The following is a 57,671-nucleotide window of genomic DNA, read 5'->3' as shown; positions in this document are numbered from 1 at the left end:
CCTGCGCAAACTACGGGCAGTCATGGATAAATACGGCGCAGCGGCCGTTGGCGAAGTTGGCGACGCGCAACGTGGGCTCGAAATCATGGGCGAATACACCGCCGGCGATGATCTGATGCAGATGTGCTACGCGTTCGAATTTCTCGCGGCCAACCAACCCACCGCCGCCCGCATCGTCGAAGTTCTGCAAAAGGTCGACGACGTCGCCGCCGACGGCTGGGCCTGCTGGGCATTCTCAAACCACGACGTTGTCCGCCACGTTTCGCGCTGGAACCTGTCAGACGCAGCAACGCGGACCATGGCCACACTGATCATGTGCCTGCGCGGATCGGTCTGCATTTACCAAGGCGAAGAACTGGGTCTGACCGAAGCGGACGTCGCATTCGAAGATCTGCAAGACCCTTACGGCATCGAATTCTGGCCCGAATTCAAAGGCCGCGACGGGTGCCGGACGCCTATGGTCTGGGAAAACAGCAACCAAAACGGCGGCTTCTCAGAGGCCACACCTTGGTTGCCTGTGTCCGACGCCCATCTACAGAACAACGTCGCCACCCAAACCGACGATCCCGACGCGATGCTGCACCACTACAAAGCGGCGATTGCCTTGCGCCACGCCCACCCTGCCCTCGCGTCCGGCACGCATGACAACCTGACCCATACCGGTGACGTGCTGCATTTCACCCGCGACCATGATGGCGAAACAATCTTCTGCGCCTTCAACCTCTCTGATGGTCCCGCCACGATCACCTTGCCCGCAGGCAATTGGGCACAGATCGGGCAAGACCTGCACAGCGCCGATGTCTCCGGCAAAACCGTCACGCTTGGCGCTTGGCAGCCTTGCCTGGCTCTACGTACTTCATAAGGAAACACCGCAATGGCTGATCTCAAACTCACGGATGTTGAAAAGACCTACGGCGGCGCGGTCAATGTGCTGAACCACATCGATCTGGACATCAAAAAGGGTGAACTCATCGTCTTTGTTGGGCCTTCAGGTTGCGGAAAATCGACCCTATTGCGGATGATTGCGGGCTTGGAAAGCATTACGGGCGGCACATTGGAAATCGACGGCGAGGTCGTGAACAACGTCCCGCCAGCCCAACGCGGCATCGCGATGGTGTTCCAATCTTACGCGCTCTACCCGCACATGACCGTCCGCGATAACATGGCCTTCGCATTGAAACTGGCCAAAAAACCGCAAGCGGAAATCGACGCGGCGATTGGTAAGACCGCCAAGATTCTCCAGCTTGATGAATACCTTGACCGTCTGCCAAAAGCACTATCAGGCGGACAACGGCAACGTGTCGCGATCGGCCGCTCGATTGTGCGCGACCCAAAGGTCTACCTGTTCGACGAACCGCTTTCCAACCTCGATGCAGGCCTCCGGGTCGCAACGCGGATCGAGATCGCGCAGCTCAAAGAATCCATGCCAGACAGCACCATGATCTACGTGACCCACGATCAGGTCGAAGCAATGACGCTCGCCACCCGCATCGTTGTGCTTGCGAACAAAGGGATCGCACAAGTCGGCACGCCACTCGAACTTTATGAACGGCCCGAAAACGAATTTGTGGCGCAGTTCATCGGGTCCCCCTCAATGAACCTCCTCCCTGGTAAGATCGTCGAAACTGGCGATATCACCACAGTCGCGCTCGACGGGGGCGGCACAGCGCGGTCCGCGGTGCCGACGCAAGCAGCCGACAAGGGCCTGCAGGTCAACGTCGGCGTCCGCCCCGAGGACATGGTCATCACCGACAGTGACCCGCTTTACACCGGCACCGTCAATTTTTCCGAAGCGTTGGGCGAAGTCACCCTGCTCTACTTCGATACGGTGGGTGAAGAAGCATCCGTCATCGCGAAACTACCGGGCATCCACACGGATACGCGCGGCAACACGCTGCAGTTCAATGCAGACCCTAAAAAGGTGCAAATCTTCCATAATGGCAAATCGCTCTACTATCGCTAGGGCACCGGACCTCGGCTTCTTTGGGGTTTTTTAAATCCCGAGGGTCAGGGGGCTGGCCCCCTAGAATCCTTGCATCAAGAAATCCACAGCATCGGTTATCTGTGCGGCCTCGTCGCGCAGGTCGCCCACACATGTTTTCAACGCAGCCCGTGGAACAGCGGCCATATATTGCGTGACCAACACATGTTGTGCACCGCCAATATCAAAAACAGGGTTCAACCGCCGTGCAGGCGGCGGTGCGTCGTCGATTGGCATCAGCGGCACAGTGATCCGCGTGTTCAGCGCGTCCAGTAGATCCGCTTGCAAATCAACGACATAGCCAGCGACGCCGCTGACCTCATACACATCAAACCGCGCCACTAGAACTGGCGGAACTTATCTAACGGCAGGCCCTGCGCCTCGACATAGGCATTGCTGCCCGCGATGGCCGCTTGGTTCTCTGCCAGCCACTGTGCGCCCTTTGCAGCGGCCACAGCGGCGCGCAGGCCCTCCTCCGCAGCACGTGACAGGTTCACGTCCAATGCACGGGCTTCGTCCAGTAATGAACGGTCCAGCGACAGGTTTGTGGGTTTACGTGTTTGAATATTCATAAGGCATAATACCAAACATCAGCTATGCGCGTCAATCATGCGCATAGCGACGATACAGCCTTGTTAGAGACTAATGTTGAACAACGATCTTCGCGACACTCGGATCAATTCGGCGTAAAATGACCAGCAATCGTGCCGACAGATTCGTCGCAACGTAGGTAGCGTGGAACCGCGATGGGGCCATCACGGTCAACTGACCCGCCTCATATCCGACGACCGTCAGCTTCTCGACCCACGCAGCAAAGCCGGCTTCGTCTTGTGCATGAAACACAGACTGCGCCTCTGCCCACAACGTGCCGTCGTTCACTGGTGCTGCAACAGGACGCAGTGGAACAACATTCGCGGCAACGGGGTCTTCGCTCTGCCCGGGCTGAACACGCGCCACGAAATCCGGACCAATCGCAGCCCACGCGGGTTTCGTATCCATCATAATCTGATCAAGCGCGATCCCGTGCATCGCCACCCTGCCCCGCGCCGCTGCGCGTTTTTCCACGAGCCAGCCAAGACTGCGCAGCTTCGCCATCTCGCGTTTCACAGTCCGCGTATCAACGTCCCAAAGCTTCGCGATCTCGGCTTGGCCCATCGTCAATTCGTCGCGCTGCCAATTATACCGCGTCGTGATCAGCGCCATCAGCCGCATGATCAATCTCTGCTTATGCTTGTCCTGACGCAACCCATGCGCCAACATCGCGGAGAGAATATCGTATTTCTTCGTCGCGGCGTCACGCCCGACGGGTTTCATCACCAACACGATTGGTGTCTCCTGCTCTGCGACCGCCGTTAGGTCGTTTCTTATATCGTGGGATCTTGTGTCCCCTTGGACCGGTCCCAGACGTTTCCCAACGCTGTTCCGGTGATTGGATGTATTTGCGTCCGAAGCGTCGATTCTGTCAAGGGATTTATCCACAGGACGTGCAAAGCGATCTTACTCTTACCCAAATATTTATATTTGAATTAGGTATTTTGGTAATAGGTGACACCCTGTGTGTCACCCTATGGATATCTTTTGTCACCCCAATGATGCAGTCTCTAACTTGGGTGTCCCCTCAATTTGGTCTCCGGGGCGGTATTGCGGATTGCCTACTGAGCCCGATTCTCTCCATGCTCCGATTCGCCAGCAAACGTTGGGGTTTCTCCTGATTTTGACGTTTTGCAGTTTTCAGTAAAAACCATTTTACGAATTGTGCAAATTCAGCGTAAATACGGAATACGCAGTTTTTTACGTCCCGAAGAAGGCCGACACCATGTTTACCCACGAAGATCTGGCAAACCTCCAGTCCAAATCCCTAAAGATGCAAAGCTTCATCCGGCAGCAGACATTCTCGCCCGAGAATGAAAAGTCGCTCCGCCGCTTCTCCAGCTGGGAGGTGTCAGAGCTGATCTTCAAGATCAATCAATCCACCTTTCGTGGCCGGCTTGCCGCAGAACCCGATCTTCCCGGTGGGGAGGTCGAACCAGATGGTCGCCAAAGATGGTTTAGCCTTGATGAGATCAACGAACTGCGGCGTAAAATGAAGATTAACCGCAAATCCCTGATGCCCAAACGTCCCGCTGGCAAGCGCGCGTTTCGCGTCGCTATTGCGAACTTCAAAGGGGGCGCGGGTAAATCGACCGTTGCCCTTCACCTTGCCCATGCTTCTGCGCTCGACGGTTACCGTGTGCTTTGCGTCGACTTCGATCCGCAAGCCACGTTGTCGCATTCGATGGGCCTGAACGACGTTGCCGAAGATCACACCGTTTGGGGCATCATGGCCCGTGATCTGGTGCGTGAAACCGACCGGATGAATAACGCCGTGCAAGGTGCCGAAAGCGGCACCGCCCTGCCCCAGCGCCGCATCCCGTCCAGTATTCGTGACATGGGTCTCGACACGCTACGCGTCACCGACTTTATCAAACCGACTGCTTGGCCCACCATCGACGTGATCCCAAGCTGCGCCAACGCCGCTTTCGTTGAATTCGCGTCGGCCCAGTACCGCCACCTGAACCCTGAATGGACGTTTTTCGCGGCTGTCTCGCGTTACCTCGATAGCTTGCCGGACGACGCCTACGACCTCATCGTTTTCGATTGCCCGCCCGCGATTGGCTATCAGTCGATGAATGCGGTCTTTGCGGCCGACATGCTTTATGTGCCGTCCGGTCCGGGCTACTGGGAATACGACAGCACCACGTCATTCATCGGCCAGCTTTCCGAAGCTTTGGGCGATCTGACGGAAGGCTTCGGCGCCAAACTGCCCGCAGGGAAAACGTCGCTGCCGAAGTCGTTCGCCAACATCAAATTCCTAATGACCCGCTACGAGCCGGGCAATGATTTGCACCGTGCGATGTATGATGCTTTCCGCAAGGTTTTTGGCGAACACTTGGCCGAACACCCGATCGAAATGACGCGGGCTGTGGAGCAATCGGGTCGCTTTCTCAGTTCGGTCTATGAAATCGACTACCGCGATATGACACGCGAAACATGGCGTCGGGCCCGCGATACGTTTGATCGGGCCTACCTTGAATTCAAGGACAACGTTTTGGCCGCGTGGGATGAATTGGAGGATGACCAATGAGTAAGAAACGCCGTGTCTTTGACATCGACCTGCCTGACGATCCGATAGCCGATGATCAGACCTTCCCCGCGGGGAAGGTTTCAAATAATGAAACCAAACGGCGTGGCCCCATGGCCGCCGCGATCACCGAAAACGCCGACAGCGTGCGAGATCGGACGGAAGTCGAAGCGCAGATCAGGGCCGAGAATGACAAGCTTGCGCATGAACATGTGCGGTTGAAACGGCTTGGGTTGATCACGGATTTGATTCCACTCGACCAAATCGAAACTTATAAGCTGACGCGCGACAGATCGCCGGGCGATGATTTCGAGCTGAAGGAACTGGTCACGTCGATCAAGGATATTGGGCTGTCGAACCCAATTCGGGTCGAGCCGCGCGCTGATGGTAAGTTCGAATTGGTTCAAGGGTTCCGCAGGCTTGCCGCGTACAAGGCGCTGTTGGCTGAGACAAATGATGCGGGCGCTTACGGCAGTATTCCGGCGGCGATCTTTGCACAGGGCGAAACTTTAGAGACGTTGTATCGCCGCATGGTGGACGAGAACCTTGTGCGCAAAGATATCTCGTTCGCTGAGATGGCGAAGCTCGCGATTTCTTACGCTGCTGATCCTGACACTGAAGTACATGATGCGGACAAAGCCGTCGCTGCGCTGTTCCAATCAGCTAGCTATCAGAAGCGCAGTTATATCCGGACCTTTATCAAATTGATCGAACCACTGTGGAAGGACCTGCGATTTGCAGAGGATATTCCGCGTGCGCTTGGCGTTGCGGTAGCCCAACAGATTGAAGATGTCCCTGGAACGGTGCGTGCCATTCAGGCCGAATTGAAGGACTGGGATAACCGATCTGTCGCGGATGAATTGGACGTGCTGCGTCGGTTCACTGGCGGGCAAGAGTCAGCGAAACCACGTAACTCCACGAAGCCGAAGCCGAAGCCTGCGCCAGCAGGTGCGGTCAAAGCCAAAACATCGTTCCAAATGCGCAGACCGCAGGGGCAAGTCAAATGCGTGGCTGGGGCAGGGCGGTTAGAGATCAGGTTGGATAAGGATTTCTCGACCGTTGATCGCCGCAAGCTGGAAATGGCGGTGCAAGCGCTGCTTGATAAACTCGATTGAGTTTCAACATATGAAACCTTCCCCGCGGGGAAGGTTTTTTCGTTAGTGCCTAAGAATAGGCCCTAAACCGCATAATAGAGACGTAGTAAGGTCATTCTGATGTCATATATCTTTCCTCCATCACCTGTTCAAACACTGCCGATTGTCGGTACTGATCTGCTTTTTCCAGTGCGTCGCATCTTCTGTGTGGGTCGCAATTACGTCGCTCACGCCACCGAAATGGGCGGTGAAGTCGACCGCGAAGCACCGTGGTATTTTACCAAATCTACCACGGCTCTGGCGCAAAGCGGGCAGACGCTACCCTACCCGCAGGGCACCCAGAACTTCCATCATGAGATTGAATTTGTCGCGGCTCTTGGTGAAGACGCGTCTGTCTTTGGTTATGCCTGCGGGCTTGATATGACCCGCCGCGATCTGCAGCAGGTCGGCAAAGATAACCGCCGGCCATGGGATCTTGGTAAGGACCTTGAAAACGGTGCGGTGATCGGGGCGATTACACCTGCCAAGTCGTTCGGAAAGGTCGCAGATCAAACCATCATGTTGGACGTGAATGGCGTCCGCAAACAGACGGGACTGCTGTCCGAAATGGTGTGGTCTGTGCCCGAAATCATCGCGCATCTGTCGGGCTATTATCACCTTGGGGCGGGCGACATCATCATGACAGGCACGCCGTCTGGGGTTGGACCTGTGGGCACGGGTGACGTGCTGCATGGTGCCGTTGATGGGCTGGCGCCGGTGGATATGACGCTGGTGTAACCGGATGATTCGCGCGGAATTCAGTCCACCCGCTAGAAATGTTGCCTGGAAACAGCGGATTTTATAGCGTATTTATTAATGTATGCGCAAAATGCGTGTCATGTCTTGATTACTAGCAAATAAACGGGCTAGCCTTTGTCCACCGTGTGGGAGCGCGGTGAGGAGAAGGATCGGAACGACCTCTCTGAAAACTTTTGTATTGATTTTGGTAAAGCTTTCGAACCAATTTGATGCATAACAAAGTGAAGCCCGATGATTTGGTCGCTTATCGGTGCAGTCAAAATGACCATTTGGCCTCGCGGTCATTCCTAGGGAGGAAAACAATGAAAACGACACTGACAGTTGCAGCCTTGGGCGCAACAATGCTGACGTCTGCTGTGCAGGCGCAAGACACCATCGAAATGACATCCGCCTTCGGGTCGAACCTGCCAATCCTCGGTACGGCTGGCGTCGACTTTGTGTCAAAGATCAACAGCATCTCAAGCGAAGTGCAATTCGAACATTTTGATCCGGGCAAGCTGGTGCCAACGCTCGAAGCTCTGGACGCTGTGTCCAATGGGTCCGTCGACGCGGCCTACACGACATCCGGCTATTGGCAGGGTAAGATCACATCCGCATCGCTGTTCGCGGCTGTGCCATTCGGCCCAGAAGCAGGCGAATTCCTTGGCTGGATTCTGTACGACGACGGTGCCGAACTGTGGCAAGGCATGTACGACAACGCGGGTTACGACGTGAAGGTTCTGCCGTGCGGGATCATCGCGCCGGAAACATCCGGTTGGTTCAAGAACGAAATCAATTCCGCGGCTGACCTTGAAGGTCTGAACATGCGCTTCTTCGGCCTTGGTGCGGAAGTGATGCAACGTTTGGGTGTGTCCACGTCGCTGCTGGCGGGTGGTGACATCTTCCCGGCATTGGAACGCGGAGCGATTGACGCAACTGAATTCTCAATGCCGCTGATCGATGCGCGCTTGGGCTTCTACAAGATCGCGCAGTACAACTATTTCCCTGGTTGGCACCAGCCATCCACATTGTTCGAACTGCTGGTGAACATCGACGTTTGGGATGACATGTCCGAAACAGCGCAGAACCAGATCGAAGTGGCCTGCTTGGCCAACATCACCACCAACTTTGCGGAAGGTGAAGCCAAGAACTTTGATGCGATGGTCGACAACGTTGAAAACAACGGCGTGACGATCAAGCAATGGGATCCAGAAATGCTGGACCTGTTCGAAAGCAACTGGAACGAAATCGCACAAGAACTGGCTGCAGAGGACGAATACTTTGCGACTGTTTGGGCTGACCTGTCAGAGTACCGTGAAGGGTACAAAAACTGGGCCACAAACATCTACCTGCCACGCGACCGGTAAACCGCGTTTCAGAGTCTAAAAAAGGGCGGCGGCATCATGTATTGGTGCCGCCGTCGTCTCGGGCAGGGGAGAGCAAGAGCAGATGACAGACACGAATACACCACTTAGCGTCGAAGAGGTCCTCGCAATCAGCGACCCCGGCGAAGTGAACCGCGCAACACACACCAAAATCGACCGGCTCGTGATCAACGTCGGCAATGTCATCGCGTGGGCGTTCCCGCTGCTGATGGTTGCGATCGTGGCACAGGTATTGTTGCGCGCGAACGGGCATAACCAAGCATGGTTGGACGACCTGCAATGGTGGATTTATGGCGTCGCCATGTTGGCCGCGTTTGGCTATGCGATCACCACATCAAGCCACGTGCGCGTGGATATTTTCCACCAGAATTATTCCGACACGAAGAAGGCCAAGATCGAGGCGGCGGCAATCGGCTGGCTTCTCTTGCCGTTTATCGCACTGATGACCGACGTGATGTCCCATTACGCATGGGCGTCTATCGAGTCAGGCGAAGGCTCAAGCAGCCCGAATGGCCTTCATAGGCTCTATATCCTGAAAACATCGCTGCCGTTCTTGTTCGCGTTGGCATGGCTTGCAGGCTATTCCACCTTCAAGAAAAACCTCGCCGTTTTCAGCAAAACGGGTCTCGCCAAACAGTTGATCTGGTTGTTTCCAACGGCCGTCTTCATGGGTTGGCGGTTCATTCATTACATTCTGTACTGGGCGATTTTCTTCACCGACGATGAAATCCGCGCGCGCCGCATCACCCGCGAGTACGAGATTTTCGAATATGCGATGTACATCTCATTGGCGATTGTTGTCGCCTTGATCGTCATCGGTCTTGTGACCTCGCGCCGGAAAGGTGACGTGTAATGCAGTTGCTGTCTTTAATTTCCTTTTTGGACCTGAACCAATGGATGGTTTTGGCCATGTTTGGCGTGTTTATCGTCATGCTGTTTCGTGGGATTCCGGTGGCTTTTGCCCTTGTTGGTGTCTCTTTGGTGTTCATCATCATTGCGATCTTCATCCTTGATCCGAACCGTGATGCGATCCGAGAATACATTGCGTTTGATGATACGCGGATCGAATATCGCAAGCTGTTCGCGAACTCTGGTCGGTTCTTTGGCGGGACGATCCAGAACCCTGTTCTGGTCGCATTGCCGATGTTTATCTTCATGGGGCTGATGCTGGATCAATCCGGTGTGGCGCAGCGGATGATGCAGTCGATGCAGGTGTTGTTTGGCGCATTGCGGGGCGGGCTTGCCTTGTCGGTGATGTTGATCGGGATCATCCTTGCCGCATCCACTGGCGTCATTGGCGCATCCGTTGTTTTGCTGGGCGTCATGGGCCTGCCAACTATGACCGCGCAGGGCTATTCTAAAGAAGTCGCAACTGGAACAATCGCCGCATCGGGCACATTGGGGATCCTGATTCCTCCGTCGATCATGTTGGTGATTATGTCGGATCAGTTGGCGATTTCGCTGGGTGATCTGTTCATGGGGGCGTTGTTCCCGGGGCTGTTGTTGGGCGGTTTGTATATCACGTTCCTGATCATCTACGGATTGGTGAAGCCTGACGCCATGCCTTTGCCGCAGAACCGTGAACCCGTAACGATGAAGGTCGTGGGCGACGTTGCATTGTCGGTCGTCCCGCCACTTGCGTTGATTTTGCTTGTGTTAGGGTCGATATTTGTCGGTTTCGCCACGCCAACCGAAGCGTCTGGTCTGGGTGCGATGGGTGCGATGTTGCTCGCGATAATGAACCGCAAACTGACGGGGCGCACGTTTCTGGATGTGATGCGGCAGACGTTGAACACGGCGGGTTACATCGTGGGGATTTTCATCGCCGCAAACTTCTTTGCCTACGTGCTGCGCCTTTATGGCGGTGACGAGATTATTGAACATATGATCCTTGGGTCGTCCGACAATCCACAGGTCGTTGTGTTCTTTATCCTGCTGCTGATCTTTGCGCTTGGGTTCTTGTTGGACTGGATCGAGATCACGTTGATTATCATGCCGCTGATGCTGCCTGTGATCTTGGGCCTTGGTCTGGATATCAACGGCTATGGTGTGATCGACAGCCCTGAAGTCGTCTGGTTCGCGATCCTTGTGGCTGTGACCTTGCAGACGTCGTTCCTGACGCCGCCTGTTGGCTTTGCGCTGTTCTACCTGAAAGGCGTTTGTCCGCCAGGTGTCACGTTGGGCCATATTTACCGCGGTGTGATCCCGTTTGTGCTGTTGCAGTTGTTCGGCTTGTTCTTGGTGTTTGAATTCCCCGCACTTGTCACTTGGCTGCCAGCCGTGGCTTATGGAAACTAGTTAACTGGAGTTTTCAAGATGACCCTGCGCCCCCTGAACATAGACCCTAACAAGTGTTTTATCGGGGGGGCGTGGGTTAACGCGCTTGGTGGTGGTACGCTTGATCTGATGAACCCGTCAGATGGGTCTGTTCTGTGCAAAATTGCGCGTGGCGATGCCGTCGATATTGATCGCGCCGTTGGTGCCGCTGGTGCGGCATTGGCAGGGGAATGGGGTCAGGCGACTGCTTCGGAACGGGGCAGGGTGCTAGCGAAAATTGGCAGGCTTGTGCTCGAGAATATCGACGAATTGGCCACGTTAGAGTCTATGGACGTTGGTAAACCGCTGACGCAGGCACGTGCCGATGTTGTGGCGTTGGCCCGTTACATGGAGTTTTACGGTGGCGCTGCGGACAAGGTGCACGGCGAAACGATCCCGTATTTGGATGGCTACACAGTCTATACGCTGCGCGAACCGCATGGTGTCACTGGGCATATCATCCCGTGGAACTACCCGATGCAGATCATTGGCCGTTCCGTTGGGGCGGCGTTGGCGATGGGCAATACCGGCGTTTTGAAACCAGCGGAAGAGGCGTGTTTGACCGCACTCGCCTTTGCCGAAATCGCACGTCAGGCGGGGTTGCCGGACGGCGCGTTGAACGTGGTGCCCGGATTGGGCGCAGAGGCGGGTTCGGCGCTGACGAAACACCCGCGCGTGCGCCATATCTCTTTCACAGGCTCTGTCGGCGTGGGCAAATTGATCCAAGAAGTCGCGGCTGCACATGTGGTGCCAGTGACGTTGGAACTGGGCGGGAAATCCCCGCAATTGGTTTTTGACGATGCTGACGTTGACGCGGCTTTGCCGTTCTTGGTGAATGCGGGGATACAGAATGCGGGGCAGACATGTTCGGCGTCGTCACGTATTTTGGTGCATCGGTCTCGGTTCGATGAAGTCGTGATGAAGATGGCCGCAAAGTACCGCGATTTGCGGGCAGGGCCTGCGTTGGACGATCATCATATTGGGCCGCTGGTTTCGATGCGGCAGAAGGAAATCGTCGACGAGTTTATCGCCAAAGGCCATGATCTTGAAATCGCCGCACGTGGCGAGATAATTGACGGCGCGCCAAGCGGTGGCGCCTATGTGACGCCGACGCTTTTTGCAGATGTGGACCCCGGACATACGCTGGCGCAGGACGAGATTTTCGGACCTGTTCAGGTCGTCATTCCGTTTGATGATGAAGCGGAGGCTGTGGCGATTGCGAATGGCACCGACTTTGGTTTGGTCGCATCGGTCTGGTCGCAGGACGGGGCGCGTCAGATGCGGCTGGCGAAGCAATTACGTGCTGGTCAGGTGTTCCTGAACAACTACGGGGCAGGGGGCGGTGTTGAGCTGCCATTTGGTGGCACGGGCCTTTCTGGTCATGGACGCGAAAAAGGGTTTGAGGCCCTGTATGGATTTTCAACATTAAAGACGGTGGCGGCATATCATGGGTGATAGATTGAACGGCAAGGTCGCGATTGTGACCGGCGGTGCGTCAGGGTTTGGTGCGGGGATCGTGGCAAAGTTTCTGGCCGAGGGTGCCAAGGTTATGATCGCCGATCTGAATATCGACGGTGTTGCGAGCGAGGCTGCGAAGACCAATGTTGCGGTTAACGATGACGTCGCTGCGATGGTTGAACAGACACTAAAGGTGTTCGGTAGGGTCGATATTCTGGTTAACAACGCAGGTACGACCCATCTGCCTGCGCCGATGGAAGACGTGACCGAGGATGATTTCGATAAGGTATTCGCCGTCAATTGTAAGTCGGTTTATCTAACGGCGAAACACATCGTCCCATTGTTCAAAGCCCAAGGGTCGGGATGTATTCTGAACGTCGCATCGACCGCAGGCGTGTCACCCCGTCCGCGGTTGAATTGGTACAACGCCAGCAAGGGATGGATGAACAACGCGACCAAAGGCATGGCTGTAGAGCTCGCTCCCGAAGGCATCCGCGTGAATGCGATTAACCCTGTTGCGGGGGACACGCCGTTGCTGAAATCATTCATGGGGGACGATACGCCAGAGGTCCGCGCAAAGTTTCTGTCGACGATCCCGATGGGTCGCTTTTCGACGCCTGAAGATATGGGGAACGCGGCCTGTTATTTGTGTTCGGACGAGGCGAGCATGGTGACAGGCGTTTGCATGGAAGTGGACGGCGGGCGCTGTATCTAGGCCCGCCGCGCAATTCGTTTAGTCAGCCCAAGGGCCGTGGTGGTCTTTGCCGTCGACGCCGAATTTCGCAAAGCCGTGACGCCCGAAATAATCGCGCTGACCTTGGATCATGTTCGCTGTGCCGCGCTTGGTACGCATGGCGTCGAAATAGGTGATGCCAGAAGACAGCGCAGGCATCGCGACACCGCCCAATGCACCTGCTGCCACGACTTCGCGCAGTGCTTTGTGGTTGGCTTTCAGGTAGTCCGCGAAGACCGGCGCGAACATCAAGTTGCGGTCCGGATTTTCGCCCAAGGCCGTCGCCATATCGTCGAGCATTGCAGAGCGGATGATGCAGCCCGCGCGCCAGTTCTGCGCAATTGAGGGCAGGGGCAGGGACCAACCGTAGCTGTCGGACGCAGCTTCAATCATGGTGAAGCCCTGCGCGTAGCACAACACTTTGCCAGCGATCAGCGCCTGTTCGAGTTGGTCGAGCGTGATGGAGTCGATTTTCTGCGGGGCAGTGCCGAACAGGTCTTCGCCAGCGGCGCGTTCGTCCATGCGCGATGACAGGTTGCGGGCGACAACGGCAGCTTCGATCGCGGGGATCGGTGCGGCGAGGTGCTGTGCCTCGATTGCCGTCCAACGACCTGTGCCTTTCTGACCCGCTGCATCGACGATGATGTCGAGCATGGCTTTGCCGGATGCCGGATCAGTCGCTTTTGCGACCTCGCCCGAGATTTCGATCAGGTAGGACGCGAGCGGGCCTTCGTTCCAGCGTGCGAATGTTGCGCCGATTTCCGCAGCTGACATGCCCATGCCGTCGCGCATCACGCCGTAGACTTCAGCGATCATCTGCATGTCGGCGTATTCGATGCCGTTGTGCACCGCTTTGACGAAGTGGCCGGCGCCTTCTTCGCCCATGTAGGTCGCGCATGGTTCGTCTTGGAATTTTGCGCTGATGGCTTTGAGGATGTGTTCGACACGGTCCCAATATTCGCGCTTGCCGCCGCCCATGATGGCCGGACCGAAACGCGCGCCTTCTTCGCCGCCTGACACGCCGATGCCGAGGAATGGTGCCGTCGCTTCGCGGGCGCGGCGGTTGGTGTCGTGGAAAAGCGCGTTGCCGGCGTCGATGATTAGGTCGTCGTCATCAAGCAATGGGCGCAGGGCCGCGATCTGTTGGTCAACCGGATCACCAGCGGGCACCATCAGAATGATCGCGCGCGGTTTGGCAATCGCCGCGACGAAGTCTTCCAGCGTTTCGGTTGGCGTGATTTTGGCTGCAAGTTCGCCTGCGGTCGCATGGAATTCATTGGTGACTGACGTGGTCCGGTTAAAAACCGCGATGTCAAAGCCGTTGTCAGCGATGTTCGATGCGAGTGCGGCACCCATTGTGCCAAGGCCGATCAGGCCGATTTCTGCGGTGCTCATGATGGGACATATCCGTGTGAGGGCAAGACTGTAGGCAACGGTATACAACACAGGGCGGTGGGGTCCACCGAAACCCCTTGGGATACTCTCAACCGTTCGAAAATGGTTAACGTAAGGTCCATGATTGGGGTGACGCAGGGGTGCACCGCCTGCAACTCAATTACCAATTGTGCCTGTTTTCTCTTGATCGCCCGAATTGAACATGTTTCGTTTACCGCAAATTAAGAAATGCTTTTCCGTGGGGGGTGCCGTGTTAAGTTCGTTTGTGAAGCCAAAAAGCTATTGCATGACCAAAAGTGCGTGCTTTGACGTGATATCGCCGCGTAGAGCGTTTTCTCAAACGGAACTGATATGGCGGGCATGCGAGGCCTTAACGCCATTTGCCGCACCTTCAGATTTTTCACAGTCTTAATATTTTGACACTTGTTACCGAGATGGACATTCACATGCATACGCAATCCAAAGCCAGCCCGACAGAAAACGTTCAAACCGGTATCCGTCAGCGCAGTCTGCGCAAACATTGCCGCATCGGCCGCGCGACAGAGCTTGTCTTTGTTTTGGCGACAGGGGCGGCGTTGGTGATTGGCGGTGGTGCTGCGGTACATGCGGCAGAACTGACTTGGGATGACGGCAATGGCGGCCCCCTGACAATCAATGTGACGCCATCCGGGGACTGGAGTGGCAGCAATTGGTCTCTTGTTACAAGAGACGGCGCGGGCGACATCACCGCGATTACCGATGATCGGAGTTTTGCAGACGGTGACTTTGCGATTTTCGATACGGTTGGTGGCAGTGGGGCGGCGGTTGTTACTATCGATGGCAGTAATGTTAAGCCAATCGGCCTGCGGTTTGATATCGGCGGATATACAATTGCCGGCGGCGTTAATGTGGGCGGTGGCTTTTATGGTATCGATACTGGCGGTGACCCGCTGTCATTTGATGTGACGACTGACGGACATGTCGCGATCGTGTCTGCGCCGATTGATACTGGTGATGGTATGATGCCGGAGACGTTCGGTGTGATCACAGTGAATGGCGCAGGTGGTGAAGGTGAACTGCAACTGACTGGCGACAACTCTGCAAATGAGGGCGTTTTGTCGGTTGAAGGCGGTGAATTGAACCTAGGCGGCAACTACGGCGGTGCGATTAATGTGGCGTCGGGTGCGACGCTTGACGCTGATAGCGGTCAAGTTGGCGGTTTGGTGACTAGCAGCGGTATTGTCCAAATTGGCGGTGCGAACTTGTCGATGGGCGTTGCAGTGACCACGGGCAGCGTCACGGTCGATGGCGCCGCGACGGTTGGAAGCACAGGAATTACGAACTCCGCGGACGGCACAGTTGTTGTTGACGCTGCAGGTTCTTTGACTGGTGACGTTGTGAACAGTGGCACCAGTACTGTGACAAACAACGGGTCGATTACAGGTAGCGTTACCAACTCTGGTACAGGTACGACGACCAACTCCGGCACGATCCTTGGTGACATCGTTGTTTCAGCCGGCGAATTCGACGCTGAATCTGGGTCTGTTAACCTCGACGACGATATTGCAGTGAGCGGTGGTACGCTGACTGCCGCAGGTGGTACGTTTGGAGCGGAGACTGCGCTGGGGAGTGGCGTAGCGGATGATATGGCGACGTTCACTGTCACGAACGGCGGTACGCTTGATGTTACCGCCGATACAACTGCTGCGCAGGTCAACAACACAGGCGCGATTGTAACGGTTCAGTCAGGCGCGAATTTGACTTCTAATCTGACAAGTTTCGATAATGGTATGGGGACCGCATCGTCGACGACGATTGATGGGACGCTGACGGGTAATCTTGATGTGCAAGGTGGCGCGGTTGGTGTCACGGGTACTGTGACGGGTACGTCTGTTGCGGTCAGTGACGGGATGCTGACATCGACTGGCGGTACGTTTGAGAACGGTGGTACGACAAACACGGTTGCTGTGAACGGTGGTACGTTTGCAGTTGCCGCTGGCGGCACTGCGGGTACGACGACAGCGAATGTGACTGTTGATGCGGGTGGCCTGACAATTGCTGCTGACGAAGAGCTGGACGGTACGGTTGCTTTGATCGATTCCGATATGGGTGCAACTGCAAGCGGCGGTACCGTGGTAAACGACGGGACCATTAGTTCGACCGTCGACGTCGCTGACGGTACGTTTACAAACAATACCGATGCGACCGTGACTGGTCTGACGACTGTTACTGGCGGTGTTCTGGAAGCTGCGGGTGGTGACTTCGACGGCGGTATTGTTGTGAGTGGCGGTACGATCAACGTTACTGCGGACACCGTTGCGGCGATCACGAATAACGGGGTAGCCCCGCTGACCATTGGTGATTTCGAAATCACGGGCGACTTTACCCAGCAAGCTGGCCAGACCGATAACGCGGCTGATATTACTGGTGGGCTGTCGGTGACAGGTGGTACGTTTAACCACAATACTAACGGTTCGATCTCTGGGGCCGCGACGGCCACGTCCGGCAATCTGAACGCAAATGGCGGGTCCTTCGATGGCGGTTTGACTGTCAGCGGCACCACAGTTTTTGATATTACGGCAGACACGACTGGAGATATCACGAACGGGACCGCGGGTAATGCCGATGGTATTGCCTTCGAGATTGATGACGGGCTAACCGTGACAGGTGACGTGACTGCTGAAGGCACGAACGGGATTATCAATCATAATGGTACGATCACGGAGGCGCTGAATGTAAACGGTGGCACCGTGAATGCGACGGGTACCGTACAGGGGGCCACAACTGTTGATGGTGGTGACTTGAATTCAACTGGCGCGACATTCGCAGCGGTTGACGTGACAAGCGGTACTTTTGATGTGCTGGCGACGCCAAGTGGAACAACAACTGCCAACGTGAGCGTTGACGCAGGCGCGGTTACGATTGCCGCGAACGAGACTTTGTCCGGTACCGTGGCGCTGGTTGATAGTGGCGCGGGTGCTAGCGGTGGTACCGTTGTGAACAGCGGCACGATTGGCGATGACGTGACTGTTGCCGATGGGACGTTTACGAACAGCGCTGGTGCCGCAGTTACCGGTGAGACAACCGTCACAGATGGTTTGCTGGTTGCGAACGGTGGTGCGTTCAACGGTGGTCTTGTCGTTCAGGGCGGCACTATCAATCTGAACGCAAGCACTGTTGGTGATGTGACCAATGACGGTGTGGTCGGGTTGTCGGTTGCGGGTCCTATGACATTGACTGGTGATTTCACGCAGGAAGACGGGGCAACCGCGGTGAGCGGGACGATCGACGGAACGCTGACCGCAACGGGCGGCACATTGACCAACAATGGTATCATCACAGGTCAGACCACGATTTCCGGCTCGGGTATTGTGAATGCGAACGGTGGTACTTTTGAAACTGACGGAGCGCTGACGCCAGATATTAGTTTGACTGGTGGTACGCTGAACGTCGATGCATCTACTGTGGCTGATGTCACCAATGACGGTGGCGTTGTGGCAATTGATGCGGGGCAGCAATTGACGGGTGCTTTTGCCAGCTCCGACGATAGTGCCACGACGACTGTTGATGGTCAGATTGTCGGTAACGTGACGCTGAGCGACGGGGCGGTGACGTTGGAGACAGGCGCTGGTAATCCGACGCCTGCAGCTGGCGTGCTCGGGGTCGGTGTAACCGGAAACGTAATTGCATCCTCCGGTACGTTGACAATGGAAGACGACACTGGTGTCGGCGGAGGCATTGCCTTGAGTGGTGATGCGGGCCTCGTGGTGAACGGTGACGTGACTGTTGGCAATGGCATAGTGAATGGGAGTTCAACAACGCTGAACCTGACAGGTGGTCACACCGTGACGAGCGACCTGACGGTGAATGCTGGGACCACGAACAACACAAATACGATTGCCGGTGATGTTGTGGTTTCGGGCGGTACGCTGAGCAACCAAACTGGCGGTAAGATACTGGATGATAACGTTGTTGTTTCGTCCGGCGAGCTGGATGCCGATGGTGGTACATTCCGGACTGCGGCGGATACTGCGAATTCAACTGTCGCCGTCAGCGGTTCAGGTACACTGGATGTGAACGGTGCGACTGCGTTGACCACTGTCACGAACACAGGTGGTACGGTGCGCGTTGATACGTCGACCGGTGGTGGTTTGACTGCGACGGTTGCAAATACAAGCGGGACGTTGGCGAACAACGGGACTGTGACTGGCCAAGTGACCAACACGGGTACTGTGACTGCGAATGGTACGTTTACCCAAGAAGTCCTGAACAACGGCGGTACCATGAGGGTCACCGGCAATTCGACTGCCGATGTGGACAACAATGGTGGTGATCTGGTTGTGAACACAGGCCGGACGTTGACGGGTGACGTTGATAACCGGAACGCAAATTCCTCTGTCACGGTCAATGGCACCGGGACAATCGACGGCGACATTCTTTTGTCTGCGGGTTCTGTTGTCAGCACAGGTACGCTGGACGGGACGGTCGCTGTTTCTGGCACAGGTTTGCTGGATGAAAACGGTGGCACGGTCACAGGTGTTGTGACTCAGACGGGCGGTACGATTGCCGCAAACGGATCTACCTTTAATCAGACTGTTCTGAACAACGCAGGCACGATGACTGTGGCGGGTGCCACAACTGCTGATGTGAACAGCAACGGTGGTGATTTGTCGATCACGGGCGGCACGATGACCGGTGACGTGACTGTGTCGAACGCTGCGTCGACAGTGACAAACAGCGGTACACTGAATGGTACGGTTGGTTTGACAGCTGGTAAACTGGTCGCCGCAGGCGGAAACATTTCCGGTCTTGTTACGAACAATGGCGGGACAGTTGACGCGACCGGCGGGAACTTGACCGGTGGTGTGACAAACACGAGCGGTACGGTGAACATCAATGGTGCGACGACCGGTTCTGTGACGAACACCGGCGGTGCCTTGAACATTGCGTCTGCCGGAACTTTGACGGGAAGTGTGACGAACAGCGGCACAGGCACAACCCAGAACGACGGGACTGTTACCGGAGCTATGACCATTTCAGGTGGCACGGTAGATCAGAACTCTGGTGCGGATACGCAAGGTCTGACGACCTTGTCTGCGGGCACATTGGATGCCAACGGTGGTACGTTCTCGGGCGGAATCCGCACAACGGGCGGCACCCTGAACCTAAACGCTAACACAACAGGTGACATCGAAAACGATGGATCAACTGTTGCGATCCCTGCTGGCAATGTGCTGGCAGGCGACCTGACCAATACGTCCGGTACATCCACTGTGGATGGCGAGATTCAAGGCAACGTCATTGTTGGCGGCGGCACTATGACGACGTCTGCCACGTCAAGCGTGAGTGGTGATGCGACGGTCAACGATGGTACGCTGACTGCCGCGGGCGGCAGCTTTGGCGGAAACGTCACGGCGAACGGTGGTACAGTTGATGTGACTGGTAGCGTCGGAGTTGGCGGTGCGCTTGTGAACAGCGGTGGCGATGTCACTGTTGCAGCGGCGGGCACATTGGCTGGCGATTTGAACCAGGTGTCTGGCACGACATCGGTTGATGGGACTGTTGCCGGTGATGTGACCGCGTCTGGCGGCACGTTGCACCACGACGGAACTGTCACAGGTGACGTGGCGATTTCAGGTGGTTCGGTGAACACATCAACAGGCAGCACGACCAGCGGTGAGACGAGCCTGACCGGCGGCACGTTGACTGCGGCTGGCGGTACATTCAACGGCGGCATCGCAAATGATGGCGGTACCGTTTCCGTAACGGGTCCGATTGCTGCGAATGTGACGAACACGTCGGGGTCCTTGGCGCTGAATGCTGCAGGGGTCGTGACAGGCAATGTGACTAACTCGGGTGCGATGTCATCCTTGGACGGTACCGTCACAGGTTCTTTGGCCAACGCGGGTACAGTTGATGTCACGAGCGGCGATCTGACTGTTGGCTCGTTCACGAACGCTGGTACGATCACAGTTTCGGGTGGTAATACGCTGACATCCGGGTCAACCGGTACTGTCGCAAGCGGTGGTACATTGGCCGTGACAGGATCGACTGTTGTTGCAGATGTCACTGCGGATGCCGGATCAACATTGTCCTTCAGTGGTGCAACCATCGATGGTGACCTGACAGTCGGAACTGATCTGACTGCCCGCAACAATCTGGATGTGACTGGTGATTTGGCGCTGACATCTGCTGCTGAAGCCATCATGGCAAGCGGCGACCTGACTGTTGGCAATACATTTGATATTGCCGCGAGCACATCGTTTGAACTGTCCACGGGCACGACGCTAACTGCGACTGAAACAAATAACGCGGGTACGTTTACCGCGCGTGATATCACAGCGATTGACGGTACGTTCACTAACACCGGCACGTTGAATGTCACGAACCTGAGCCCGGGGGCTGGTCCAATTTCACTTGCCCCCTCAACACCGCCGACTGGTACAACCTTTGTTGGTCAGGTGAACAACACAGGCACGATAAACAGCACGGGTACGTTGAACTTCGACGGCGGTTTGGACAACCAAGGTATCCTTGATCTATCGAGCACAAACGAGTCTCCGACAGACATTGTGACCATCGGTGGCACTGGTCTGACGGGTGGTGGTCAGTTGGTCTTTGATATCGATTTGTCTGAAGGCAACGTGGCGTCGGACCAGATTGTGATGGGTGCGGGCGCATTCGTCACTGGTGAAGTGAACCTGAGCTTTAACCTGCTGGACGTTGTTGATGCGCGCGATATTGACGTCACGCTTGTCGATCTGGACGAAAACCAAGATCTGTCTGCCTTCACGTTCTCATCCGACGAAGTTGTCGATGAACGTGGCATCCTGTCTTACACGATTGGTCTGTCAGACGGCGGCGATTTGGTGATCCAAGACGGGTTGAGTTCCGGTCTGTCCGGTCTGGCTGGTAACATCGTCCTGACACAGTCTTTGATTGGCTCCATTGTGAACCGTCCTACCAGCCCGTTTGTAACAGGCTTGGCGTTTGAAGACGAAGATCCATGCGGCTACGGTGTGTGGTCACGTGCAACAGGTGGTTTTGCCGATACGACAGGGACTGTGACGCAAGAAGGGCGCTCACCGATCGAAGGCACCATTTCCGCGACATATGGTGGTATCCAAGTCGGTTCCGATTATGCCTGCTTTAACGGTGCCGTCAGCGGCTGGGACTTGTCGATGGGCGGGATCATGGGTGTGAACATTGGTTCATCGACCCAGCCTGTGTTTGGGCTTGACCAAAAGACCACAGTTTCGACGACGGGTGTCGGGTTTGACCAGCTTTATGCGGGTCTGTATGCCACAGCCGCCAACGGTCCTGCGGCGTTCGATTTGCAGTACCGGTTGGAAACAACAGACTTTAGCGCGACAAACAGCACGCTGGGTTTGAACGGCGAGAAGTTCAGCAGTGAAGCATCCACGCTTTCGGGTGCGGCCAGCTACTTCTACTCGATCCCTGAATCGGACCTGTCGATTGTTCCAACAGCCGGCTTTGCCTACACGCAGGTTGAAACTGGGCCAATCAGCTTTGAAAACCTTGGTGATCTGGATGTGAAGGACTTTGACAGCAGCGTTCTGTTTGTCGGGGCGACCTTGGCGAAGTCACAGTTTGGCGACGATGGCGTATCCGCGACGCGTCAGTTCTTCTCTGCGACTGTCTACTCTGATCTGGCTGACGATCCGACATCGATCTTTAGCCCTGCAGACGGCAGCGACGATGTGGAACTGACATCCCAGAACCTTGGCACATACGGCGAGATCAGCACGGGTATCAACTTTGTCCGCATCTTGCAGCCAAACGAGTTGGGTAATGTGAAGCAGGTCAGTGCCAGTGCGCGTGCCGATGTCCGGTATAGCGATCAGCTGGAAAGCTACGGCATCACTGGTCAGGTTCGCTTCCAGTTCTAAACAAATCCCTGCTGCCTTGGATTTTCGAGGCGGCGGGCACCCTTTTGGGGAACAGTAAGTTTTTCGTTGTTCCCTTGACCAAAGGGTCGCGGCGGAACAAAGTTGCAGCATTGCAAAAGCTGCATTTTGAACGATTGGATAATCATGTCTTGGTATAGCAAGGTTGCTTGGAAAGAAGGTCTTTTCCTCCAGCCCCAACATCTTCAGCAAAGTGACCGGTATCTAGAACGCCTGATCACGGCTCGCACAGATGTAATCACCCCCTATCCGTGGGGTTTGTCCGAGATGACAATCGACAACGATATGTTGCAACAAGGCCGGATCGGTTTGCGCAGCGTCACAGGGATCATGCCGGACGGTGGCCCGTTTGATGCGCCTTCCATGGGCGATCTGCCGACCCCTGTCAGTGTCGACGATGATGCCGCTGGTCTTTCCGTTTGGTTGACCTTGCCAGATATCAGCCAGAACGGGCGTGATGTTGGTCTTGGCGAAGATGCGGCCGCGACCCGATATGCGTTGTCGTCGGCCACGATTGCCGACAACGCGTCGGCCACGCGGATCGAACATCAAATCGAAACGGCTATTCCGCGTCTGGAACTGGATATCCGCAAATCGACGAAGCCGGGCTATCAATGCCTGCGCATCGCAAAGATCGCAGAAATCCGCGATGGTGTGATCACGCTTGATACAACCGTCGCCCCGCCTGCGTTGATCGTGGGTGTGCATCCTGTGGTCATGGGATACCTGACCCGTGTCATCGGCTGGGTTGAAGCCAAGCTGGAGAGCCTCGCGCGTTACGCCGCCGACCCGTCTGCGGGTGGTGGGATGCAAGCGACTGATTATCTGATGCTGATGACGCTGAACCGTGAAATTCCGATTTTGCGTCATTACGCGAAATCCCATGCGGTCCATCCTGAACGAATGTACGAAAAGCTGATTTCTTTCGCAGGCGAGCTGTCCACGTTCAACGACGGCGATCGGATGGCGCGTGATTACGGCACATATGATCATGCTGATCCGAAAGCGACGTTCACGCCTATCGTTCAAGATATTCAACGGCTGCTGGCACGTGATGTTGGCCGCGCAGTCCGGCTTGATCTTAAGCAGGTGCGTCAGAATTCTTTCATCGCCGAAGTGGCCGATCGGAACCTGTTCCGCGACGCGACCTTTGTGGTCGAAGTCGAAGTTGGCAAGCCGCTGACGCAAGTCCAGCAGCAGTTCCCGCAACTGTGCAAGCTGGGTCCAAACACCCGCATGTCCGAGATTGTGATGAACAACCTGCCGGGCATCAATCTGGTCCATTTGCCGAACCCGCCGCGTCAAATCCGTGTGGTGTCGTCGAATGTGTACTTCCTGCTCGAGAAGAATACCCCGTTGTGGCAAGAATTTTCGACCGCCCCCGCCATCGGGATGCATTTTGCCGGTGACTGGGCGGATATGAAATTGGAACTGTGGGCAATCCCGGAGAAGTCGTAGATGGCTGACGAAAACGACAAAACCGTCTTTGGCGGCAAGCTTCCTGTTCAGCCAACGAACCAACCTGCGCGCAAACCCCCTGCACCAGGTGGGGATCGCACGGTCATTGGGGGATCGCTGCCTGTGCCACCACGCCCCGGGTCCGCGCCGCCGATCCCGCCCGCGCAACCCGCCGCACCGCCAGCGTCGCAAAACCCGTTTGGCCAGCAGGCCCCTGCGGCACCGGCAAATACCTATGGAAACCAGCAGCCACCTGCCGGTGGCAACACGTGGATTGGTGGGTCCGTCCCACAACAGCCAGCGGCACCTAGCCCTTATCCACAGGCCAACATTGGTCAGCCAACACCCGGTCAGGGTGCACAAGGTTTCTTCCCCGGTCAGGAAAAAGCACCTGCACCGCAGCCGGTACACAAGGGTCCCCAGATTGGTTTGCAAGAAGCGTTGAAGGCGACCGGTCTTGGGGCCGGTGGTCCGTCGAACCCGTTGCTTGCCGCTGCCGCGAACCTGTTGATCCTGTTTGGTCGCCTGCGGACAGGCATGGTCGAAATGCAGGCCGAACCGCTGATGCAACACGTCGTCAATGAAATCGGCATGTTTGAACAGAACGCCATCAATGGTGGCGCTGATCCGATGGAAGCCCAGATCGCGAAATATGCGCTGTGTGGTACTGCCGATGATATCGTCCAGAACTTGCCCGGTGCGGATCGTGGCCGTTGGATTGAATATTCGATGGTCGCCCAGTTTTTTCAAAAGCGCGATTCAGGGGTCGGCTTTTTCCAAGAGGCCGAAAAGGCGATGCAAGCCCCAGGTCAGCGTTATCAACTGCTGGAATTGATGCTTGTGTGCCTATCTCTTGGGTTTGAAGGTCAATACCGGACCGCCCCGAATGGTGGCATGGAATTGTCGCGTATTCGCGCCGCGATCTATGAAACACTGCGCCGTGTGCAGCCGCGCCCTGACGAAGATATCTCGGTCAATTGGGCCGCTGTTCCGCTGAGTGGCACAAAACGCTACGGCGCTATTCCGATGTGGATCGTTGGTGCAGTGGCTGCAGTTGTTGTGGTTGGTAGCTACGCTGGCTTGTCAACGTACATTAACAATCAGGGCAATGACGTCGCACGGACGTTGAACCTGATGCATCCGAACGTGGCGCAGATCAGTCTGATCCGGTCGGTCGCTGCGAAAGAATATGTGCCTGTTGTGGACACCACCCAGCTTGAACGGATCACGCAAAGTCTTGCCCCGCAGATCGCCGATGGTTCGGTTGAGATTGGTGAAAAAGGCCAGTTCATCTTTGTCCGTGTTGGCAACGCGCTGTTGTTCGAAAGTGGTCAGGCAGAGGTGAAAGACGCCTTTGGTCCGGTTGCCGAAAAGATCGCAGCGACCCTGAATGCAGAATCCGGTCCGATCATCGTTCAAGGTTTCACTGATGGTATTCCGGCGTCTGGTCGGGGGCGTTACAAAACGAACCTCGAACTGTCCGTTGCCCGTGCTGAAGGCGTGCAAACGGTGTTGAACGATCTGATCACAGATCCAAGCCGGATCAGTGTCGAAGGTCGTGGCGAAGCAGACCCGATTGCGACAAACGACACCCGCGAAGGCCAAGCGCTGAACCGGCGTGTGGAAATCCTGATTGCCCGCAATGGCACATTTGAAGACGACCAAGCTGAAGCGCCCGAAGAGGCGGCGAGCGAAGAGACTGAGGCGCAGTAGATGAAGAAGATTTTCAAATGGCGTCCTTGGATGCGTATCCCCGCGATTGTGCTGGGGATTTTGTGTCTGTTCATAGCCATTTGGTTCGGGTTCCCGATGATCCCGCTGGCGATTTTCCAGACCATTTGGCTGCGGGCCGTTGTGCTGGGTGTCATCATTTCGATCATCCTGATCGTCCAGTTTTTCAAGTGGCGTAAGCGCCGCAAACTTGCCGCCGAAATGGAAGCCGAACTGATCGCGCCTGAACCCGAAGGCGACGGTAAGGTTCTGTCTGAAAAGATGTCTGGCGCGCTTGCCAAGCTGAAAAAATCCGGCGGCGCGACCTATCTTTATGATCTGCCATGGTACGTGATTATCGGCCCGCCGGGTGCTGGTAAAACAACAGCGCTGCGCAATTCCGGCATCGAATTTCCCGTGTCTGGCGACGACGGTGACGACGGCGGCATGGAAGGGTTCGGCGGTACGCGCTACTGCGATTGGTGGTTTGCCGAAGACGCGATCATGATCGACACGGCGGGCCGTTATACGACCCAGGACAGCAATTCGTCGGCGGATTCCGCGAGCTGGACGTCGTTCCTTGAGCTGCTGAAAAAGTCACGCCCGAACCAGCCGATCAACGGCGTGATGCTGGCGTTTTCTGCCGAAGACATGATGACGATGAACGATCAGGAATTGTCTGATCACGCGGAAACTGTGCGGGCGCGTTTGGGTGAACTTCACGAACATCTGCGCGTCGATTTCCCTGTTTATGTGCTGTTTACGAAGTCCGATTTGATCAGCGGTTTCCGCGAGTATTTCAGCAGCTTTAACGTCAATCGCCGCAAGAATGTTTGGGGTGTTACGTTCCAGACGAAGGACCGCAAGGAAGACACGTTCGAGCAGGTGAAGCCGGAATTCGATAAACTTGTCAGCCGCTTGTCTGATGAATTGATTGACCGTTTGTCCGAAGAACCGGACGGCATTTCGCGCGTCGCGATCTTTGGTCTGCCCGGTCAAATGGCGTTGATGCGCGATAACGTGTCTGAATTCCTGCGCCGCGTTTTTGCGCCATCAAAACACAACACAAACGCGATCTTGCGCGGGTTTTATTTCACGTCGGGTACCCAAGAAGGCACGCCGATTGACCAAGTGCTGGGTGCGATGTCCCAGACCGCGGATGCAAGTGCGGGTATGGCGCCTGCGTTTATGTCGGGCCAGGGGAAGAGTTTCTTTATCCACGACCTGCTGAAAAAGGTGATCTTCGAGGAACGTGATTGGGTGTCGCACGATATGGGCGCTGTCCGCCGGACGGCAGTTTTGCGTGCTGTCAGCCTTGGTGCGATCGGTGTCGCGACGGCTGCGATGTTGGCTGTTTTCGGGATCAGTTTCTGGAACAACCGCAATTTGGTGAATGTCGCCGAAACAGAAGCCGCGACCTATTCGCGTGCGGCCCAAGTTGAAATCGCGCGAACAGAAGTTGATGATTCCGCGTTGGAACCGATTTTGCCCTATCTGGAGAGCTTGCGCCTGATGCCTGCGGGCTATGGTGAAACCGCGGAGCCGACGATCTGGGAAGGTTTCGGGCTTGGCCAACGTGATCGGCTGAGTGCCGCCACCGAAAATGCTTACGCTGATGCGCTGGAACAGATGTTCCGGCCGCGTCTTATTCTGGACCTTGAAACACGTCTGGCCGAGCTGCGTAATACAGAAGAACCCGCTGAAATTTACCGGGCGTTGAAAGTGTATCTGCTGCTGGGTGAGACCGAGGACCAATCCGACGACGACGCCATCAAGACGTTCTTTGATGACCTTTGGTTTGACCAATTCACAGGCCTGAACGGCCTTGATACCCGCGAAACATTGGCCAGCCATCTGGACGCGATGCTGACGCTTGATGGGCGGCGCGATGTTGGTGTGAAACTGGACGAGACGACAATCACGAATGCGCGGTCTGCGATTGTGCAGATGTCACTGGCGGATCAGGCTTATGCGCTGATCAAGGACCGTTCCAAGGCCGCTGGCCTGCTTGATTTCCAACTGGAAAATGCGCTTGGCGTGCAGGGCAGTCTGGTGTTCGAAACCGTTGACGGATCTGATCTGAGCACGGTGACGATTGAAGGTCTGTATACCTACGAAGGTTTCTGGAGCTTCTTTTTTGAACAGTTGACAGAAGTCGGAGATGCGCTGGAAGCGGATAAATGGGTGTTGGGTGATCAAGCGTCGCTTGTGAATTTTGACAGCCAGATGGCCGGTTTGGATCAGGCGTTGCAAACGATGTATCGCCGCGATTTTGAATCTGCGTGGCTCGCGATGTTCGATGAAATCCGGCTTGCGAATATGTCGGCTGATGCGCCGCTTTATGACACGCTTGCTGTTGCGGCTGCGCCGTTTGCGTCCCCGATTTTGCAACTTGTGAAAGCTGTGGACAACGAAACAAAACTGACACGCGAATTAGACGCGCTTGCCGCGCAATTGGCGGGTGGTGAAGGCGGTAGCGTTGCTGAAAACGCAGCTGGCGATGTCGGTGCCTTTGTTGCGCGGGACACGTTGCGGCGCGGTCCGCGTACGTTGCGGATTCTGACGGATTCTGTGCGGAATTCGAACAAGGATCAGACCCGCGTGAACGGCAGCAGTGGTGGCGATAGCCCAACGCGATCTGTCGAACGGCTGACCCAAGTGTTTGAAAGCTGGCATATCCTGTTGGAAGGTCCGGAAGGCCAACGTCCGATAGATATCGTGCTTGCCGATCTGGAAGCGATCCGTGGGAACCTGCGCCTAGCGGCGTCGAACCCTGCGCAATCAGCGGCGTTGCTGCCGCAGTTGTTGTCGAACCTGACGCGAAACAATTCACGTCTGCCGCAGGCGTTGCGCAAGATCGTAAATGACGCGGAAAGCGATTTCCGATCGGAAGCGACAGATGCCACATTGGCTGAAATGAACCGTGCGTTGAACAACACAATCACCCAAGTATGCCGTGCGACGATTACGGATTTCTTCCCGTTCTCGAATTCGCAACGCCAAGTGCCGACAGCTGACTTCGGTCGTTTCTTTGGTCCGGGTGGTGATATGGATGTGTATTATAACACCTATCTTGCACCGCATGTTTTAGCGACCGGTGACGGGCTTGCCGTTGATCCGAACAGCCCGCTGGCTGATCGTTTGTCCACCTCTGCAATTCGCCAGTTTGACCGTGCTATCAAGATCAGGCGCGCGTTCTTTGGAGCAGGGGGCACGAACCCCGAGGTGCAGATCACGATCTCGCACGAGGCATCGCACCCGACGATTGAACAGGCGCATTTGGAAATTAACGGCGTGAATACTATCACGGCGGCGGGTGATCCGCCCAAGACGGTGACATGGCCCGGTGCGGGTGCATCCACAACGTTGCAGGTGTTCCCGACGCTTGATCGCAATTCGACGATGGAATTCCGCGGCGGCCAATGGACGTTCGTGAATTTCATGCGCGCGGCGGCTTCGACACAGCGGACAGGCAACACTGTACGGGCGACGTTCAACGTCGGCGGCCGGTCGATCTCCTACGACATCGGGTTCAACACCGCGTCGAACCCGTTCACCATGCCTGAGCTGTCAGAGTTCAGCTGCCCGCAGAGCCTAGACTGATGGAGGGAAGCGTCGTGACACCGTCAATTGGTCTATATGGCAAACACCCGTCTTTTGGTGATTTTGTGACGGGCGGTTTACCATCTGAAACACAGGCAATTCTGGAAGGGTGGCTCAACCGGATGTTACCCGCGTTGCGCGGCATTGACGAAGGGACGTGGCAACAGCGGTTTGACCATGCGCCCGAAATTCGGTTCTGGTTGGGTGCTGCTATTGTCCCCGGTGGTATTTGCGGATTGATCCGCCCTGCGCAGGATAAAGTCGGTCGGCGTTTCCCGATGGTGGCTGGTGTGACCCATTGCGGTCAGTTGCCACCTGTTTTGGATAGCGGACCGGAATTGTACGACGCGCTGGGTGAAGCGCTGGACAGTTTTGTGCGCCGCACTGGCGATGGTGCCGACGAATTTGCAGCCCATCTGCTGAACCTGACCGCCCCGATGGTTGCCCTACGCGATGACAGCACGCCTGATTTCTGGGCTGTGCGGCCTGATGGTGACCTGACAGGATTGGCCGAAGATATCGCGATTGCGGACCACGCCCGCGCCGCTGTGTGCCGATCCTACATGTGGGTCCACGGCCCTGGTGGTGTTGCGATCCATGCTGCCGATCAATTGCAATCTGCTGATGTGATAAACTGGCTGATGACGGACGCTGTCCGCGCACCGGCTCCCGAAACAGAGCCTGACGAAGGCGCCATAGAACAAGAGACTGCGGACGTACCGCAGCCAACCCATTAGGAACGACGCGATGCCAAACGACTATTTTAAGATTGAGACTGGCGGCGCCACCGATACGGGTTGCGTGCGGGATCACAATGAAGACAGCTTTGTTGTCCGCCCTGATCAAGGCATTTGGGTGGTTGCCGACGGCATGGGTGGCCATGACGCGGGTGATTATGCCAGCCAGACGATTACCGGCGAAATGGCGTCTGTCGGGTTTTCGATTTCGACCACTGATCTGCAAGCGCGGTTCATGGAACGGCTTGGGCGCGCACATCATCAAATTCGGGCCCATGCCGAAAGCCTTGGGGGCGGCACCGTCGGTGCGACCCTTGTTGGTCTGCTGATCTTCGAAGCTGAATTTTCCTGCATTTGGTCTGGTGATAGCCGTATCTACCGCATGCGTGACGGCCTGCTGGAACAGCTAACCAATGACCACACAGAGGTTCGCGAATTGCTCGAGGCAGGCATGATCACGCCCGAAGAGGCAGAGACATGGCCGCGCAAGAACGTGATCACCCGCGCGATTGGCGTGTCGGAAGACCCCAACTGCGATATGGTGACAGGCAATGTGCGGGCCGGTGATGTGTTTCTGCTGTGTTCTGACGGGTTGACCGAACACAATTCCGACGCCGATCTGCAGGCCCTTCTGCATGCCGCGACGACCCCGCAGGAAGCCTGTGACATGTTGATTGCCCAAACGCTTGAACGTGGTGCGAAAGACAACACCACCGCCGTTGTCGTCACTGTCGCCCCGTCTGATGTGGATATTTGGACATGAGTGACGACGACGACGATAAAACAAAGATTGCGTCGCTGCCGCCGATTATGCCGCCCAAAAAGCAGCCGCCTGTGGACAATGATCGCACGATTATTGCGGGTAGCCCGTTAGCAGGGTTCGGTGCGACAGTCCCGCCGACCGCTGATGCTGTCGAAGATGCAGGCACGATCCCGCCCGCGTCGGACGACGCGATGACGGCAGAGGGTACGCAACCACCGGCGCCCGTTGATCCGCCTGTTGAGGTGCCTGAAGACGCACCTGCGGAAGTTCCGCAAGATGAACCTGTTGAAGCCCCTGTCGATACACCAGACGAAACGCCGGACGCCCCGCCTGTGGAAGACCCTGCGCCAGCAGAATTACCAAGCGAAGCGCCGCTTGAGGATCCTGTTGAAAGCCCGATCGAAGATCCCTTTGCGACCCCTGACGACGACCCATTTGCAATTAGCCCAACGTCGCCGCTCGTTGCGGCACCCGAGGTTTTGGAGGTTGAGCCTGCCGAACCTGTCGTGACAACGCCGCCTGAAGAATTGCCTGTTGATCCGGTTGCGCAGGCCGTTGATCCAGAAAATATTCCTGAGCCTGAGCCTGAGCCTGAGCCTGAGCCTGAGCCTGAGCCTGAGCCTGAGCCTGAGCCTGAGCCTGAGCCTGAGCCTGAGCCTGAGCCTGAGCCTGTTGTCGTCCCGGCACCGCCGCAACCTGTTGAACCGACAGCGCCGCCCGTTGTGACGGCTCCTCCAGCTGTGCCGACGCCTGCACCGATGCCATCCCCGCCACCGCCTGTTGCGGATGGTGGCGCTGTGCCGATTGGCACGGTCATCAACAACAACTACGCGATTACCCAGCTGATCAGTGCGGGTGGTATGGGCGAAGTGTTCCGTGGCGAAAACACGTTCACGGGTGATGCCGTGGCGATTAAGATTGTTCTGCAATCGCTCGCTCATGACGAAAAAATCGCGAACCTGTTCAAGCGCGAAGCCAAGGTGCTTTGTGGTTTGTCCGATAAATCCATCGTGCGGTACTATAACTTTGTTCGTGATGCCGAACTGGACCGTTTCTGTCTGATCATGGAATTCATCGACGGGATCGCGTTGTCTGATCACGTCAAGGATGTCGCGCCTATCACGCGCGAAGAAGGCTATCGTTTGCTGCACCGTTTGGCTGATGGCCTTGCGCGCGCGCATGCGATGGATGTTGTGCACCGCGATCTGTCGCCTGACAACGTGATGCTGCGCGACGGGGACATCGACGAAGCCGTGCTGATCGACTTTGGTATCGCGAAATCAAGCGAAATGGCCGAAAGCACGTTGCACGGTCAGTTGGCTGGTAAGTTCAAATATATCTCGCCTGAACAGCTTGGCCACTTTGGTGGTGAAATTGGTCCGCGTACCGATATTTACGGGCTTGGTTTGCTGATGGCCGCCGCCCTGCGTGGCGAACCCATTGATATGGGGAGTTCTGTGGTCGAGGCCGTGGATGCCCGTCGTGGTATCCCCGACCTGACCGACATCGACATGGCATTGCGGCCGCTGTTGGCGCATATGCTGGAACCAAATCCGGCTGATCGTCCTGCGACGATGTCGGACATCACGCGGCTTTTGGATCACCCCGAACAAATTCCCGAGAAATACGGGCGCGCCGAAGGGATCATTCCGCCGGGGAATGAAATGCCGGCGCAACCGCAAAGCTTTGTGTCATCGACGGGACTACAAAGCCCGCCAGGTGGTGCCCGCAGCATCGTGCCTGTCACAGGCATCGGCGATACATCGCAAAGCCCGTTTGGCGCAAATACCGGTGTGACCACTGGCCTGAACCTATCCCAGCCTGGTCAAACGATGGCGGGTGCACGCACCGCTGAGAAGAAATCGGGCGGTGCTGGCGGCATTGTACGCTGGTTGATCCTGTTGGGGATGCTGGGTGCGGGGGGCTATTACGTTTCGCAAAACCCGGACCTGATTTTCCCACCAGAAGAAGTTGCGGGTGATCCATTGCCAGACGAGGCCGCGCAAACGCCTGATGGCCCAATGACACGTGGTGCGTTTCTGGCGAGCTACCATGAGGACGGTTGTGGTTTCGCAGAACGTCTGTCGGCAGGACCGCAAGCCGGTACAATCGCGTCCTATAGCGACGATGCGGCAGTTTTTGACGGGATGATGACCGAATACGAGGCGCTGTTTGATGCGGCCCCAGCGATGCAGTCATTTACGTTGGACTCGACCCAGTGTCCGGTTGCCGATCTGGCGCAAATTCTAGCTGGTATTCCCGGGTCTGCACCAATCCTGACGTTGGATAGCAATGTCATGGAAAGTGGCGGGTCAATCGTTGGTCGATTGTCTGATCGACGCGGGCGGCCTGTATGGTTGGCTTTGGTCACGACGCAGGGTGGCGTTTATAACCTGACGGACCGTTTGACGGAACAAGCAGACGGCAGTGCGACGTTTAGCTTTGCGTTGAACGCCCCCGCTGGCAGCGATGCGCAGCCTCAGGTGTTGGTGGCATTGGCTGCTGACGCGCCGTTGATTGCGGCGGCGACGACTGTGGACGGGGCAAGTGCCGCGTCGGTGATGCCACTGCTCGAAGCCGAGATTTTGGGCCGCGATGGCGAAGCGGGCATGACGCTCGGCTATTTTGATCTGAAACCGTAAAGAACCAAGACCCGCCGTTTGGCGGGCCTTGGCGTGGTGTTGTTAGCGGTAAGTCACTGGCAGAACGGACTGCGGGCCACAGCGCACGGCGAGACCATTCACGCTTTGCATATATTGCTGCGAAATGGCGGAACGGTTTGCACAACCTGATGTGCTGCCTTCGAATTTGTTCTTTTGCGCGGATCCATCGATGTCCATGCAAGCGGTGAGAGAGATCAAAGTGACTGCGGCGAAAGTGATTTTAAGCATAGGTATTTCCTTGGGTTTACTTCAGTTTTAACGTTTAGGTTGATTGTGGGGGCGTGTGCCCTGTTTCGATCGGTGACGACGGAAGCCGTTGAATGGGACGGTTTGTGTTGTCTGCTGTCAGTCGTTTCAAAAGGTGCGTGCACCAATGTCGACGACGTCGCGGGGTACGTTGGGATTGCTGTTTTTCTGCCAGCAGGTCATCCACATGAGACGACAGGCGATCGAGGAAGTTGCCTTCGATATCATTGAAAGCAGTGCCTGTTCTTGGCGTAGTCGCTGATATTCTTAGCGTTTTTACAGGCGTGAGGTGGCAGCCTCGTCCTGGTTCTTTTGGTCGACCGTCGGTCATATGTTCTATCCTTATTCAGGATGCCCCCAGGCAGTCCTTCGTTGCGATGAACATAGTTTTAGCTAAATTTTGTCGCTTTTTCCGCTGACCGAGAGGATGGTTTGGGTAACGTCGGCCTAGCCGATCTATGAGGTCGCATAGCAAACTATCCAAAAGAGAGCACAATTTCAGGGTGTGCAAAGCCTGCGCCACTATTTCGCCATAATTGGAGAATCGTTATTTTTCGGATTGTGGTGCCAAATGCACCGGGCCAATGGCCCGATGTTATCTTACATCGAAGGGCAGCATGACGATTGGCACGTTGGTGCCGACCTCTGCTGTGAGTGCTTCGAAATAGTCTTCGGCAAGCTGACCGTTTTGTTCGTCGATTGCACGTGGGCGACTGTTTGTGCCGATGGCCACCAAAAGCTGCTTGGTGTCACGTGTCGAACCTGCGCGGCGCAATGGCACGTCAAAGCGTGCTTGATCACCAATGAACGACAGGTACTGACCAAGGTCTTGGACCACGCCGTTATCATCGATCAGGATCAGGGACACGTAACGGCCAGCCGTGCCGCCAACAGCACCTGTCAGTTGTTCGCCGCTTGTGATTTGATCGACCTCAAGCCCGAACGACATGCGGAACGCAGGGTAGCTGCGGTTTTGGCGCAGGTAATCAAGCACCGCACATTGGCGCGGATCCATCAGCACGGACCGTTGACCTGGCCGTGGTTCGATCCCGTCAAGAATTGCGCTGGCGTATGGGGCGACGTCCGCTTCTGTCGCGGTCATGATCAGCAATTCAGGCGCGCCGTTGTCGGCCATCTGCGGGATGGCGATCAAACAGGTGTCACTGACGTTTGTGCGGATACGGTTGACCAACTGGCTGACCACCGCTTCGGGGGTGCCGGGGGCAGGGGGTGCAACGGTCGGCAGGCTGCGAACAGGACGCGGTGCGGCGGCCGCAGCTGCTGCGGCCGTGCTGATTGTGCCGATACCCGTGGCGCGCGGTGCGATCCGTTCAGGCACAAGTGCTGCCGCGGCAGGCGCGGTTGCTGTCAGCGTTTCAGTGCCAGTCCCAAGCGGCGATGTGCCGGATGGTGCCAGTGTTTCGGGTTCTTCGGGTTGCAGTGGACTGATTGGTTCCGGTTCCAGCGACGCCTGTTCAATGGGTTCGATTTCTTCTGGGGCGGTTTCCGGTTCCGGCGTATCGACCAAATCGGTGCCATCAACGGTTTCGGGTTCTTCTTCGACAGCTGCGACTTCTTCGGGCGCGTCAGGTTCGCCGACAGTTTCCGGTTCAAGCACTTCTTCGACCGCTTCGGGTTCGACAACTTCAGCCACGGCTTCGGGTTCTTCGACAACCTCTTCGGGGGCTTCCGGTTCCGGTTCGATTTCCTCGATGGGGTCTTCCGGAACAACGGCGTCGATGATTTCGTCAGTCTCAGTGACCGGATCGAGCGTTTCGGGGTCCACAAAGGCCCCGTCGTTCAATTCGTTCGCGGCATCGATTTCTTCGACTTCTTCCACGCGTGCGGCTTGGCTGGTCGCGCTGACAATGGCGTTGTTATCGAGCACAAGCGACGTGATCAGCAGATCGGGGCGTTCGTCAACGTCGTCTGGCATCAAACGGTCGAGATCAACGGTGAAGTTGAACAACAGGTATGCGGCACCGACGTGTACGGCAGCAGATAGACCAAGCGCTTCGGCCCAATGGATTGCCTTTTCTTTTTGTCCCAAGCTCATTCTTCGGCCCCCGCTGTGCGCAGGGTCACGAGCCGCAATTCGGCTTCGGCCAGTTCAGGACGGTTCATGACCGAGATTAAGCTGGTCGCGGGTGCGTCCTTGTTCATGAGGATATGCAGGGTCAAAGGACGTTCGAGCGGTTCTAGCGCGACCTCTAGCAGATCGGGTGCCACTGGTGCGCCGTCCAGTTCCCATGACCCGTCGGCCACAACGACTAGGACCGGCGACGGCAGTTGATCAAGCGGCAGCTCAGATGTTTCGGCAAGATCAACGTCGGCGGCAGGCGGGTTCAGCAATTGGCCCGTCGCGAGAAAGAAGAAGATCAGCAACAAAACGATGTTCACGATGGCCAGCGACACATCTAGTGCGATTGGTTTTTTGGCCTGCGGCAGAGGACGCATCAGGAAGGCCCCCCTGCAATCTGGATGTTGGAAATGCCGCCTGCGGCCAATGCTTCTAGCACGCTAGACAAATCCTGCACGTTCGCTTCATCGCGGACGACAAGGATGATCGACGCATCGCCGTCTGCATTCAGGGATGCGGCCAGATCAGCCAGCAGATCAAACCCGAATTGCTGGCCGCCGACAACGACATTACCCGCATCAACGTTCCAGATAGCCACGTCACCCAACGGTGCGGCAGGTGCTGGTGCTGGTTCTTGTGCACCTGCTTCGCCGCCTTCAGGGCTGCCTGTTGCACCGCTACGGATGGTCAGCAGCGAATAGGGCGCGAGGTTGCTCGACAGCATGAAGAAGATCAGTAGCTGGAACATCGCGTCCGCCAACGGCGTCAGCACAAAACGATATTTTGCGGGCGATCTTGGTAACGCTATGGGTTTGGATAGGGCCATGGTTTACGCCTTACCGCCTGCTTAACCTGTCGCCTCTGCGTCGATGCGGCCGTGAATGGCGGCCGAGATCAATGTTTCGATGGACTGACGTTCGCCTTCGATCCGACCTTCGAGCCATGTGGCGACAAAGTAAGTGACAAGCGCGATGGCAAGGCCAGCCGCGGTGGTGGTCAACGCGGTCCAGATACCACCCGCAAGCAGGGCAGGGTCCACAGTGCCGTCTGCCGTCGCGAGCGTAGCGAAGGCGTCGATCATCCCGATCACAGTCCCGAGTAGACCCAACATCGGTGCGGCCTGCACAACAGTTTCAAGGACACGCATCCGGCTAGTCATCGATGACAATTCAACAAGGGCTGCTTGGCGACCCAGTTCTTCGGCAAACTCTGGTGAATTTGGACGGGCCTGCAGGCCGGAAAAGACAGACTGCAACACGCGTGACAGCACGGATTTGCGTTCGCTGGCTGCTTTGAATGCCTCATCAGCGCGGCCACCCAACCAATCTTGCAAGATTTGTTCGGCCTTGCCGGCTTTGCCAACGCCCATGCGCCCGAATTGGAATGTTTTGTAGAACGTCACAGAGATCGAAATGATCGACATGAGGCCAAGAACAGCAAACACAATGATCGTCGGTGTGTTCAAACCAGAGAGGTCAGGGGCATTCATAGCGAAACCTTTATCAATCAAAATAGGCCGACATTTGACTGTCGGCGAAAACAGGGGGACGCAGTTGCGTCACGCCACCCCTTTAAATGCTTATGGTTGTGGGATCAAAGCCCAAACTGCAATGATGCACGAGAAGCTGTCGATAATGTAGACAGACAGAAGTCTCCGGTCGCCCCATCTTCGGCCAAGGTGCATTCTGCCACATCATTCACCACAATGCGGGATGTATCGGCACAGGGCTGATCGGAAATGTCGAATTGGACGATGCGGGTCTTACCGTTTGGCAGTTCACCAAAGGCCAGCACAAGGATACGTGACACGATCCCGCTGCCATTAAAGACGGCAACTTCGTATGCGGCTTGGGACAGATCGACGCCAGTGCGATTGGTGGCCACGTAAGTCAGGCGGCACCCACCAGCGGATGTTTCTGCGGCGTTATTGAGTTCGAGAACAAATTCCGGGTCATCTTGGGCAGCGACTGGCGCTGCTACCATGGAAAAGGCCACAGCGGCAGCGGTGAAGAACGAAGAGACGGCACGGAATTTCATGGGGACCTCAGAGCATTAGAAAGCAGCTAGATGATCACCCAGCTTTGACTATGCGCTAAGTTGGGCCCAATTCAGGGCGTTGTGTCAACATTAGATGTTAACGGAACGCCCCAATTTGCCACTGATCCTGCAACTGCATCACGCTCGAGTTGCGCGCGACCTGTGCTGTGACAGCCGGGCGACGCGTTGGAATTGCCAATGGTGCAGCTGTTTGACCACCGTTGCGGGCGGCCAGAACGCGACGCTGGCGTTCGAGGTATTCATCATATGTGATGTACAGCGTGCCGTCTTGGAAGACGTCGATCAAAAGTGGCTGTGTTGAACCAGTGTCTTGGGCGGACGCCGCAAATGGGGCCGATGCAAAGCAAGCGACACATGCAAACGTACGAAAGAGAGTCTGTGCTGTCTTTTTCATTATTACATCTTCCTCAAATACTGCTTTTTCCTCAACCGCTTTGTCCCACGGGAATGTGGCAAAAACAAAGCAGGCCATCACGACGTGCGTTATGCGCTCGCCCTTCTGAGGTGTTTTGGTAAGAATACCACATGGTTCAGCTTCTGCATAACTTTCATTCATGGTTGCAAAAAAGTGTTGCGAAATTCGCAATTGGTGTGGTCGCGCTGGTAATGCCATCTATGGCAAGTGCGACTTTTGCTGTTTGTAATCAATCGTTTGATGTTGTGAATGTCGCAATCGGTCAATTCGAGGAAAATGATTTCGTCACCCGCGGGTGGTGGACTGTTGGCCCGAATCAATGCGCGAACACGATCCGCGATCAATTGACCGCCCGATATATCTACATTTTTGCGCAAGATGTATTTGGCAATGAAATCCTGTCCGGAAGCACCCCATTATGCATCGGAACGGCCAGTTTTACGATTCGAGGCGATGAGGAATGTTTGCTGCGCGGCTATTTGTCCGCCAATTTTATTGAGGTAGACACCCAACAAACCGAACGCTGGACTTTATTTCTGACCGCACCCCAGTAATATAGGCGCAACGATGTGGAGTGCGCCCGTGTTTAAGTTACAATCAAAAAGTGTGATTTCTGGGATGGCCTTGGCCGCCTGTCTAGCAGCGCCCGCCGCAGCCCAGGACCGCACGGCCCTTGTGATTGCAAACAGTGCGTATCCCGGCGATGCGGCTTTGCCGAACCTGCGTGGTGCTGCCCTTGATGTGTCCGAAGCCCTTCTGGGCTTGGGTTTCGTCGTCAATCGGCTGGAAAACCCAAGCGCGGATGACATGCAAACTGCGCTCTCTGCCATTCAATCTGCCACAGGTCCTGCGTTGGTCTATTACGCTGGCCGGACCGCGTCCGAAGGGGACGCGAGCTTCTTTGCGCCTGTCGCGGGCGGCGATGGTGTGGCGCTTGATCCGTTGGTGACCGCCCCGTCAGACGCCCCGCGATTCGTCTTTGTGGATATGTGCCACGATATTGAATTGGCGGAAGCCGAAGGCGAGGACGACGATGATTTTCTTGAAGGCGAAGGCGACGATCCGAACGAAGTCACGCCTTTAGCAGAAGCATTGGCCCGCACGGCCAATGGAACCGAGAACCTGTTTTTCGCGTCCTCGGTTGAACCCGGCGAAGGCTGCGAAATTGGCGGCAATCAGACATTGACGGATCTGTTGCTCGACCGGATATCAGTGCCCGGATTAGAAGCAGACCAATTGATCCCAGTGTCAGACGATCCAGCGGTCGACGATATTATCTGGTCGTCTTCGACGCTGAGTGATCCGTTTGTGTTTCGCCCGGTCACCAGTGATGTTCGCCTGACAGCCGAAGATTACGCTTTCTTGGAAACCCTGTCGCCTGCGGCGCAGGAACAGATGATCGCAGTATGGAAATCAGCGGGCACCGTTGTGGATGTCGCAGGTGCGTCAGACATCGCGCCGTTGAATTTGGCCCCGATTGCCAGTGGGAACGACACGATTGTTTTGATAGCCCCAGTGCGTCCGGTTTCAGCCGCGACTGTGATCTCTCCGATTGTGCCCCGTGCCAGCGGCGGCGGGGCGACGGCATCAAGCGGCACATCATCGCAAGTGACCGCAGGCGGCGTGACCGTTTTGGCGGGCGCTACACCTGCACCGGCACCTGCGATTTTCCGCGCGACACCGGGCGAAGACGGGTTGCCCGCGCCGTCCATTCTGGTTGGTTTCCTGACCGAAGACGGTGAAATCGTCAGCGACCCTGAAATTGTTGCGCCTGCAATCGTCGATTCACCTGTTTCGGGTGATGGCCTTGGGTATGAAGACCTAGAGGCGCGCAATGCGATGCGTGAAGCCGACCCGGATTTGTTCGCCAGCCTTGTTGAAACGGGTGCATTTGATCCGCCGGATGCCGAACTGGCACGGGCCATTCAGACTGAATTGGCGCGGATGAACTGCTATAAGTCCACGATTGACGGTATCTGGGGGCCGGGATCGCGTCGGTCTGTGACTGGATATTACGAACAGGTTGGTGGGTCCACGCCAAGCCAAGACCCTGATGCCCGTATTTTCCGCGCGATTATTGCCAGCGATGATGTGCGTTGCCCTGATCCGGCCCCACGTGTTGTCGCGCAACCAACGCGCCGGACAACAACCCAAGCGGCGCCACGCAGGACAACAACCCAAGCAGCACCGCGCCGTCAGGCTGCACCTGCTGCGCCCGCACCGGCACCTGCAGCACCTGCACGTCGGACAATCCAGCAATCCACAAGTACCGGGGCATTCCGCTAGGCCCAATGGACGTCGATCCCGCCTTTCAAAAAGCAAAGCAAAGCGCCAAGAAGCGCAAGGCGGGGCGACGGAACCGCCAGTTGCTGATCTTTGGTGGTGGGTTTCTGGGTATCGCGGCCGTGGTCGGGATTGTGGCGCTGGTCGTTAGCCTGATTATGAACCGCCCAGCGGTTGGTGACGAAGACCTGATCGCCGAAGGTGACGGTGAATTGGGCTTTGTGCAGGTCGAAGACGACAGCACGCCAGCCACATCCTTGATCCGTACGCGCACGCCTTTTGTTGATATCGCGGGTGACCCGATGATCCTGCGCTTTGACCGCGCGACCGGCAGTGAAGTTGGCGAAGCTTTGGCAGGTCCGGCCAGTTTGGACGCCGCCCGTTTGGGAAACCCGACACCGGATCGGTTGTTGTTGGTGTCCGAACAGCTGGTCGTGCAGGAAAAGCAGTTGATCACTGCATTGCCGTCCAGCCGCGAAGATTTCGCTTTCTTTCAGGCCCAGCGTAACCAGTCGCTAGATGCACCTGCGATCAATGATGCCGTCGCCGCTGTGCCAGAAGCTAACGAAGTCAAACCCGATGATGAACTGAGCGTCGTTGTGGCGGATGACGAAGACAGTTGGGGTGCTGCCATTGGGGATGAAGCGACCCAAGTCAGCTATGTCGAGACCAAGATTGAAAACACCACCAGCATTGCATTTGTGAAACCAGAAGCATCGCGGCAAAAGGTCTACGAAGATATCGTCGTCCGGCTTGTGACGGATCGTAAACTGGATGAAATGCTGACCGATAACGGGTTCGAAGAGGATCAGGCAAAGGTGATGGCCGAACAGATCAGCACCGTGATCCCCGATAGTGAAACGTTGACCGCCGGTTCCATCATCGCGATCCGTGTGAAGCCGGACGCAAGCGGACCCGTGCCGTTGCAGGTGTCCTTGTATGGACCTGACGGTTACATCGGCAGTGCAGCGCGGCGTGGATCTGTGGGGTATGTGACCTCTGCCGATCCTTGGATCGACGTTGACCTGTTTGCGCTGTCTGCGCCTGCCACCTCCACGGCTGCCCCTGCGCAAGATTTCCGTCTGCTGGACGCAGTATATAGTGCCGCAATCCGGCGCGGTGTCCCGACCACGTTGGTGGGCGAGATGATTGTGATGCTGTCACAGGCCCACGATCTGGACGCATTTGCAGCACCCGGCGATACGCTGACACTATTATACGCACCCAACGCGGCCCAATCAGGGCCCGGTCAAATCTTGTTTGCAGGGATTAAGGGACCAAGCGGCGACATGCCGTGTTACATCGCCGCTGATGATGAAGACGCCTACAGCTGCCTGAGCCAGCAGGGCGGTAGCGCCAGTTCGGGCGGGTTCCATACACCTGTGCAAGGCACGATGACCTCGGCGTTCGGGCCGCGGTTCCACCCCATTTTGCGCGCCCCCCGTTTGCATGGTGGTGTCGATTGGGCGGCGCCAACTGGCACCCCGATTATCGCGGCGCTTCCTGGTCGGATTACACGCGCGAATGTTAGCCCGAGTTACGGCAACATTATCTACATCGACCACCCCGGCGGGTTGCAAAGTCGGTATGCGCATATGAACCGCTTTGCCGATGGGATGCGCAATGGCGTTCAGGTCCAAGGCGGGCAATTGATCGGGTATGTTGGCACGACGGGTCGGTCTACGGGGCCGCACCTGCATTTCGAAATGCGTGTGCGCGGCGAACCTGTTGATCCGCTGACGCTGAATTACGCGGCTTATACGGGCGGTGGCACGGCTGTTGCAGCGGCCCCTGCGCAGACATCGGGCCGCGCATCTGCGGCTGTCGAAGGGCTGGTGAACCAGATCATTCGCGTGGAAAGCGGCGGCAATGCGCGGGCCAAAAACCCGCTGTCGTCCGCGACAGGTCTTGGCCAGTTTATCGAAAGCACGTGGCTACGGATGATGCGCGATTATCGCCCCGATCTATCACAAACGATGAGCCGTGCGGCGCTGCTTGATCTGCGGAACGATCCGACGCTCAGCCGTGAGATGGTGACCAATTTGGCGCGCGAAAACGAACGCTTCTTGCAGTCGAAAGGGCATTCTATTTCGGCTGGGCGGTTGTACCTCGCGCACTTCCTCGGGCCGGGTGGTGCGAACCGTGTGTTATCATCTGGCGACGGAAACACGATTTTGGCAGTCATGGGCGCTGGCGTCGTGCGGGCAAACCCGTTCTTGAAGGACTACACCGTGGCTGATCTGAAGGCATGGGCCGACCGCAAGATGCGCGGGTCAGGCAGCGCCACACGCCCAGAACCTGCCGCGCCACCACCGCCGCCACGTATGTCGGCCGAGATGAAAGCGTATATCGATATCGTCGATGAAATAATCGGCGCGGCAGGATAATTTAAACGCCCCGTTTCGACATTGATCCGGATCAACGTCAGGGCCTGCCGGAATTGTTAACCTCTTGATATCAGGAGGAGGAAAACAATGTATAAACGAATTCTAGTTCCCGTTGATCTAGACCACGTCCAAACATTAACCACCGCTTTGGACCTTGCAGCAAAGATGGCGCAAGACGGAAATGGATCGCTAATGTTAGTAGGGGTTGTGGACGTTGCACCGACAGCGACGACACGCACTGACGGTGACCGCATGGCGGACGCACTGGCGACCTTCAGCAAGGAACAATCTGATAAATATGGCATCAAGATTGTGGACCATGTCCAATTGCGCGGTGATCTGCATATGAACGTCGGCAAAGACATCGTCACAGCGGCCAAAGACAACAGCTGCGATTTGATTGTCATGGCCAGCCACGTTCCTGGTCTAAAGGAGCACATCATCGCGTCGAACGCTGGTTATGTTGCATCCCACGCACCGATGTCGGTTTTTGTAGTGCGGTGACGCACGCCGACTGACTTTACCAGAATTTATGGCGACTTGATCGACGACCTGTCGGCATAAATTGATGATCTGCCGGATCCATGAAACCGCGTTCAATAGCGGGCTGATCCAGCGTGCCTTTCACCGGCAGAAAAATCACACAGCAGATGACAGAGGTAGGTAGCCTAGGCCCCTGATCGCGTGTGACAGCCCAAAATTCCTTCCCAAACACTCACGTAAACGATGCCCGACAAGCATCAAGTTGAAAGGAAAGTTCAATGACTAAGTACATCCTGTCCACTATCGCCCTGACCTATCTGACGGCATGCATGGCGCCGGAAACAAATGGCTTGAGACGGAACTTTGCCGGATCAATGAGCGGGTGCCCTGAACGGTCTGCGATGGCGCAAAGCTTCATGACTTCTGTGAATGACCTGCCGATCCGTTGCGGTCCTCAAAACATCGCACCGATGTCATACCGGTAATCGCATCCTGTCCGTCAGTTACGAAATTCTAACCGCTCTTTGGGTTTCGTAATCCTGCGTCAAACGCCCCCGCTACGAATTGTTCAATCGCGGCCTTAACCAAAGCACAGGCCAGTTTTTGAACAGTAGCGGGGGCGTCGTATCTACCTCACGCCACCAAATTTTGCGGCCAATGCTTTGACGTTTTCACCGGCTGAAAATTTATTGCGTGCAGTATCGTGGTCGGCAAAGACGTTATTCGCGACATCACCTTGGAAAATCGCATCCGCATTCAAAGGGAAACCCCTTTTCGTGGGCGTAACTGACGGGGCAACCGAATGGCTTTTCAAAGTGAAATTCGTCCTTAGTGGATCGCAATGACGCACGCCGCCGACAATTGGACCGGCGACCGTGTTGAAACCATACCGGCGATCTAGCACGACCGCCCACTGCTTTAGGATTTGAAGATTGTAGGGGTCATACCGTCCCTTGCCAGCCGTGATATCGCGGGCAACGACATAGGTCGAAAAAACAAGGTTCATTACAAATTCTTCAAGCGGATTGTCCGCTTCGTTATTGAAATACCATTCATATTCGCTTTCTGGCTCGTCCCACATTTGGACGCGCCGATTGCTGGAATGACCATCGACGGTTTGGTGAACATATTGCGGCTTATATTTTGCAGCCGAGGTATGATTATCGTAAAACGGGCGGTAATGATCGGTATCGTCGGCATCCAGTATAGGCATGGTCGCGGGTGCAATCAGAACTTCGGACCGCGTATTTTTGGCATAAATTGCCTGCATCACATTTTTTTCTAAAAGCTGAACGAAACCGATACGAAATTTTTTGTCTTTTTCGCCGGTCACTTTGACACGTGCATCCCCTGCCCATGTGGCCGACATTATGCCGACGTCAGCTGCCCTGATATCCGGATCCTTATAAGTTAGGTTCAGTGTCGGGACGGATGTAAGTTCAATGGCCATTTTATTTCCAATCTTGATTCAAAAAATTTTCGAAAAGAAGAGATGTCCGGCCGACATTGAATGGGTCGGCCGGACATTGGAAACATGCATTTACTAGCTAAAGTCGTAACCAATTGCGCCGTCTTTCATGACGACTTCGACGGCGGTCATTTCTTCACCGGCAACCATTTTTGCAAGCACCTGACGCGACAGGTCCGGCAGGATGGAATTGGTGATGATGTTGTCGATCATACGCCCGCCTGAATCGGGGTCGCGGCATTGTTCGACGATATGATCCAGCACTTCGTCGTTGAACGTCATCTTCGCGCCATGCGCGTCTTTCAGGCGTTTGATCACCGATTTCAGCTTGAGGTTCGTGATGCCGCGCAAGGCTGTTGGTGACAGCGGGAAGTACGGGATTGTGACGATCCGGCCCATGAGCGCGGGCGGGAACACCTCTAACGCTGCCGGTTTCAACGCGTCGTTCAGGTCTTCTGCGTCAACTTCGTCGTTCTTCATGCCTTGGTCTGTTGCGTCCATGATCACGTCGGTTCCGACGTTGGATGTCAGCAAGATCAGGCAGTTCTTGAAGTTGATCGGGCGGCCAGAACCGTCTTCCATGATGCCTTTGTCGAAGACTTGGAAGAACATCTCGTGGACGTCTGGGTGCGCTTTTTCGACCTCGTCGAGCAGCACAACCGAATACGGCTTTGCGCGCACGGCTTCGGTCAAACGACCGCCTTCGCCGTAGCCCACGTATCCCGGAGGCGCCCCTTTCAAGAGCGACACGGTGTGCGCCTCTTGGAATTCGGACATGTTGATGGTGATGATGTTTTGTTCGCCGCCGTACAGTTCTTCGGCCAGCGCAATCGCGGTTTCGGTTTTACCGACACCGGACGGACCGGCGAGCATGAACACACCAATCGGTTTGTTCGGGTTGGACAGACCTGCGCGTGATGTTTCGATCCGTTTCGCGATCATTTTCAGACCGTGATCCTGCCCCACAACGCGTTCTTTCAGGTGGTCGGCAAGTTTCAGGATACGTTCCAGTTCGTCCGCCATCATCCGGCCCGCAGGGATACCCGTCCAATCAGAGATGATTGATGCAACCGCCTGTTCGTCCACGTGGGAATAAACCATGCGGTCGTCGGGATTGCCGCTTTCCAGCTTGGCCATTTCGGCGAGCATTTCGGAACGGATTGCGTCTGCGCCTTCGGGGATGTTTTCGGAAGTTTCGGGTGCCGGTGCTGGTGGCGTATTGTCGCCCTCTTCAGTCTCTGGCGTGTCTGTCTCGGCATCGTCGGCGCTGGCTTCTTCGGCAACGACATCCGCGACGGATGGTTCAAACTCTTCGCCTTCTGCTTCGGCTAGGGCTTTGCGCAGGGCCAGAATACGGTCGACGATTTCTTTTTCGGCTGCGTATTTCTCTTCGTATTCGGCGAGTTCTTTGCGTTTATTCTCAGCTTCGGCTTTCGCTTCGAGCAGGCGTTCTTCGTTCTCTTCGCCGAGATCGCGCTGGCCTTCTTTGCTTTTCATTTCGACTTCAAGCGCCACGATGCCTTCCTTGAGATCAGCAATGCGGGCAGGGATTGATGACTGGGACACAGCCACGCGCGCGCAGGCCGTATCCAACAAAGACACAGCTTTATCAGGCAATTGGCGCGCTGGGATGTAGCGGTGCGATAGGGTCACAGCAGCGACGATGGCCTCGTCCGAAATGCGGACTTTGTGGTGTGCTTCCATCGGGTCGAGAATGCCGCGCAGCATGTAGCAGCAACGATCGACGTCGGGCTGGTCCACCTGAACAGGCTGGAAGCGACGCGTCAGTGCAGGGTCTTTTTCAAAATATTTGGCGTATTCGGATTGGGTTGTCGCACCAATGGTGCGCAGCGTGCCGCGTGCGAGCGCTGGTTTCAGCAGGTTGGCCGCGTCGCCCGTGCCCTGCGCGCCGCCTGCGCCGATCAACGTGTGCGCTTCGTCGATGAACAGGATGATCGGGGTAGGAGATGCCTGTACCTCGTCGATCAGCGACTTAAGCCGTTGTTCGAATTCGCCTTTCATGGATGCACCGGCCTGCATGGCCTGAATGTCCAATTCGTAAAGCAGTGTACCCTTCAGGGTGGGCGGCACGTCACCCGCAGCCAGACGCTGCGCGAAACCTTCGACAACGGCGGTCTTACCGACGCCAGCCTCACCTGTCAGGATCGGGTTGTTCTGACGGCGGCGCAGCAGAACATCAACGATCTGGCGGATTTCGTCGTCACGGCCTACGATCTTGTCGGTGGATGCGGCGTTGGCGGTCATGTTTTTACAGAAACGACCAAGCGCTGTGGACGCGCTGGTGGATGGATCACCCGCTGCACCACCGGACCCGCCAGACGCGAGGCCAGAGCCGTCCATCGGGCGCATGTCTTCTTCTTCGGAATCGGCCCAAAGCGTGCGGCTTTCTTGGCCCAGACGTTCAACGGAAATCTCATCGAACATTGCAGACGCACGGGTCAATTCGCGTTTCAGCTGCTTGTCGTTGAGCATGGCCAGCAATGCGTGGCCGGTCCGAATTTGTGCTTCGCCGTAGAACAGGGTCGCATAGGTCCATGCGTGGTTCAGCATCGACGACATGCCTTCAGAAATGCCGGGGCTTTCGGTCACGTTTTTGTCGAGCCGCGCCATGCCTTGATCAAGTTCTTTCAGCAGGCGACCGCGGTCGAGACCGAGTTCTTTCAACGTGACAGAGATGTCAGACTTTTGGTTGGCGACGGCCTGAAACAGCCAATGTACGACTTCGATATTCCGGTTCTTTTCGCCACGCGCGTGCCGCATGGATTGCAAAAACGCGTCGTAACCGACCCGGTTCATCTTACCGGCGTATTTTTCAATGTTAATCTCTACCATCACTTATCCCCCTGAAAATATTTTACTTTTTTGTGTTTATGCGGCGTGTAGGGCGTATGTCGCCCCTTTGATTTTTTCGTCGATTGCATAGGGTTGGGCGGGTGGCAAAGCGGCCATCCAACCCAATTCTGCGGATTTTCCCAACACGGCGGGTTCCACCGCGTCGGCGGGCAAGGTCAGCACGACCTCCATTTCGCAGGACATCCCTAGGTACCAAGCAACGATGGATTCCAGTCGCGCGTGGCTTTCGCCGCCGGGCAGGAAACTGCGGTATTCCGCGTTGCTCTTGGTGGCGATGTTGATCTGGATTTTGTCCTGCACTGATTGCGCACGACCACCCAGCACCATGTCGCGGCCCAGCGTGCTGCCGTTTTGACCCAACATGCTGTGGTTATCAGGCTCGAAGATGACCCAAGTGGGTACAAATTCTTCGACATGCACGTCTGCGCCCATGTCTTGTTCCAGCATCTGCTGCAGCTTCACGGGGCTTTTCACGCGCCCTACGGACAGCGGCGCAAGGGCCAGTTTGTTGATGTCGTGCAGGTCGTCACGGCCAGTGTAGGCCTGCGTTCCGATCCCCACCAATGACCCAAGCGCACGACCGAAACGATCATCGCCGGGGTGGTCAAATTGCGTGATCGCGCGGCCATCCGACCATGCGCGGAAATAGAGCTGCTGGAACCGCGTGGCAAAGATGTCGGTGAATTCGACGTAGGCCATGTCGCCCATCATCGCCCAGCGGTACACCTCTTCAGTTTGGTCCAGCGGCATCGCCCCGTGCCCGCCAAAGAACCCTAGAAACGCGTTTCGTGCAGATGGTTTACCGCTGCGGTGGTCGTCGATGCGACTGAAATCAGCCTCTGGAAAGGACATCGACGGGTCCTGGCCGATGCGCACAATTTCTTGGGCCAGCGTTGCGTTTTTCCCGATGCGCGGCTTGTCCGGATTTTTGCGTTCAAGCTGGCGCAGATAGTTTAGGTATCCAATCGCCCGCAGGTCCCTGCCGTCAGCTTGACGGCGTTGGATTTCTTTTTCGTATTTCACAACAGCGGTCCCGTTCCGGTGCGTGGTGGCCATGTGACGATATCGCCGCGATCAAGCGACGAAATGACGGTCTGCGTGAAACTGTTTACGGCCGCATATTCCGCGATAAATCGGTCGATGGCCGCGCCCAGCATGACGACGCCCGTGCCTTCAAAGGCGGCTTCGTCGAAGGTGATTTTCACTTCGACTCCGCGTGCGGCATGGTATGCACCTGCGCGCAAGATTGATCGCACGATGGGGCGGGTTTCGACCTTACGCAGGCCCTGCAAATTCGTTTCGGTGATCGTGTCGGAAATGTCCGCGAACAACGATAGCATTTCACGCAAGCTGTCTGCTGCGGCCACCGGATCATCGCCATCGAGCGTGAATTGCGACAGCGACAGATAAGAAATCAACCGCCAGTAATTGTCGCCTGCGGTCATGCGGTGCGATGCGTTCTTTTCGATCTCTGTCATCGCGGCGCGTGGCGCGGTTGGACCTGCCTTACAGGCGAGCGATACTGACACGTCGTCACACATGCGGAAATCGTCTTTGGATTCCGCGATGGGCAGATCACCCGGCAAATGACGGTTGGAACAGATCGTGCGCACCTGAAGTCGTTGGGCACGTTGATTCTGTTCAGATTCTTCTGGTTCGTACAACGACAGGAACGTTTCGGTCCCGCGATAGCGTTGCGTCGAACCAAAACGCCGTTCTTTTTCAGTCGCGCGGCGTTCTTTCATCGTGGTCGTGTAATACAACGCCTGACGCGGTTTGATATCGCCGCGGGGCAGGGCGTATAACGGGTGTACTTCGACCTTGGATGACAGGCCCGCGTAATGCGCTGAAACGGACGTGATCTGGTGAATCTCGTAATGGGTCAGCGGGCTACTGTCTGGCGTGACCACGTATTCGGACCGTTTTTCATCCAACCGGATCTGGCTTGCGGTTTCTTCGAACAGGTTCACTGCCGGTACCGAATGCAGGCTGAAATGGCTGGCATTGACGCGTGGGGCCAGCACCTTGTCCGATTTGCTGAACTCCATCACGACTTGGAATTCATGCGCTTGGATGCGTTTCAGGTGCTGCGACAGACCTTTGATCCGGAAACCTAAAATCTTGCGCGGAAACACAAAAATCTCGCGCAGGCGACTGAAACCACGAAAAACGCGGGTGTTGTGGGTGAACAGATGATCGTCGTCGTCGAAACCGATTTGTTCGATAGACTTGGGGTCAAGCCTGATGAACACAGGATCGCCACGCTGATCAAGGTAGCGCAACGACACGCGGGTCATGTTGCAGAATATTTGTTCGTAGAGCGTCGACGCATCCGGAATGTCAGCGGTCAGGTAGATCGGCAAAACGTCCAATGGCAGTTCATTGATCGGGCCGCCGGGGTCGTTGTTTGTTTCGGATTGTGGACGCGCGATGGTCAGGTGCAGACCTGCCTTCGTACCTTTCGCCAATTCGGATTCACCAGCTGCCAGCAACGGGGCAGGGCTGGCGTGGTAGACGGTTTTGCCGACTTTCAAAGGCCAGACAGACAGCGGCGCACAAAGTCGGAACCGACAGGAAACACGTTGATCCGCATCGACGAAACGGGCGTCCAGATAGTCGCCGGCGTTAAAATGCAGCCCTTCGACGAGGTCTTTGTTATCAAATGGCGGGTTTGCCTGCACGAGCATGACGCTGGGGGTCGGCGCCAACGCTTCTGGGAAAATCTGGTTGAGCATTTCGGTCGTAAAGGTCCGAAATTCCTCGTCCATCTTCAGCTGCACGCGCGCGGCCATGAAGGCCGTGCCTTCCATTAGACCAGCAACGGCCGGATCAGTGTTTTCGCGCAAAAGCCCGCCAAGGCGGCCCGCGATCGACGGATATTCCGCCGCAAATTCTGCCCCGCGTTCATAAAGCAAAGACAGTTCTTGGTTGTAGGCGTCACGGAAAGCCTTTTTCACGTTTTCACCTGCAACTTCGTCATCTGAATCCTACCCACACCTTCGTCCAATTCGGCAATAAATTGCAGGGGTATGTCAACGGGGCTCGCGGCCATTTCCCCTGAAATATCAAAGGTTAGGCGGTTTGTGACAAGATCGCGCTTGGCGGATGCAGTGACTTCGACAGTCTCGGCGATCAAGCGCGGTTCGTAGTGGCACAATGTCTTCTTGATCGTATCCGCAATGATCTGCGGGCCATTCATTGAATCCGCGACATTCGACAGATCGGAAAACCCGAAATTGGCGATGGATTTCTTAAGGTAGGGATAGTCGTCAAGTGGAACAGTCGCATCAAGATTAACGGTGTTCATCAAGCTGGCCAAGTCACGATTGAGGTGACGGCGCAGTGTGCCTTCATCGGTGCCGTGACGCCGTTCTTTGCTACGTTCGGTCAGGGTCCGGTGGCCATCTTCGACGCGGCTGGCTTCTTTTTTGGCATCCCGATCAGCGTGCGCTGCGCGAAACACATGCATCAGCGATAACTGATACCGGTCACGTTTGCGGTTCTCGTCTGCTTCGGACTGTCTTGAATTCATGGGCCTTGCTTATCGTTCGCATGCGGCGGGCCTGCACGCGCGATCCGCAATGTGGCTAGATGGACGCGCTACCGGCGGTCCAAAGGCCTGTCGGCGGTATTGAAACCGCCGACAGGAATTTTGTTCGGACCACTTAAGACTGTGGGCCAGCAGGTGTGTGAACTGTGCCGTCGAACGCTTCTGTGTTCTGTGCGATGTCCCACTTCCACTCTGTGGCAGTGTCTGGCGCGCCAGCTTCTGTCTGTGGAACGTAAACGTAAGAATACGCACCAAAGTTCAGTGTCACGTTCTCAGTCAGACGATCTTCGCCACCGGAACCACCTGTAGAGATCGAAGACACGATGATGTCTGCGATATCCAGAACGATGTATTCCATCTGGCCGTCACCGGCTTTACGAACAACCAAAGACGCTGTTTCGATGTGAGTACCCTTTGTCAGGAACTTCATCAGGTCTGTGGAAGATTTGTCGACGTATTTTGTAAACGACAGATCTTGGAAGTTTGGTTTACCGGAACCGGAACCAGAACCCATGTGTGTTGTGCCGGACTGGGACGCGCCCCATGACCATGCCAACACGTCGATCTCGTCTTTGTGTGCCTTGTCCTGGGATTCACCTTTGATGTCGCCCAGCTTGAGGAACATGTCTACAGCCATAATCTTTCTCCTATTTAAGACGCCGGTTGCGAAATTGCGTACCGGCAGTTTCTACAGTTAAGTTTTAGCCAGGCAATTTGGATACGAGCGACATGCCGATATCCATTCCTTCCATTTGGAAGTGCGGCTTCAAGAAAAACTTACCCATGTAGTAACCGGGGTTCTCCTCGTCTTCGATAACTTGGACAGTTGCGGCGGCGAGAGGCTTAAGCGCTTTCTCTTTTTCCGTCGCTGTGGCCGGGTTAGCGGTCACATACTTGTTGATCCAAGTCTGAAGGTCTTTCTCAAGCTGGGACTTATCGGGGGATGTCCCGATTTTGTCGCGAACCATACACTTGAGGTAATGGCTGAAGCGGGACACCGCGAACATGTACGGGATGCGTGATGACATATTGTCAGACGCTGTCGCCAGTTCGTCAGTGAACTTTTTCGGCCGGTATAGGGACTGCGCACCAATGAAGGCCGCTTTGTCTGTGTGTTTGCGGTGAACCAAACCGATCAAGCCGGCTTTGGACAATTCACCCTCACGACGGTCGGTGATGGACACCTCAGTCGGGATTTTCATTTCTTTGGAACCATCGCCCGTGTCGAACGTGTGCGTTGGCAGGTTCATCACCTCACCACCGGACTGAACACCACGGATTTGAACGGTCCAACCGTGTTCTTTGTGCGCGCGGTTGATGTTCACAGCCATTGCGTGGGCTGAGTTCATCCAAGCGTACATGTTACCTTCGTGGCCGTCTGTTTCTTCCTCGAAGTTGAATTCTTCAACAACAGAGTTGGAATCTTGGCTGTAAGGTTCGCGGGACAGAACACGTGGCAATGTCATCGCAACATAACGCGAATTTTCACTGTCACGCAGGCCATTCCAAGCCGCATAATCAGGCGTTTCAAAGATTTCGCCCAAATCCTGCGGGTTTGGCAGTTCGTTCCAGTTGTCCATGCCCAGCAGGCCAGGGGCCGCGGATGTGATGAACGGCGCCTGTGCCGCAGCAGCAATCTTACCCAGATCACGCAGCAGGCCAACGTCGCCTGTAGAATGGTCGAATTGGAAGTCACCGATCAGCGTGCCGTAAGGCTTACCGCCCATGGTGCCGAATTCTTGTTCGTAAATCTTGGTGAACAGTGGGGATTTGTCCCACTTGGCACCGGGGTAGCGACGCAATTCTGACTTCAGTTCGTCTTTGGAAACGTTCATGACGTTCACACGCAAAGACGCGTCTGTTTCAGAATTATTGACCGTGTAGGCCAGACCACGCCATGCGCTTTCCAGCTCCTGATATTCAGGTGCGTGAATGATCTTGTTCACCTGAGACGTCAGTTTTTCGTCGATCTTGGCCAGCATGCCTTGGATCGTGTCGATAATGTCTTCGGAAACAAGGCTGCTGTCGCCCATGGCTTCTTTCACAAGCGTGACAACAGCGCTGTCTACTTCGGAAGCCGCTTCTTCAGAACGTGGTTTAATCGTTTGTTTCAGAATGTCCGAGAACTCTTCGAGTTCGCTAAGTCCGCCACCGGCGACCTGGTCTTCTGCTTGTGTTGCGTCGTTTGCCATCTATCTATCCCTGCTATCCAGTAAGGTGCGGCCCGTCGGCCTGCACGCGTCGGATGAATGCTTACTCTTCTTTTGCTTCGTCTTCGTCGTCGCCACCGGACCGGGCTGCAAGTGCGGCCATCAGGTCTGGATCGTCGAGCAATGCACGAATGTGATCTTGCGCTTTGGATTTACCGTTCATGTAACGGGCAAGATTGGCCAGCTGTTCACGTGCTTCCAAAAGTTTGTTCAGCGCAGGCACCTGGCGGGCAATTTCCGCAGGACCAAAGTCTGACATCTTCGAGAACTCTAGGTTCACACCAAGACGGTCAGTGCTGTCTGGGTCCAATGTGTTTTCAACGTTGAACGACAGGCCCGGCTTCACGGAGTTCACGTAGTCATCCAGCGTCGAATTGGTGACGTCAGTGAAATCACGGTCTGCCACAGGATCTTTTTCAATCGGTGACGCGTTGCCGGACAAATCCGCCATCACACCCATCATGAACGGCAGCTCAACCATTTTCTCCGAATCATACGGATCCGCGTATGAAATGTTCACCCGTGGTGGGCGGTTCCGTTTCAGAAAGCCGGATGCTGAATCTGATGCCATAGTGTCGTACTCCCAATATTGCGTGCTCTAGTTGGCATTCTTATGGCCAATTTCGCTACGCCCCTTAACCTACCCATACCTTTGCGGTTGAGTCTACATTCATTCGTCAACTTTCGCAGGTATTATTTCTGTTACAATCGACGAGAAATCCTTTTCTAAATAAGTCCTTGCCCGGAAAAGTAGAACCGGAATAGGACTTGCCGGTTCACGCGCCCGGTAAAATTCTTCTAGGGCCGACAAATGCCCTGCAACGTCGCCGCGGCTGTTCACCTCGGGTGGTGGGCCAGCATCTTCGCCACTTGTGTCTTGCGCTTGTGATACGGCCTCTCCGGCCAGCATCTTCAAACGGCCCATGTCTAAAACGAAACCAATTTCCGCGCCAAAGTCAATTGCCGCACGTCCAGCGTGTGCTGGCAACAACGTTTCCAGCGCTTCGACCAGAGGTTTCCCAAACAAGAGGCGGGATTGCGTCACAAGAAGCAAAGCGGGCGAAGACGGCTCGTGCGTCGCAAAATAGCCTTCAATCGCCTTAATTGTCGCCAAAGCAGCCGCGCGATTCGGAATTTTCGTGACCACAGCGGCCGCGACCATTGCCGGTTTTGCAGCACCGACCGGTGCGTCACCGTCAACATCGTCACCCGCATCCTCGTCTCCACCTTCGGCCACATCTTCGCCAGCAGGCGCGTCGCCATCAGCGGTCCAAGGCGCCAAATCAGGGCGACCTGACTGGATGATGCCAAGCATCTCTTTCACGGCCAATTCAGCCGGTTCAATAGCTGGATTGAACGGGTTCATATCGTTGCGCAAACACGCACTTCTGATCCGCGCCATCGCAGCCAATGCAGTGTTCAAAGCAGCGTGCGCTTCTTCGACATACTTACGGTTTCCCGGGGCTGCAATTTCACTTGTCAGCTTGCCAGTGTTCAACCCGTCTTCGCCAGCGCGGGGATTTGCGGTGCCAAGTGCGACCAGCTGGCGACGTAAGCTGACCTCACCCGGTCCGGCAATTTCAGCGTACTGCAGCGGGAACACGACGGACACGTTGCTGCCCAATTCTTCAAGGGCGCCGCGACGATCCGCGACATCTTTTGGGTGCACATCGTCCGGGAAAGTTTCCAGCACATCTGCAATGCCAACCAGCGCTTCCGCATAATCCGGCAACCGTCCGGCCAGCACCATGAAGCGAGCCAGCAGCGACAACAACCGCAGATCGCGGGTCCGTTGTAGTAGCTTGGTAATCTCGGCGAGTTCTTCTTTGTGTGCGACCGTTTTACGATCGAACAACCATGCCGGTTTAGTGACCACCCCACCTGATTCAACGGCAGGAATGTAAAACCGTTCCGGCATGCGGGATTCGGCTTCGTAATAATAATCGAGAAACGGTCCGTCGTCCGTGCTTTCCAAATCAGGGCCGCAAGGCGCATCATCTGAAACAGGGTCTTTCAACCAATCAAGCATAGACAGCCAACCCCTTTAGGCAGGTACACAAACAAAAATAGTTACACGTTTCAAACGACATTATGCGAATAATTCCAACGACATTATGGCTAGATCGTGACGTTCACGTGCCCAAACGTCAAGTCGGGTATTCCGGAAGAAATTTCGCGCATCAGACGTTCTGGCGTCATGTTCAACCCTGAGAAGATTTGACCGCAGCAACGTAGCTTTCGGCAAAGTGTTTCAGGAACGCGCCCAACATCCCGTTTTCGTTTTCGTCAACCTTGGCATCCCAGCGTTCGACATATGTGTCCCACGCTTTGCGTTTGCCACTGCCACCCAACAGGCCACCGCCGGTATCTGCGTCGATGGATTCAGGCGCGAGATCTTCAAGCAACTTAAGCAAGGCAGGCTGGATCGCCGCGAAAACCGCCATCTGGTGTTTACGAACGTCCGACAGCGCGGTCTCAATCCCCTTACCACCAGCCATAAAGCCGGGGCGGGGTTTCAGGTACATGACCTCAAGCGCCTGCACAGCGTCAGGCAGAAATTTCAGCGGGTTGTTTTCAGCGGCACCCATCATCGTGCGCTCACCGCCCTTGGTGAACTGCTTGGCAGATGCGCGATCCTGCAACATAGACATCAGTTCTTGGCTGATGACGCGCATGCTGCGACCTAATTCGCGCGCGAAGGCTTCTTGATCAGCGCTATCTCCAAAATCCGCAGGCAAACCCGCACCCTCGCAGAAGGCTTTCATGAAGTTCGACCCGCCAGAGGTCGGCGCGATCGACATCGGCGATTGCTGTAGACCGGGTACGGCTGCAGGGGCCGCAGCCGGTTGTGGCGGCGGTGTGAATGACGGCACTGGTGGCTGGGCGATCCCGCTTGGCGGGGGAGCAGCCGCGGGCACGCCCATTGGTGCAGCAGCTGGTGGGGTGGCAATCGGCGGGCTGGAAAACGGCGATCCAGATGATGCAGGTGCCTGACCAAACGGCGACCCTGATCCGGCATTTGGCGCAGCCGGCGGCGGGGTGGCTGGAGCGGCCGGTTGTGGTGGTGGCGCTGATGGCGTCGGGTTCACCAAGAATTCGCCAGCAAAGTCATCGAACGGATTGCGTTGCGGCGTCGGGTTCGGATTGATCGGTGTCGCAGGACCGCCGCCAATCGCCCACGGATCGGCGTCAGCAGCAAAGGCATTCGACGCAGGTGCGGCAGCAGGTGGCATCGACGGGGCTGCTGGCTGTGCCGCAGCGCCAAGATCAACGACGATATAGTAGTGCCCAACCTGAAACCGCTGCCCGTTTTGCAAAGGATGCGGTGCCGCTAGCCTGTGACGGCTGCCATCCATGAACAAACCGTTTGTTGAGGTGTCCGTCAGAAAGTACTGACCATTCTCAAACGTGATATCAAAATGATGGCTCGAAATATGACGATCCGGGTCCGGCAATGTCCAATCCATTGCAGTAGACCGGCCAATCTGTGCGCCGCGTTCTGTGACCACAAAGGACACAGGACCGCCGTCGCTCAGCTTATCATAATTGTCGATGCGCAAAGTAAGAGACATATCACCCAAGGAGTTAGACCACGTTCAGGCCAGATCAATACACCCTAAACAGTGATTGTGCCACGTCCATAAAGTGCGCGTAGTAGATTTGACGACGACTTGTCGCGGTTTGTGCTAAACAGGACAACACGGCTGTATTTAAGGCACGCGGTGCACGGTGAAGTGGTGGGCTGGCCGGATCATTCGGCGCAATCGCACCGCCGGACCACCCGACAGCCAACGCAAGATACATGCCGGGCACGCGATCAGGGCTCCACAACGCGTCCTTCATCAGCTTGTGGCGATTCTCTCTGGAAGGGTCGCCCAACCAGCGGCCGACGCCTTCCATGAAGTGATGATCCGCAGGGGTCAGAATTTCGGGCATCGTGCGCAAACATTCATGACCCCACCAGATCGCCATCTTTGGAACGAACGCAAAAGCGGTCAGCGTAATGGCGTCTTCCGGCGTCTCGGACCGCCGCAACCGCCACATAAAATCATACGTGTCTTCTGGTGGGCGCGGGCGTTGCTGGGTCACTTCAGCGATCTGCGGAATACCTGCATAAAGGTCGGTCAATTCCTGAAACCGCAACGACGCACTTGGCGGCCGCGTTTTATCGGAATCATCAAGGGGTACCGCAGTAATATCTTGAAATGACATAAAATGGATCGGTCCGTTGTTAGGGCCTAATGAACTATACCATGACATGTTTTCGTTTTCACACGTACACGTCAAGAAGGTTAAAGCATGACATGTCGCTTTGCATACATCGGCAGGGTCAATTGAACACAGCACGAATGAACATAATTCACATTATCTGCCAAGTATCGACCTAAAGGTGGATTCACAAATGAAGTGCGAATTCTGTATTAAAACAGAACCTTGCATGGAGTTGATCAATGGGACGCTGCTACCCCCACCTGAACCTCGAAGAACGTCGTAAATTGGCCAAATGGCTTGAAGC

The 57,671-nt window shown here is 55.9% G+C and carries 44 protein-coding genes (1 of these 44 running past the window's edge); 22 read left to right on the top strand and 22 right to left on the bottom strand.

Annotated features, from left to right (window positions below; genetic code table 11):
• Positions 1-862: the 3' portion of an alpha-amylase family glycosyl hydrolase gene (locus MWU61_RS17420; protein ID WP_247129745.1), read on the top strand. The gene continues 791 nt to the left of window position 1, outside the view; 862 of the gene's 1,653 nt are visible here — the last part of the coding sequence; its start codon lies beyond the left edge, outside the window; its stop codon occupies positions 860-862.
• 12 nt (positions 863-874) lie between these two features.
• Positions 875-1,963, top strand: coding sequence for a sn-glycerol-3-phosphate ABC transporter ATP-binding protein UgpC (gene ugpC, locus MWU61_RS17415; RefSeq protein WP_247129744.1), 1,089 nt, complete (start codon positions 875-877; stop codon positions 1,961-1,963).
• 60 nt (positions 1,964-2,023) lie between these two features.
• On the opposite strand, the gene MWU61_RS17410 is transcribed toward ugpC, so the two are convergent.
• From MWU61_RS17410 to MWU61_RS17400, 3 genes are all read right to left on the bottom strand, one after another.
• Positions 2,024-2,323 carry a CcdB family protein gene (locus MWU61_RS17410; RefSeq protein WP_247129743.1) on the bottom strand — a complete coding sequence of 100 codons (300 nt, stop codon included), beginning with the start codon at positions 2,321-2,323 and terminating at the stop codon, positions 2,024-2,026.
• Complete coding sequence (locus tag MWU61_RS17405) at positions 2,323-2,553, bottom strand: type II toxin-antitoxin system CcdA family antitoxin (protein WP_247129742.1); 231 nt, start codon at positions 2,551-2,553, stop codon at positions 2,323-2,325. The genes MWU61_RS17410 and MWU61_RS17405 overlap by 1 nt, the downstream gene beginning before the upstream one ends.
• A gap of 70 nt (positions 2,554-2,623) precedes the next feature.
• Positions 2,624-3,295: a DnaA N-terminal domain-containing protein gene (locus MWU61_RS17400; protein ID WP_281502243.1), complete on the bottom strand. Its 672-nt coding sequence runs from the start codon at positions 3,293-3,295 to the stop codon at positions 2,624-2,626.
• 502 nt (positions 3,296-3,797) lie between these two features.
• On the opposite strand from MWU61_RS17400, the gene MWU61_RS17395 reads away from it, so the two are divergent.
• From MWU61_RS17395 to MWU61_RS17360, 8 genes are all read left to right on the top strand, one after another.
• Positions 3,798-5,105 (top strand): AAA family ATPase, encoded by a 1,308-nt coding sequence (locus MWU61_RS17395; protein WP_247129740.1) that lies wholly within the window; start codon positions 3,798-3,800, stop codon positions 5,103-5,105.
• Positions 5,102-6,217, top strand: coding sequence for a ParB/RepB/Spo0J family partition protein (locus MWU61_RS17390; RefSeq protein ID WP_247129739.1), 1,116 nt, complete (start codon positions 5,102-5,104; stop codon positions 6,215-6,217). The genes MWU61_RS17395 and MWU61_RS17390 overlap by 4 nt, the downstream gene beginning before the upstream one ends.
• A gap of 99 nt (positions 6,218-6,316) precedes the next feature.
• Positions 6,317-6,973: a fumarylacetoacetate hydrolase family protein gene (locus MWU61_RS17385; protein WP_247129738.1), complete on the top strand. Its 657-nt coding sequence runs from the start codon at positions 6,317-6,319 to the stop codon at positions 6,971-6,973.
• A 323-nt stretch (positions 6,974-7,296) separates the two neighbouring features.
• Positions 7,297-8,340 (top strand): TRAP transporter substrate-binding protein, encoded by a 1,044-nt coding sequence (locus MWU61_RS17380; RefSeq protein ID WP_247129737.1) that lies wholly within the window; start codon positions 7,297-7,299, stop codon positions 8,338-8,340.
• 82 nt (positions 8,341-8,422) lie between these two features.
• The gene (locus MWU61_RS17375; protein WP_247129736.1) at positions 8,423-9,211 is read left to right on the top strand and encodes a TRAP transporter small permease subunit; all 789 of its coding nucleotides are present in this window, start codon (positions 8,423-8,425) and stop codon (positions 9,209-9,211) included.
• On the top strand, positions 9,211-10,656 hold the full coding sequence (locus tag MWU61_RS17370) for a TRAP transporter large permease subunit (RefSeq protein WP_247129735.1): 1,446 nt from the start codon (positions 9,211-9,213) through the stop codon (positions 10,654-10,656). Before MWU61_RS17375 ends, MWU61_RS17370 begins: the two co-directional genes overlap by 1 nt.
• Positions 10,657-10,674: 18 nt before the next feature.
• On the top strand, positions 10,675-12,129 hold the full coding sequence (locus MWU61_RS17365) for an aldehyde dehydrogenase family protein (protein ID WP_247129734.1): 1,455 nt from the start codon (positions 10,675-10,677) through the stop codon (positions 12,127-12,129).
• On the top strand, positions 12,122-12,847 hold the full coding sequence (locus MWU61_RS17360) for an SDR family oxidoreductase (protein ID WP_247129733.1): 726 nt from the start codon (positions 12,122-12,124) through the stop codon (positions 12,845-12,847). The genes MWU61_RS17365 and MWU61_RS17360 overlap by 8 nt, the downstream gene beginning before the upstream one ends.
• Before the next feature lie 18 nt (positions 12,848-12,865).
• Here the strand turns inward: MWU61_RS17360 and gndA are convergent, their stop codons facing one another.
• Complete coding sequence (gene gndA / locus MWU61_RS17355) at positions 12,866-14,260, bottom strand: NADP-dependent phosphogluconate dehydrogenase (RefSeq protein ID WP_247129732.1); 1,395 nt, start codon at positions 14,258-14,260, stop codon at positions 12,866-12,868.
• Positions 14,261-14,706: 446 nt separating this feature from the next.
• On the opposite strand from gndA, the gene MWU61_RS17350 reads away from it, so the two are divergent.
• From MWU61_RS17350 to MWU61_RS17320, 7 genes are all read left to right on the top strand, one after another.
• Complete coding sequence (locus MWU61_RS17350; RefSeq protein WP_247129731.1) at positions 14,707-22,149, top strand: hypothetical protein; 7,443 nt, start codon at positions 14,707-14,709, stop codon at positions 22,147-22,149.
• 144 nt (positions 22,150-22,293) lie between these two features.
• Positions 22,294-23,625, top strand: a complete 1,332-nt coding sequence (gene tssK / locus MWU61_RS17345; protein ID WP_247129730.1) for a type VI secretion system baseplate subunit TssK — start codon at positions 22,294-22,296, stop codon at positions 23,623-23,625.
• Positions 23,626-25,338 (top strand): type IVB secretion system protein IcmH/DotU, encoded by a 1,713-nt coding sequence (gene icmH / locus MWU61_RS17340; protein WP_247129729.1) that lies wholly within the window; start codon positions 23,626-23,628, stop codon positions 25,336-25,338.
• Positions 25,339-28,938: a type VI secretion system membrane subunit TssM gene (gene tssM, locus MWU61_RS17335; RefSeq protein WP_247129728.1), complete on the top strand. Its 3,600-nt coding sequence runs from the start codon at positions 25,339-25,341 to the stop codon at positions 28,936-28,938.
• Positions 28,939-28,952: 14 nt separating this feature from the next.
• The gene (tagF, locus tag MWU61_RS17330) at positions 28,953-29,675 is read left to right on the top strand and encodes a type VI secretion system-associated protein TagF (protein ID WP_247129727.1); all 723 of its coding nucleotides are present in this window, start codon (positions 28,953-28,955) and stop codon (positions 29,673-29,675) included.
• 10 nt (positions 29,676-29,685) lie between these two features.
• Positions 29,686-30,438, top strand: a complete 753-nt coding sequence (locus MWU61_RS17325) for a protein phosphatase 2C domain-containing protein (protein WP_247129726.1) — start codon at positions 29,686-29,688, stop codon at positions 30,436-30,438.
• Positions 30,435-33,080: a serine/threonine-protein kinase gene (locus tag MWU61_RS17320; RefSeq protein WP_247129725.1), complete on the top strand. Its 2,646-nt coding sequence runs from the start codon at positions 30,435-30,437 to the stop codon at positions 33,078-33,080. Before MWU61_RS17325 ends, MWU61_RS17320 begins: the two co-directional genes overlap by 4 nt.
• Positions 33,081-33,122: 42 nt before the next feature.
• Here MWU61_RS17320 and MWU61_RS17315 read toward each other — a convergent pair whose 3' ends face one another.
• The 7 genes from MWU61_RS17315 to MWU61_RS17285 form a co-directional block, all read right to left on the bottom strand.
• Positions 33,123-33,329 (bottom strand): hypothetical protein, encoded by a 207-nt coding sequence (locus MWU61_RS17315; RefSeq protein WP_247129724.1) that lies wholly within the window; start codon positions 33,327-33,329, stop codon positions 33,123-33,125.
• Positions 33,330-33,942: 613 nt separating this feature from the next.
• Complete coding sequence (locus MWU61_RS17310) at positions 33,943-35,403, bottom strand: hypothetical protein (protein WP_247129723.1); 1,461 nt, start codon at positions 35,401-35,403, stop codon at positions 33,943-33,945.
• Positions 35,400-35,804, bottom strand: coding sequence for a biopolymer transporter ExbD (locus MWU61_RS17305; protein ID WP_247129722.1), 405 nt, complete (start codon positions 35,802-35,804; stop codon positions 35,400-35,402). Before MWU61_RS17305 ends, MWU61_RS17310 begins: the two co-directional genes overlap by 4 nt.
• Positions 35,804-36,253 (bottom strand): biopolymer transporter ExbD, encoded by a 450-nt coding sequence (locus tag MWU61_RS17300; protein WP_247129721.1) that lies wholly within the window; start codon positions 36,251-36,253, stop codon positions 35,804-35,806. Before MWU61_RS17300 ends, MWU61_RS17305 begins: the two co-directional genes overlap by 1 nt.
• A 21-nt stretch (positions 36,254-36,274) precedes the next feature.
• On the bottom strand, positions 36,275-36,916 hold the full coding sequence (locus MWU61_RS17295) for a MotA/TolQ/ExbB proton channel family protein (RefSeq protein WP_247129720.1): 642 nt from the start codon (positions 36,914-36,916) through the stop codon (positions 36,275-36,277).
• 104 nt (positions 36,917-37,020) lie between these two features.
• Positions 37,021-37,464 (bottom strand): hypothetical protein, encoded by a 444-nt coding sequence (locus MWU61_RS17290; RefSeq protein WP_247129719.1) that lies wholly within the window; start codon positions 37,462-37,464, stop codon positions 37,021-37,023.
• Positions 37,465-37,561: 97 nt separating this feature from the next.
• Positions 37,562-37,879 carry a hypothetical protein gene (locus tag MWU61_RS17285; RefSeq protein ID WP_247129718.1) on the bottom strand — a complete coding sequence of 106 codons (318 nt, stop codon included), beginning with the start codon at positions 37,877-37,879 and terminating at the stop codon, positions 37,562-37,564.
• 131 nt (positions 37,880-38,010) lie between these two features.
• On the opposite strand from MWU61_RS17285, the gene MWU61_RS17280 reads away from it, so the two are divergent.
• From MWU61_RS17280 to MWU61_RS17260, 5 genes are all read left to right on the top strand, one after another.
• Positions 38,011-38,454 (top strand): DUF1036 domain-containing protein, encoded by a 444-nt coding sequence (locus MWU61_RS17280; RefSeq protein ID WP_247129717.1) that lies wholly within the window; start codon positions 38,011-38,013, stop codon positions 38,452-38,454.
• A gap of 28 nt (positions 38,455-38,482) precedes the next feature.
• The gene (locus MWU61_RS17275) at positions 38,483-40,186 is read left to right on the top strand and encodes a caspase family protein (RefSeq protein ID WP_247129716.1); all 1,704 of its coding nucleotides are present in this window, start codon (positions 38,483-38,485) and stop codon (positions 40,184-40,186) included.
• Between the two features lie 5 nt (positions 40,187-40,191).
• Positions 40,192-42,570: a peptidoglycan DD-metalloendopeptidase family protein gene (locus MWU61_RS17270; protein WP_247129715.1), complete on the top strand. Its 2,379-nt coding sequence runs from the start codon at positions 40,192-40,194 to the stop codon at positions 42,568-42,570.
• Between the two features lie 87 nt (positions 42,571-42,657).
• Positions 42,658-43,074 (top strand): universal stress protein, encoded by a 417-nt coding sequence (locus tag MWU61_RS17265; protein WP_247129714.1) that lies wholly within the window; start codon positions 42,658-42,660, stop codon positions 43,072-43,074.
• Between the two features lie 257 nt (positions 43,075-43,331).
• On the top strand, positions 43,332-43,538 hold the full coding sequence (locus MWU61_RS17260; protein WP_247129713.1) for a hypothetical protein: 207 nt from the start codon (positions 43,332-43,334) through the stop codon (positions 43,536-43,538).
• A 143-nt stretch (positions 43,539-43,681) separates the two neighbouring features.
• On the opposite strand, the gene MWU61_RS17255 is transcribed toward MWU61_RS17260, so the two are convergent.
• From MWU61_RS17255 to MWU61_RS17205, 11 genes are all read right to left on the bottom strand, one after another.
• Entirely contained in the window at positions 43,682-44,503 is an 822-nt protein-coding gene (locus MWU61_RS17255) for a hypothetical protein (RefSeq protein WP_247129712.1), read from the bottom strand.
• A gap of 93 nt (positions 44,504-44,596) precedes the next feature.
• A complete protein-coding gene (gene tssH, locus MWU61_RS17250; RefSeq protein WP_247129711.1) occupies positions 44,597-47,374 on the bottom strand; it encodes a type VI secretion system ATPase TssH in 2,778 nt (925 codons plus the stop codon).
• Between the two features lie 36 nt (positions 47,375-47,410).
• Positions 47,411-48,451 carry a type VI secretion system baseplate subunit TssG gene (tssG, locus tag MWU61_RS17245; RefSeq protein ID WP_247129710.1) on the bottom strand — a complete coding sequence of 347 codons (1,041 nt, stop codon included), beginning with the start codon at positions 48,449-48,451 and terminating at the stop codon, positions 47,411-47,413.
• Entirely contained in the window at positions 48,415-50,352 is a 1,938-nt protein-coding gene (gene tssF / locus MWU61_RS17240; RefSeq protein ID WP_247129709.1) for a type VI secretion system baseplate subunit TssF, read from the bottom strand. Before tssF ends, tssG begins: the two co-directional genes overlap by 37 nt.
• Complete coding sequence (gene tssE, locus MWU61_RS17235; protein WP_247129708.1) at positions 50,349-50,927, bottom strand: type VI secretion system baseplate subunit TssE; 579 nt, start codon at positions 50,925-50,927, stop codon at positions 50,349-50,351. The genes tssF and tssE overlap by 4 nt, the downstream gene beginning before the upstream one ends.
• Before the next feature lie 133 nt (positions 50,928-51,060).
• Positions 51,061-51,582: a type VI secretion system tube protein Hcp gene (locus MWU61_RS17230; protein ID WP_281502232.1), complete on the bottom strand. Its 522-nt coding sequence runs from the start codon at positions 51,580-51,582 to the stop codon at positions 51,061-51,063.
• A gap of 64 nt (positions 51,583-51,646) precedes the next feature.
• Entirely contained in the window at positions 51,647-53,137 is a 1,491-nt protein-coding gene (gene tssC, locus MWU61_RS17225; RefSeq protein WP_247129707.1) for a type VI secretion system contractile sheath large subunit, read from the bottom strand.
• Positions 53,138-53,198: 61 nt separating this feature from the next.
• Complete coding sequence (gene tssB / locus MWU61_RS17220) at positions 53,199-53,726, bottom strand: type VI secretion system contractile sheath small subunit (protein WP_247129706.1); 528 nt, start codon at positions 53,724-53,726, stop codon at positions 53,199-53,201.
• Between the two features lie 99 nt (positions 53,727-53,825).
• Positions 53,826-55,184 carry a type VI secretion system ImpA family N-terminal domain-containing protein gene (locus MWU61_RS17215; protein ID WP_247129705.1) on the bottom strand — a complete coding sequence of 453 codons (1,359 nt, stop codon included), beginning with the start codon at positions 55,182-55,184 and terminating at the stop codon, positions 53,826-53,828.
• A gap of 172 nt (positions 55,185-55,356) precedes the next feature.
• Positions 55,357-56,727: a type VI secretion system-associated FHA domain protein TagH gene (tagH, locus tag MWU61_RS17210; protein WP_247129704.1), complete on the bottom strand. Its 1,371-nt coding sequence runs from the start codon at positions 56,725-56,727 to the stop codon at positions 55,357-55,359.
• Positions 56,728-56,761: 34 nt separating this feature from the next.
• Complete coding sequence (locus MWU61_RS17205; protein ID WP_247129703.1) at positions 56,762-57,367, bottom strand: hypothetical protein; 606 nt, start codon at positions 57,365-57,367, stop codon at positions 56,762-56,764.
• Between the last annotated feature and the right edge of the window lie 304 nt (positions 57,368-57,671).

This window comes from Loktanella sp. F6476L (assembly GCF_023015725.1).
Lineage (GTDB): Bacteria > Pseudomonadota > Alphaproteobacteria > Rhodobacterales > Rhodobacteraceae > Yoonia.
Note: the sequence above shows the minus strand (reverse complement) of the source record. Positions and strands in the feature narration are given on the sequence as shown.

What these genes read in the sequence shown, in the direction of transcription:
- ugpC (WP_247129744.1), top strand. Translation starts at nt 875, where the DNA reads ATGGCTGATCTCAAACTCACGGATGTTGAAAAGACCTACGGCGGCGCG.
- MWU61_RS17405 (WP_247129742.1), bottom strand. Translation starts at nt 2,553, where the DNA reads ATGAATATTCAAACACGTAAACCCACAAACCTGTCGCTGGACCGTTCA.
- MWU61_RS17400 (WP_281502243.1), bottom strand. Translation starts at nt 3,295, where the DNA reads ATGAAACCCGTCGGGCGTGACGCCGCGACGAAGAAATACGATATTCTC.
- MWU61_RS17395 (WP_247129740.1), top strand. Translation starts at nt 3,798, where the DNA reads ATGTTTACCCACGAAGATCTGGCAAACCTCCAGTCCAAATCCCTAAAG.
- MWU61_RS17390 (WP_247129739.1), top strand. Translation starts at nt 5,102, where the DNA reads ATGAGTAAGAAACGCCGTGTCTTTGACATCGACCTGCCTGACGATCCG.
- MWU61_RS17385 (WP_247129738.1), top strand. Translation starts at nt 6,317, where the DNA reads ATGTCATATATCTTTCCTCCATCACCTGTTCAAACACTGCCGATTGTC.
- MWU61_RS17380 (WP_247129737.1), top strand. Translation starts at nt 7,297, where the DNA reads ATGAAAACGACACTGACAGTTGCAGCCTTGGGCGCAACAATGCTGACG.
- MWU61_RS17375 (WP_247129736.1), top strand. Translation starts at nt 8,423, where the DNA reads ATGACAGACACGAATACACCACTTAGCGTCGAAGAGGTCCTCGCAATC.
- MWU61_RS17370 (WP_247129735.1), top strand. Translation starts at nt 9,211, where the DNA reads ATGCAGTTGCTGTCTTTAATTTCCTTTTTGGACCTGAACCAATGGATG.
- MWU61_RS17365 (WP_247129734.1), top strand. Translation starts at nt 10,675, where the DNA reads ATGACCCTGCGCCCCCTGAACATAGACCCTAACAAGTGTTTTATCGGG.
- MWU61_RS17360 (WP_247129733.1), top strand. Translation starts at nt 12,122, where the DNA reads ATGGGTGATAGATTGAACGGCAAGGTCGCGATTGTGACCGGCGGTGCG.
- gndA (WP_247129732.1), bottom strand. Translation starts at nt 14,260, where the DNA reads ATGAGCACCGCAGAAATCGGCCTGATCGGCCTTGGCACAATGGGTGCC.
- MWU61_RS17350 (WP_247129731.1), top strand. Translation starts at nt 14,707, where the DNA reads ATGCATACGCAATCCAAAGCCAGCCCGACAGAAAACGTTCAAACCGGT.
- tssK (WP_247129730.1), top strand. Translation starts at nt 22,294, where the DNA reads ATGTCTTGGTATAGCAAGGTTGCTTGGAAAGAAGGTCTTTTCCTCCAG.
- icmH (WP_247129729.1), top strand. Translation starts at nt 23,626, where the DNA reads ATGGCTGACGAAAACGACAAAACCGTCTTTGGCGGCAAGCTTCCTGTT.
- tssM (WP_247129728.1), top strand. Translation starts at nt 25,339, where the DNA reads ATGAAGAAGATTTTCAAATGGCGTCCTTGGATGCGTATCCCCGCGATT.
- MWU61_RS17325 (WP_247129726.1), top strand. Translation starts at nt 29,686, where the DNA reads ATGCCAAACGACTATTTTAAGATTGAGACTGGCGGCGCCACCGATACG.
- MWU61_RS17320 (WP_247129725.1), top strand. Translation starts at nt 30,435, where the DNA reads ATGAGTGACGACGACGACGATAAAACAAAGATTGCGTCGCTGCCGCCG.
- MWU61_RS17315 (WP_247129724.1), bottom strand. Translation starts at nt 33,329, where the DNA reads ATGCTTAAAATCACTTTCGCCGCAGTCACTTTGATCTCTCTCACCGCT.
- MWU61_RS17310 (WP_247129723.1), bottom strand. Translation starts at nt 35,403, where the DNA reads ATGAGCTTGGGACAAAAAGAAAAGGCAATCCATTGGGCCGAAGCGCTT.
- MWU61_RS17305 (WP_247129722.1), bottom strand. Translation starts at nt 35,804, where the DNA reads ATGCGTCCTCTGCCGCAGGCCAAAAAACCAATCGCACTAGATGTGTCG.
- MWU61_RS17300 (WP_247129721.1), bottom strand. Translation starts at nt 36,253, where the DNA reads ATGGCCCTATCCAAACCCATAGCGTTACCAAGATCGCCCGCAAAATAT.
- MWU61_RS17295 (WP_247129720.1), bottom strand. Translation starts at nt 36,916, where the DNA reads ATGAATGCCCCTGACCTCTCTGGTTTGAACACACCGACGATCATTGTG.
- MWU61_RS17290 (WP_247129719.1), bottom strand. Translation starts at nt 37,464, where the DNA reads ATGAAATTCCGTGCCGTCTCTTCGTTCTTCACCGCTGCCGCTGTGGCC.
- MWU61_RS17285 (WP_247129718.1), bottom strand. Translation starts at nt 37,879, where the DNA reads ATGAAAAAGACAGCACAGACTCTCTTTCGTACGTTTGCATGTGTCGCT.
- MWU61_RS17280 (WP_247129717.1), top strand. Translation starts at nt 38,011, where the DNA reads ATGGTTCAGCTTCTGCATAACTTTCATTCATGGTTGCAAAAAAGTGTT.
- MWU61_RS17270 (WP_247129715.1), top strand. Translation starts at nt 40,192, where the DNA reads ATGGACGTCGATCCCGCCTTTCAAAAAGCAAAGCAAAGCGCCAAGAAG.
- MWU61_RS17265 (WP_247129714.1), top strand. Translation starts at nt 42,658, where the DNA reads ATGTATAAACGAATTCTAGTTCCCGTTGATCTAGACCACGTCCAAACA.
- MWU61_RS17260 (WP_247129713.1), top strand. Translation starts at nt 43,332, where the DNA reads ATGACTAAGTACATCCTGTCCACTATCGCCCTGACCTATCTGACGGCA.
- MWU61_RS17255 (WP_247129712.1), bottom strand. Translation starts at nt 44,503, where the DNA reads ATGGCCATTGAACTTACATCCGTCCCGACACTGAACCTAACTTATAAG.
- tssH (WP_247129711.1), bottom strand. Translation starts at nt 47,374, where the DNA reads ATGGTAGAGATTAACATTGAAAAATACGCCGGTAAGATGAACCGGGTC.
- tssG (WP_247129710.1), bottom strand. Translation starts at nt 48,451, where the DNA reads ATGGCCACCACGCACCGGAACGGGACCGCTGTTGTGAAATACGAAAAA.
- tssE (WP_247129708.1), bottom strand. Translation starts at nt 50,927, where the DNA reads ATGAATTCAAGACAGTCCGAAGCAGACGAGAACCGCAAACGTGACCGG.
- MWU61_RS17230 (WP_281502232.1), bottom strand. Translation starts at nt 51,582, where the DNA reads ATGGCTGTAGACATGTTCCTCAAGCTGGGCGACATCAAAGGTGAATCC.
- tssC (WP_247129707.1), bottom strand. Translation starts at nt 53,137, where the DNA reads ATGGCAAACGACGCAACACAAGCAGAAGACCAGGTCGCCGGTGGCGGA.
- tssB (WP_247129706.1), bottom strand. Translation starts at nt 53,726, where the DNA reads ATGGCATCAGATTCAGCATCCGGCTTTCTGAAACGGAACCGCCCACCA.
- MWU61_RS17215 (WP_247129705.1), bottom strand. Translation starts at nt 55,184, where the DNA reads ATGCTTGATTGGTTGAAAGACCCTGTTTCAGATGATGCGCCTTGCGGC.
- tagH (WP_247129704.1), bottom strand. Translation starts at nt 56,727, where the DNA reads ATGTCTCTTACTTTGCGCATCGACAATTATGATAAGCTGAGCGACGGC.
- MWU61_RS17205 (WP_247129703.1), bottom strand. Translation starts at nt 57,367, where the DNA reads ATGTCATTTCAAGATATTACTGCGGTACCCCTTGATGATTCCGATAAA.